Genomic DNA, 53,592 nt, shown 5'->3' on the forward strand with positions numbered 1-53,592 from the left:
AGTCGGCAGTCGGCAGTCGGCAGTCGAAGCTGATGTCACTTTCTACATCGACTGCCTACTGCCGACTGCCGACTGCCGCTCTCCTGCAGCGGACTGCCGCTATTCCACCCGCAGCCGCTCCACATCGATCCCCCGCGCCACCAGCGGTTCGCGCATCTTGCGCCCCATGAACTCGTTGACGCCGTAGAGCGCCAGCGCCGCCACCAGCAGCACGATGCCGAAGCCGCGGGTGCCTTCTTCGGTGCCGATGGCGATCGCCGCCAGCACCGCGGCGGCCCCGCCGCCCAATAGGATGTACCACTTGCGCTCGGCCTGGACGCGCAGGTTGCGGGCACTCGACAGCAGCAGGTCCTTGAGCTCGAGATCGCCCATGGCGGCGAGCTCGGAACTGCCGCCTTCGCGGCGGATGGTCTGCATATAGGCGTCGACCCGCCGCTCGATCACCTGCTGCCGCTCGGCATCGCGCCGCCCGCGGAAGAAATAGCTGCCAGCGAGGACAACCAGCCCCAGCACCAGGAAGATTTCCAGCAGCACAACCATCGGCTTATCCCCTCGTCGCAGGCATCAGTACCTGTTGCCCATCAGATGTCCCTGATGGCTCGGGGATTCAAGATGCTGAGGGCAGATGCATAGTGCCTGGTGACGTAAGGCACGATCGACCCTCAAACTCGATGTCATCCCTGCGAAAGCAGGGACCCATCTCGCCGCCCGTGCCAGCCGATAGTTGGGTCCCTGCCTTCGCAGGGATGACCCCGAGTGGGAGGAACTGCCGGAGGGTAACTGGCCATCCACACAGCATCAGCACGCCCCCTCAATGCCCCAGCGTCTCTTCCTCCGCCGCCGTCACCGCCGCGCGCCGCCCGGCCCGGCTCAGGTGCCGTTCGCGCGCCATCACCACCAACCCGGCGCCGACGATGATGCCGCCACCGATCAGTGCCACGGGATCGATCAGGTGGCCGAACACCTGGTAGCTGAGGAAAATGCCCCAGGGCAGAGCGAAATAATTGAACGGCTGCAGGGTGCTGGCCGGCGCGCGTGACAGCGCCACCATCATCAGCCCGTGCGCCGCGGTGGAGGTGATCATCACGAGGCCCATCTGCAGGATCGCCGCGAGATCCATCGGCTGCCAGAAGAACACGCCGACCGCTGTGGTCAGCACCAGGCCGCCCACTCCGACATAGACCATGCTGGTCGCCGTGGTGTCGGCGCTCGATACTTTTCGGGTCAGCGCGATGTAGACCGCGTAGCACGCCGCCGAGAGGATGGCGAAGATCACCCCGCCATCGATCGGCAGCCCGCCCGGGCGGACGATCACCAGCGCGCCGCAAAAGCCGATGAACACCGCCGCCAGCCGGAACAGCCCGACCTTTTCGCCAAGAATGGGGATCGCCACCAGCGTCGCCATCAGCGGGTAGACCAGCACCACGGCCTGCAGTTCGGCCAGCGGCACGGTCTTCAGCGCCATGGCGAAGAACCAGATATCGACCACCAGCAGGATGGCGCGCAGGAGCTGCAGCCACGGATACTTCGAGCGGAATGCCTCCCTCAGCGGCCCCTGCCGGCTGACCAGCACCAGCGAGAAGGCCGCAAACGCCCAGAACCTGAGCATGGCGAGCTGGAACGGCGAGTGCGTCTGCACCAGCGACTTGGAAACCGCGTCCTGGATGCCGAAGATCACGATGGCGAGGATCGTCAGGCCAATGCCGAGCGCGATGTCGTCGGCACGGCGGCGCACTTGCCCGGCTTGGGGCTCAGTCATGGACATAACTCTATGCAATCGAAAGCCCCGGGCGGCCGCCCGGGGCAAGTAACAGGAAGTCAAACGCTTTCAGGCACTAAAGCGTAACCGATAAGGGATGTCGTCTCCGATCAGCTGCTCTTCATCGTGGCGTTCTTGATCAGCCCGGCAATGGTGGTCAGGATGCCGCCGCCGACGAGGCCGGTCAGCCCCTGCCCGGCCAGCGCGCCGATATCCATGCCGCCGGTGCCGGCTGCCGCCGCCGCGGTGCCGACCAGCCCGGAAAGCCCCGGGATCATGCCCGCCAGCCAGGTGCCGAGCCAGCCGCCGATCGCGCCGGCTATGGTATTGCCCACCGGGCCGAGATTGACCTGCTTGAGAACGGCCGCGATGCCGTTGCCCCCGACACCGCCGCCAATCAGTTGAACCAGAATCGGAATAATTGCTTCCATTGGACGCTCCTCAGATCCAGCTCTTGGAAGCCGAGTGGCCCCCAACTCGCAACTGCGACGTTACGCCCGATTGCAGAGAGTCGGTAGTCACAAGCTTGCACGTACTTGAAGCAGCGGGGGAAATCCGGGTGGACCGCCAGTTGTCGCCACCAACTCTGCTTGCGATACGTGCCTCACGGCCCTTCCGCCCCGGCATCACAACTTGGCACGCGCCGACCACCTAGCCATCAATTGAACCCCCGAGCGCGAAGCCCTATCTTCCGGCTCGACTCATGACATTCGCACCCGAGCATTCCCCGGCCGATTCCAGCCGTGTCGCCCTCATCACCGGCGCCGCCGACCGCGTCGGCGCGGCCATTGCGCGCCGGCTGGCCCGCGACGGCTGGGCCGTGGTGGTTCATTACCGCTCGTCCGCCGAAAAGGCCGAGGCCGTGGCAGCAGAGATCCGCGCTGCCGGCAGCAAGGCCGCCACCATCGGCGCCGATCTCGCCGACCGTACCCAGCGCGCCGGCCTCATCGCCGCGGCCGCAAAGCGCTTCGGCCCGCTTACCCTCCTTGTCAACAATGCCTCGCTGTTCGAGCGCGATGCCGTTGTCGATCTGGACGAGGCGCTGTGGGACGCGCATTTCGCCGTGCACGCCGAGGCGCCGGCCTTCCTCGCGCGCGAATTCGCCGCGCAACTGCCGGCCGCTGCCCAGGGCAACATCGTCAACATCATCGACGAGCGAGTGCTCGACCTGTCGCCGGCCTATTTCAGCTACACCCTGAGCAAAGCCGTGCTGTGGACCATGACTCGCACCCTGGCGCAGTCGCTGGCGCCGCGCATCCGGGTCAACGCCATCGGCCCCGGCCCCACGGTGCCGCCGCCGCATGTGTCGCCAGAGGCCCATGCCCGCCGGCTCACCGAGCTGCCGCTCGGCCGCAGCGCCGATGCCGAGGGCATCGCCGACGGCGTCGCTGCGATCCTCGGTCTCGATGCGATGACCGGCCAGATGATCGTCCTCGATGGCGGCGAACACATCGAATGGCCGGCCCGCCGTGGCCCGACCCCGAGGCGCCGATGAGCGATACGACGCCCATCTCCGGCGCCCAGATCTCTGGCGCGGACGTCATCAAGGCCTTCGTCAAGACCCTGCCCCCCTCGCCCGGCGTCTACCGGATGTTCGACGAGGCCGGCGAGGTGGTCTATGTCGGCAAGGCGCGCAACCTCAAGGCGCGCGTCACCAACTATACCCGTCCCGAAGGCCTCGATATCCGCATCCGCCGGATGATCGAAGCGACGCGCAACATGGAGTTCGTGCGCACCGAGACGGAAGCCGAAGCGCTGCTGCTCGAAGCCAACCTGATCAAGCGCCTGAAGCCGCGCTTCAACGTGCTGCTGCGCGACGACAAGAGTTTCCCCTACATCCTGATTGCAACCGAACACGAAGCCGCCGAGCTGAAGAAGCATCGCGGCTCGCGCCGTATCAAGGGCCACTATTTCGGACCTTTCGCTTCGGCTCTGGCGGTGAAGCGCACCATCACGGCGCTGCAGCGCGCCTTCCTGCTCCGCACCTGCTCGGACAGTTTCTACAAGGCCCGCACCCGGCCCTGCATGCTGCACCAGATCAAGCGCTGCTCGGCCCCCTGCACCGGCGAAATCTCCATGCCGGATTACAACGAGCTGGTCGAGGAAGCCCGCCAGTTCCTCTCCGGCAAATCCAAATCGGTGCAGGATCACCTCGCCGCCGATATGAACGCCGCCGCTGAGAACCTCGATTTCGAGCGCGCCGCCCTGCTGCGCGATCGCCTCTCGGCTCTGGCCCTGGTGCAGTCGCAGGGCGACGTCGCCTCGAAATCGGTGGAAGAAGCCGACGTCTTCGCCATCGGCCACGAGGCCGGGCAGTTCTGCGTGCAGGTGTTCTTCTTCCGCGCCTACCAGAACTGGGGCAACCACGCCTTCCGCCCGCGCGCCGATGCCTCGCTGAGCGATGCCGAAGTGCTCGAGGCCTTCATCGGCCAGTTCTACGAGGATCGGACGCCGCCCCGGCAGGTGCTGCTCTCGCATGAGCTCAGCGAGAAGGAGCTGATGGAGGAGGCGCTGTCGGCCCGCGCCGGCCACAAGGTGTCGATCCAGACGCCGCAGCGTGGCGAAAAGAAGGACCTGGTGCAGCACGCCCTCAACAATGCCCGCGAGGCGCTGGGCCGCCAGCTGGCCGAAGGCGCGACGCAGAAGACCCTGCTCGAAGGCGTCGCCACCCTGTTCGGCCTCGACGAGCCGCCGCGTCGCATCGAGGTCTACGACAACTCGCACATCTCCGGCACCAATGCCGTCGGCGCCATGATCGTCGCCGGCGAAGAGGGGCTGAACAAGAAATACTACCGCACCTTCAACATCCGCTCGACCGACATCACCCCGGGTGACGATTTCGGCATGATGCGCGAAGTGCTGACCCGTCGCTTCACCCGCCTCGCCAACGAGAGCGAGCCGGAAGCCGAAGACGAGAACACCGGCATGCCGGATTGGCCCGACGTGGTGTTCATCGACGGCGGCGCCGGCCAGCTCAACGCCGTGCGCCAGGTGATCGCCGAACTGAACCTGCAGAAAGAGGTGATCTTCATCGGCATCGCCAAGGGCGAGGAGCGCGACGCCGGCCGCGAGAAATTCTTCATGGAAGGCCGCGAGGCCTTCATGCTGCCGCACCGCGACCCGGTGCTCTACTATGTGCAGCGCCTGCGCGACGAAGCCCACCGCTTCGCCATCGGCACCCACCGGGCCAAGCGCAAGAAGGACGTGATCAAGAACCCGCTCGACGAAATCGAGGGCATCGGGCCGACCCGGAAGCGTGCGTTGCTGCAACGCTTCGGCTCAGCCAAGGCGGTCGGCCGAGCCGCGCTCGCCGACCTCGCCGAGGTGCCTGGTGTATCGACGCAGCTGGCGCAGCAGATCTACGACCACTTCAACGGTCCCGGCTGAGGCCGCTTGATCCTCCCCCGCGTGGCGGGGGAGGGGGACCGCCGAAGGCGGTGGTGGGGGGAGCAGAAGTCGACGGAGAGTCTGGCCGCCCCCTCCACCAGCTTCGCTGGTCCCCCTCCCCCGCCACGCGGGGGAGGATCTCCGAGAGTCCGGTGGCACTACCCCACGTAAAACCCACCGCCCCAAAAACAAAAGGCGCCCACTGGGCGCCTTCGTTCATCTCATCGCTGAGTATGCTGCTTAGTTGACCGCAGTACGGGCGACCGACTTGATGTCGTCGCGGGTGATGCCGAGGTCGCGAAGCTGGGTGTTGCTCAGCTGCGAGAGCTCACGGACGGTGCGGTTGTAGGCGGCGAACTGCGAGAGTTTCTGGCGGATGTTCATTTGGTTTCCCCTTCTGTTTGGTGACGCTGATATAAGCCCGCCAACCCGACCCAACTAGTAGGGTATTACGCACCCGAGCTATGCGTCCAGCGCATGCCGCGCGAGCTCGGATTAAGTTTGCGTTCAGGATTGCAGGGGGTTGGGGTGCATACGGCCGGCTAGCCATGCGTTTTCGTTCATAATACATTCATATGACGAGCAGCAGCACGGCAACCTCGTGGCGGATCCGTGGCTCGATACCGTTCGACAGTTGCCCAGCCCCATCCATTTGTGGTTGTTCGGCTGCGAACTCATTCGTCGCGTCACCGGCATCTGGCGTGGCGCATGTCGAATTCGAAGCTATGCAGTCTGGCTTCGCACAATTAGGATACTAGCTAATGGCAACAAGCGATCCTGCACACCTGATGCGCGATCTCACCCGGGACCTGCTCCTCACCGGGCGGCTGTGGCGCAAGATGGCGCGGGCTGTCGCTGCCAAGCATGGCGTGTCCGAGGCCGCCTCGGCGCCGCTGATCTGGATCGACCGGCTGGGCGAGAACGTCCGGCAGAACGCCCTCGCCGACGCCATCGGCATCGAGGGCGCCTCGCTGGTCCGCCTCATCGATGAACTGCAGGCCTCGGGCCTCGTCACCCGCGAGCCCGACCCCAACGACCGTCGCGCCAATGCCGTCTCGCTCACCGAGCGCGGCCGCGAGGTGGTGGCCGAGGTCAACGAGGATGTCATGGCGCTTCGCCACCAGGTGCTGGGCGATCTCGATCCCCAGGATTTCGAGGCCGCGCTGCGGGTATTCGCCGCCATCAAGACGGCGGCCGCCAAGGGCGGCGCGGACTAGATCTTCTTCACATTTGACCTGCATGGGCTTGGCAGGTGGGCCTCGCAGAGCATCCACCCACCGGCCGTCATCCCAGCGAAAGCTGGGACCCAACGCGCAGCTGGCGCAGGTGGGGATATGGGTCCCTGCTTTCGCAGGGATGACATCGAGGGTGGGTCAGCCCATCAGTGAAACGCTCTAAGAGTATTCGACGAACGGATGAAGCAAGCCCCGTGACAAGTCGGTAAAGCTCGGCTACAAACCCGCCCATGAACCTTCGCGCCGCCTATTCGTATTGGTATTTTACCACCGGAAGCCGCTGGCAGCCGAAGGGGCGCGTTTGACGTAAAACACCAAACCAAGATTTCCCAAAAAGCCGCCAGTTCACCTGGCGGCTTTTTTGTCGCCGGTGCCCAGAACCCCGAGGAGCCGACGAAAATGCTGAAATCCACCGACGACCTGCGCATCAGACAGATCCGCGAACTCCGAACCCCCGAAGAGGTGATCCGCGAGTTCCCGCGCACCGACGCTGCGACCCGCACGGTGATCAGCTCACGCCACGCGCTGCACAACATCCTCCATGGCGTCGACGATCGCCTCGCCGTCGTCGTCGGCCCCTGCTCCATCCACGACCCCAGGGCCGCGCTCGACTATGCCCGCCGCCTCGCCCCGGTCCGTGAGCGCCTTGCCGGCAGCCTCGAGATCGTCATGCGCGTCTACTTCGAAAAGCCCCGCACCACCGTCGGCTGGAAGGGCCTGATCAACGACCCCAATCTCGACGGCAGCTTCGATATCGACAACGGCCTGCGCCTCGCTCGCTCGGTGCTGCTCGAGATCAACAATCTCGGCCTGCCCGCCGGCTCCGAATTCCTCGATATGACCACGCCGCAATATTTTGCAGATCTGATCTCGTGGGGCGCGATCGGCGCGCGCACCACCGAGAGCCAGGTGCATCGCGAGCTCGCCTCGGGGCTGAGCTGCCCGGTGGGTTTCAAGAACGGCACCGACGGCAATGTCCGCATCGCGCTGGACGCAGTGAAATCGGCGAGCCAGCCGCATCATTTCCTGGCAGTCACCAAGTCCGGCCACTCCGCCATTGCCGCGACCACTGGCAATGACGACTGCCACATCATCCTCCGCGGCGGCAGCAAGGCGACCAATTATGATGCAGGGAGCGTCGATGCCGCCTGCAAGGAAGCCGAAAAGTCCGGCATCCGTCCGGCGGTGATGATCGACGCCAGCCACGCCAATTCGTCGAAGAAACCCGAGAACCAGCCGATGGTGCTGGCCGAAGTCGGCGCTCAGATCGCCGCCGGCGACCAGCGCATCATCGGCGTGATGGCCGAATCCAACCTCGTCGCCGGCCGCCAGGACCTGGTGCCCGGCAAGGAGCTGGTCTACGGCCAGTCGATCACCGACGGCTGCATCGACTGGGACTCGACGCTCGAGGTGCTGGAGAAACTGGCCGAGGCGGTGGAAGAACGGCGGCGGGTGACCGGGCAACTGGTGGCTTAGTCCGCCACCGAGCTCGGCAACCGATGGTAGCAATCACTATGCACGAACCTCTCGGCGAACGCCTTCTCCCCTTGTGGGAGAAGGTGGCCGACGGCCGGATGAGGGGTGCCGCAACCGAAGGTTGCGCGATCGGAGCGTAGCGACGAGCGACTGAGTGCGCGGAGAGATACCCCTCATCCGCCCGTCGGGCACCTTCTCCCACAAGGGGAGAAGGCACTCACGGCCGCATCGAGCCTAATCAACCCGCCCTCAACCCTCCCTCAACCCTCACCGGATCTGTCGCCCCGCCCTGCCTTGACCGCGCCACGGCGATAGCGTCTTCTTCCGGCATGCAAATTCCTCCGCAACTGATGACGCTTCCCAACCAGCTGACCATCGGTCGCATCCTCGCGATTCCGGTGATCTGCCTGTTCCTCGTCAGCGGCTGGGAATGGCTGCGCTGGCTGGCCCTGCTGCTCTATATCGCCGCCGCCGTCACCGACTGGCTCGACGGGTTCCTCGCCCGCCGGATGAACCTCAACTCGGCGCTCGGCAAGATGCTCGATCCGATCGCCGACAAGCTGCTGGTCGGTGCGCTGTTGATCACCTTCGCCTGGACCCGCGACCTGAACGGCTGGGACCTGATCCCCGCCATCGCGATCATGCTGCGCGAGATCTTCGTTTCGGGCCTGCGCGAATATCTCGGCAACCGCTCGATCAGCGTGCCGGTCACCTTCCTCGCCAAGTGGAAGACCACCGTCCAGCTCGTCGCGCTCGGCCTGATCATCGCCGCGCCGATGCTGCTCGGCCTCGGCTTCATCAGCCACGTGTTCCTGTGGCTCGCCGGCGGCCTCACCGTCTGGACCGGTTGGGAATACCTGCGCTCCACCTGGCCGCATCTGTCGGGACCCGAACTATGAAGATTCGCTATTTCGCCTGGCTGCGCGAACGCCTCAACCGCGGTGAGGAGGAGGTGTCTCCGCCTGCCGAGGTGATCACCGTCGGCGACCTGATTCAGTGGCTGAGGGATCGCGACGAAGCGGCTGATCTGGCGATGCAAAAGCCTAGCCTGATCAAGGCGGCGCTCGACACCGAAATCGTGCCGCACTCGACGCCGATCGGCAACGCCAAGGTCATCGCCCTGTTCCCGCCGATGACCGGCGGCTGACCCATGTCGGTCCGCCTGCAGGAAGCGTCCTTCGATCCCGGCGCCGAGACCAACGTATTTCTCGAGGCATCGGCCGGCGCCGGCGCCGCAGTCACCTTTACCGGCCTCGTTCGCTCGCGCCCCGACGATCCGGTCAGCACGCTGACGCTCGAGAGTTACCCCGAACTCGCCGAAGCCCAGATCGGCAAGGCCATCGCCGAGGCCGTCGTGCGCTTCGGCCTGATCAAGGCCTCGGTGATCCACCGTCATGGCCGCCTCGCCGTGGGCGAGCCGATCGTCCAGGTGATGACCCTGGCCCCGCACCGGCAGGCCGCCTTCGACGGCGCTGCCTTCCTGATGGATTATCTGAAAACCGACGCCCCCTTCTGGAAAAAGGAAGCGACTCCCGAAGGGGAGCGCTGGGTGGAGGCCAAGCCCGCAGACGACGACGCCCGCGCCAGATGGACCAAGCCATGACCGACACCCGCCCGCCCTTCTCGCTCGTGGGCATCGACCATGTCGTCTTCCTCGTCGACGATCTTGCGAAAGCCACGAAGTGGTATGCCGACGTGCTTGGCTGCCAGCCCGGCTATTCCTACCCGACGCTGGGCATGGAGCAGGTCTGGTGCGGCGCCGCGCTGATCGTCCTCTGGGATATCAACCACCCCGGCGCCGCCCCGGCTACTCCGCCGGTCAAGGGCGGCCGCAATGTCGACCATGTCTGCATTGCGCTCAGCCCGTTCAATGAGGACGCCATGCGCGCCCATCTCACGGCGCATGATGTGCGCATCGAGCGCGAGGCCCTGCATGGCGGGGCCCGCGGCATGGGCAACTCGTTCTACGTGCTCGATCCCTGGGGCAACAAGCTCGAGCTCAAGGGTCCCGCCGTCTATCCGGACGGGCGGGATTGGCCGACGAACTGAGGGGGATGGAGAGCTGATGAACGAGACCGACCACAAGCACCTGGTGCGCTGCGCCGAACTGGCGGAAGCCGCGCTCGATACCAATAACGACCCATTCGGCTCGCTGCTCGTTTCGGCCTCGGGCGAAGTGCTGTTCGAAGAGCACAACTGGGAATCGACCGGTGACGCCACCCGGCATCCCGAGATCGACATCGCGAAGTGGGCCGCGGTCAACCTGAGCCCCGCCGACCGCGCCGCCGCCACTGTCTATACCTCGGGCGAGCACTGCCCGATGTGCGCCGCCGCTCACGCCTGGGTTGGGTTGGGCCGTATCGTCTACGCCGTCTCGTCGGCGCAACTCACCGAATGGCGCACCGCCATGGGCGATGGCCCGTCACCGGTCAACGGGCTGCCGATCTCGGCGATTGCACCAGGGCTGCCGGTCGACGGCCCCGACCCGGCGCTGCAGGAGCGGATGCATGAGTTGCACCGGCGGCGGCATGCTATGCGGTCGCGGGGCTAGATCACCGGCGGTGCCCCAGCGGCCCCCTCGCCCCTCTGGGGAGAGGGCCGGGGTGAGGGGCGCCAAGCGCGCTTAACTACCTGTCCCATAGAGTCGCAGGTCACTCTTGCCGGTGTGCTTGGCTACCCCTCACCCTAACCCTCTCCCCAAAGGGGCGAGGGGACGCTGGAGCACCGCCGGTGGTCCGCTCCACCTCACCCCACCCGCCCCCGCTCCGCCAGGAAATCCAGCAGCACCCGCACGCGGGCCGGCAGGTAGCCGCCCTGCCCGCTGAACACGGCGTGGAAATCCTCGCGATCTCCCGGGTTGTGATCCTCCAGCACCGGCACCAGGCGGCCAGTCGCCAGGTCATCACGCACCATGAATGCAGCGAGCCGGGTGATGCCGACGCCAGCCACCGCCATCTGCCGCAGCGCCTCGCCGTCACTGGCGAGCAGATTGCCCGCCACCGGCACCGTGACCAGCTTGTTGCCCTGCATGAGCGGCCAGCCCTCCACCGCGCGTCGGTAGCAGAAATTGAGCCGGTTATGCGCCTCCAACTCTCCGGCATTCCCAGGCGTGCCGTGCCGTTCGAGATAAGCCGGTGACGCGACGATCACCATCCGCGTCGCCCCGAGCTTGCGCGCCATGAGGCTCGAATTCTTCAGCGGCCCGGCCCGCACCGCCACGTCGGTGCGCTCGGCATAAAGGTCGACGATTGCGTCCGTCTGCACCACGTTGAGCGTGATCGCAGGATAAAGCGCCAGGAACTCCGGCAGCAGCGGCGTCAGGATATGCGTGCCGTAGGAGGCGCTGGTGTTGAGCCGGATCCGCCCCGCCGGCTGCTCCGCCGCCCCGGCGCCGCGCTCCGCCTCTTCGAGATCGGCGAGAATCCTGAGGCTCGACTCGTAGAACGTCGTGCCCTCCGGCGTCAGCTGCAGCGTCCGGGTCGAGCGGCTCAAGAGTCGCGTGCCGAGCCTCGTTTCGAGCCGCGCCATCAGCTTGCTCACCGCCGAGGGCGTCATTCGCAGCGTCCGCGCCGCCGCCGAGAAGCCGCCCATGTCGACCACCCGGACGAACACGTCCATCTCGCCGAAGCGGTTCACCTCATTGCGCGACATGTGAACTCAACTCACAAAAGCTGTTCCCTGCGGCAGTCTAGTTCATCGCAGGTGCAAGGTCCATTTCTGCGCCCTGACTTGCTTCAAGGTGCATCATGCCACTTGCTCTCTATGCGCTCACCGCCGGTGCCTTCGGTATCGGCGTCACCGAATTCGTCATCATGGGCCTCTTGCTCGAGGTTGGCGCCGACCTCGGCGTCAGCGTCGCCACGGCGGGCCTGTTGATCTCCGGCTACGCCCTCGGGGTGGTGGTCGGCGCGCCGCTCCTCACCTCGCTTACCGCCCGCTGGCCCCGCAAGACCACGTTGCTGGCGCTGATGGGCATCTTCACCCTCGGCAACATCGCCTGCGCCGTCGCGCCGAGCTACGAGACGCTGATGGCCGCCCGGGTGCTCACCTCACTCGCCCACGGCACTTTCTTCGGCGTCGGCTCGGTGGTCGCCACCAGCCTCGTCGCGCCGGATCGCCGGGCTTCGGCCATCGCGGTGATGTTCACCGGGTTGACCGTCGCCAACATCCTCGGCGTCCCCTTCGGCACCTGGCTGGGCCAGCTCACCTCGTGGCGCACCACCTTCTGGGCCGTCGCCGCCATCGGCATCGTTGCCATGCTGGTGATCGCCTTCCTCGTCCCCAGGGACAAGGCCGCCCCCGAAGCCGCCGACTGGCGGGCCGACCTTCGCGCCATGCTGCGCGGGCCGGTGCTGTTCGGCCTCCTCCTCACCGTGCTCGGCTTCGGCGGCGTGTTCACCGTCTTCACCTATATCGCGCCAACCCTCACCGAGGTCAGCGGCTTTCCCGAAGCCATGGTCTCGCCGATCCTCCTGGTGTTCGGCGGCGGCCTCGTTGTCGGCAACCTCGTCGGCGGCAGGCTCGCCGATCGCAACCTGCTTTGGAGCGTGCTCGGCACCCTCGCTGCCCTCGGCATCGTCATGCTGGCGATGAGCCTTGCCCTCGACAACGGCATCGCCGCTGTCATCGCCGTCGGCCTCCTCGGCGCAGCCGGTTTCGCCACCGTGGCGCCGCTGCAGCTCTGGGTGCTGGAAAAGGCCGGCGGCGCCGGCACCAGCCTCGCCTCCTCCCTCAACATCGCCGCCTTCAACCTCGGCAACGCGCTCGGCGCCTGGCTCGGCGGCGTCGCCCTCGAACAGGGGCTTGGGCTCACCGCCCTGCCCATGGTCGGCGCCGTGCTGCCGCTGCTTGCCCTCGCCCTGCTGCTGCTCAGCCTGCTGCTCCACCGCGGCGCATCGCTCGCCACCTCCAACTGAAAGCTCGCATCATGGAATACCGCACTCTCGGCGCTTCCGGCCTGAAGGTCCCGGCGCTCAGCTTCGGCGCCGGCACCTTTGGCGGCTCCGGCCCGCTGTTCAGCCACTGGGGCACCTCGGATGATGCCGAGGCCCGCCGCCTCGTCGACATCTGCCTCGAAGCCGGCGTCACCCTGTTCGACACTGCCGACGTCTATTCCGACGGCGCTTCCGAACGGGTGCTCGGCGCGGCGCTCAAGGGTCGGCGCCACGAGGCGCTGATCTCCACCAAGACCGGGCTGCCGATGGGCGATGGCCCGGCCGAGGCCGGCACCTCCCGCGCCCGGCTGATCCAGAGCGTCGACGCCGCCCTCAGCCGCCTCGGCACCGATTACATCGACCTGCTGCAGCTTCACGCCTTCGATGCGACGACGCCGGTGGCCGAAACCCTCGGCACGCTCGACGACCTCGTCCGCGCCGGCAAGCTCCGCTATGTCGGCGTCTCCAACTTCGCCGGCTGGCAGCTGATGAAATCGCTCGACCTGTCGCAGCGGCACGGCTGGTCGCGCTATGTCGCCCACCAGGTCTACTACTCGCTGGTCGGCCGCGACTATGAGTGGGAGCTGATGCCGCTCGGGCTCGACCAGGGCGTTGGCGCGCTGGTCTGGAGCCCGCTCGGCTGGGGCCGGCTCACCGGCAAGCTGCGTCGCGGCCAGCCGCTGCCTGCCGGCAGCCGCCTCCACAACACTGCCGAGTTCGGGCCTCCGGTGGATGACGAAAGGCTCTATGCCATCGTCGACGTGCTCGACGAGATCGCCGCCGAGACCGGCAAAACCATCGCGCAGATCGCCCTCAACTGGCTGCTGCAGCGCCCCACCGTCTCCTCGGTGATCATCGGCGCCCGCAACGAAGAGCAGCTACGCCAGAACCTCGGCGCCATCGGCTGGTCGCTCGATGCCGGCCAGATCGCCCGGCTCGATACGGCGAGCGCGGTCACGCCCTCCTATCCGCGGTTTCCATACTATCGTCAGGCGGGGTTTGCCCGGCTGGATCCGCCGGCGGTGTGATGTAGCCGGAGCACCAATTGAGTCAGCGGGTGATCGCAGGTGGATGATCATGGGAGTGGTCGAGGTGACCCACCACGATCACCCCACCCACGATGTCATCCCAGCGAAAGCTGGGACCCATCCATCCACTGGTGCGGGCTGTGAGTTGGGTCCCAGCTTTCGCTGGGATGACAGCCGGTGGGTGGGTAAAGACCCGGGGCCACCCCTTCGCCCAAATACAAAAAGGCCCGCCGCATCAGCAGCGGGCCCTCGAAACTCGGTGTGTAAACCTTACTCCGCCGCGACCTTCTTCGGCGTCACCGCTTCGGTATAGGCGTTGATCAGCGTCGTGCAGGCCTTGCCTGGCTTGAACTTGTACTCGCCGATCTCGCTCACCGGCGTCACTTCCGCGGCGGTGCCGGTGAGGAAGCATTCCTCGAAATCCGCCAGCTCTTCCGGCTTGATGTGGCGCTCGACCACCTTGTAGCCGTTCTCGCGCGCCAGCTGGATCAGCGTCTGCCGGGTGATGCCGTTGAGGAAGCAATCCGGGGTCGGAGTGTGGATTTCGTCGCCCTTGACGAAGAACACGTTGGCGCCGGTGGCCTCGGCGACGAGCCCGCGATAATCGAGCATCAGCGCATCGGCATAGCCATTGGCCATCGCCGCGTCTTTCGACAGCGTGCAGATCATGTAAAGGCCCGCGGCCTTGGCCGAGGACGGGATGGTCTCCGGGCTCGGGCGCTTCCAGCGGCTCCACTCGAGGCGGATGCCCTTGAGCTTCTCCTCGACCGAGAAATAGCTCGGCCAGACCCAGGCGGCGATGGCGAGATGCACCTTGTTGTTGCGGCCGGGAACCGACAGTTCCTCCGAACCGCGCCAGGCGACCGGGCGGACATAAGCATCGACCAGCCCGTTCTTTTCCAGCACCAGGCGCTTGGCCGCTTCGATCTCTTCGACCGAGTAGGGAATGGTAAAATCGAGTGTCTTGCCACTCTGGATCAGGCGCTCGCTGTGCTGGCGCGACTTGAAGATTTCGCCACCATAGGCGCGCTCACCCTCGAACACCGAGCTGGCATAGTGCAGCCCGTGCGTCAGCACGTGGATCTTGGCGTCCTTCCACGGAACCATCTGACCATCGAACCAGATCCAGCCTTCGCGCTGGTCCATCGGCAAGCCTGCCATCTCAATCTCCCACTCGTCTGGTGCGGCCCTTGGGGTCCGCCGTGTTGTTGCCTGTGATCCTGCCCCACCGGCTTGCTATTGGCAAACCGGAACGGCTTTGGGATAAGGCAAAGGGCTGTGTTTTCGATGGGGTGATGATGGCATCGGGCAAAATAAATGTCAACAAGGCTGACATAAATTTGGTGCGGGCCGCCGAGCCTGCCATGCCGCTCGATGTCATGGGGCTGTTCTTCTTCGCCTACCGGGACTTCGTCGGCGATGCTGATGCACTGCTTGAACGACAGGGGTTCGGCCGCGCCCACCACCGCGTGCTTTATTTCGTCAACCTTCGGCCCGGCATGCCGGTCGCCGACCTGCTCGACATCCTCAAGATCACCAAGCAGAGCCTCGCCCGGGTGCTGCGCCAACTGGTCGATAACGGCTATGTCGAGCAAAAGACCGGCGAGACCGACCGGCGCCAGCGTCTGCTGTTCGCCACCGAAAAGGGCCGCGCCCTGTTCGAGACGCTGTCCGCCACGCAGACCAGCCGCATCGAAGCCGCCATCGCCACCCTGCCCCCCGAGGGCAAGCGCACCGTGCTCAGGTTCTTCGTCGGCATGGTCGAGCCGGAAGATCGCGGCCTTTTGGACCGGCTGAAACTGACGGAAGAGCTCTAGGGCGCCGGCGGGGCCGCGCGCTAGCTTCGCGAGATTTGGCGGAAGGGGCGGGGATCGAACCCGCGGAACGTTGCCGTCCTACGGCGTAGCAGGCCGCTGCATTACCACTCTGCCACCCTTCCGAGGCGACTACTCGAACTGTCCGACAAACTCGGCATGATCGACCCGGTTGGTTAGGGTTGCTGAGAACGGCAGGGGCGCCGCAGGTAGGCTTATGACTCGGCCACTTGCCCTTGGTCAACTGTTGCAACGGGGCCGTTGTCGTCGCAGATCGTGTTGCGCGCCACAGAAGGCCAGCGCAGCAGGGATCAATCCCTCACATCAGCTTCTTGCCGTTGGGCACACCGCGCTCCACTGCCGCCAGCACGATCGCGCCATCCGCATCCTCATACCCGAGCGTCAGCACTTCGCTGCGCACCGGGCCGATCTGGCGAGGCGGGAAGTTGACCACCGCCATGACCTGCCGGCCGACCAGCGCTTCCGGCGTGTAGTGCACGGTGATCTGCGCCGAGCTCTTCTTGATCCCGATCTCGGCACCGAAATCGATCAGCAGAATATAGGCGGGCTTCCGCGCTTCGGGGAACACCCTGGCTTCGACGATCGTGCCGACCCGGATGTCGACCTGCTCGAACTGGGCGTAGGTAATTTCGGCCATCAGGCCCGCCCGAGTTCTTCGGAGCGCTGCCGCGCCGCCCGCACCGCCCGGTCGAGCAGCGGCTCGAGCCCGTCGGGCGCCATCAGCACCTGCAGCGCCGCATAGGTGGTACCCTTGGGCGAGGTGACATTCTCGCGCAGCGTGCCGGCCGGCGACGGATCGGCATCCATCAGCGCCGCGGCACCAGTGACGGTGGCCCGCGCCAACTGCATGGCCTCTGCTTCGTCAAAGCCCTGGCGACGTGCCGCGGCGGCCAGCGCCTCGACCATGTAGAACACATAGGCCGGGCCGGAGCCGGAAACGGCGGTGACGCCGTCGATCTTGGTCTCGTCGTCGAACCACATCACCTGGCCGGCCGCGCTGAGCAGCGCGTTGGCGGTCTCGCGGTCCTCGTCGGTGATGGCAAGCCCCACTGCCCCGGTAATGCCGCGGCCGACCTGCGCCGGGGTATTGGGCATGGTGCGGATGACCCGTTCGGTCTGCAGCCCTTCGCTGAGCCCGACCAGCGAGATGCCCGCGGCGATCGACAGCACCAGCGTATAGCTGCCGACGATCGGCTGGATCTCGGCCATCACCTCGTAGATCACCTGCGGCTTTACCGCGAGCACCAGCACGTGGGTGAGGACGCCGAGCGGGCTCGCCTGCAGGCGAATGCCATGCTCGGCGGCGAAGGCCGTTGCGAACTCAGAGGGTTGCGGATCGCACAGCACCAGCCGGTCGGCCGGCAAACCACCGGCGATCCAGCCACGCGCCAGCGCGAGCCCCATCTTGCCGGCCCCGACCAGAACGACGGGGCCGATATCTGATAAATTCAAGCTTCGCCTACCGTTTCGAACATCACCTGGCTGAGCGCCTCGGCGGCGCTCTTTCCAGCCCATATCACGAACTGGAACGCCTGGTAGTAGAGATCGCAGCTGTCGGTGGCCGAACGCAGCAACGCCTCGCATTGCTGCGGGCTGACTTCCGCCCCGCCGGTGAGCAGGTGCGAATTGCGGAACAGCACCACGCCTTCGTGGTTCCACATATCGAAATGGCCGATCCACAGCTGCTCGTTGATCAGCGAAATCAGCTGCTTCACTTCCGTGCGACGGGTATCGGGCACCTTCAGGTCGAACGCCGCAGCAATATGGAGCGACTCCAGATCTTCCATCCAGTTGAAGGAAACGTGGTAGTCCGACCAGTTTCCACGCACCGAAATGGAAATCTCGTCGGCGTCCTGGCGCTCGAAGTTCCAATCATTGATCGAAGCAATGTGCTCGATGATATCGACCGGATGCACCGTGCGGTCCGGTTCCAGTTCCAGAATATGTGCCATTGGCTGAGCGTCCCATTGGGCGAAACGTATGAAGGCCGGCCGGTTCCCCGGTCCTACGCGTTACTTGCAAAGAACTCGCACGCAGGAAGCCTACGAATCGTCCCTATGAAGGAACGCTACACTGACGCCCCGATTCCGGGGATTGTGCCGCCAGAGCCATCCAAGGCTTTCTTCTGTGGATGATCCGGCCCGAAGGGTTAACAGGGTCTTAACCAGCCGAGTCTGTCCCCACCCGATTTGCGCGAAATTGGCACATCGCCAAGCCCCCGACTCGGCATAGAATGCGCGGCGCTGCGTGACGAAGCTGTGACAGAGCGCAGTGCTTCCATCACATCATCGACCGTCGGGCCCTGCGCCTTCAGTGTCGGCGACTCTGGCGCCCCCTCTCCCTTGGGGGAGAGGGTCGGGGTGTGGGGGCCTTGCAGCCTGCGCCGGTGGTTGAAAAGGCCCCCTCACCCGGCCCTGCGGGCCGACCTCTCCCCCAAGGGAGAGGTGAAGAAAGGCCCAGCCTCAGAACAACCCGATCGCGCTGGCCCAACCCGTCCGGATCGCTTCCGCCCATTGCGGGAACCCGTTGGCGATCACCTGTTGGGCCGCCGCCTCGAAATCATAGGGCACGGCGCGGATGCTGGCCGACCATTGCCCGCCATGCCGCTCGAGCACCGCATAGCGTGCGTCCGGCGCCCCATAGTTGAACTGCAGCCCGACCGAGCCCGGGTTGACCACCAGGCGCCCATCCCTCAGCCGCACGATGCGCGACACATGGGTGTGCCCGCAGAGCAGCACCGGGAAATCCAGCCCCTCAGCCTGCTTCGTCACGCTCGCCTCGCCCGGCATGGTCACGGTGCGGTCGGTCCACCAGCCGTCGAGCCAGGGCTCTTCATCGCTGGTTGGCGTGCCGTGGCAGAGGAACACCTCGCCCTCGATGTCGCGCGTGGCCGGCAGGCTCCTGAGATAGTCGAGATGCACCGGCCGCAGCCGCTCGCTGACGAACTTGTCGACCGGGGCTGTCGACGGCGGCAGGCCGTCGGCGATATAGCGGTCGTGGTTGCCCCGAACGGTCGGATAGTTGCGCTCGATCAACAGGTCGGCCGTGCCCGAGGGATCGAGCGGCCCGGCGAACAGATCGCCCAGGTTGATGGTGGCGTCGACCCCGACCATGGCGATGCTGGCTTCCACCGCCTCGAGGGCCAGCCGGTTGCCATGCACATCGGAGATGACCGCGATTCTCATGCCTGCACCGTTCCCAGCAAATGCGGCGACGAAAAGTCGACTGCTACAGCCTCTTCGGGCTCGCCAGCCCCAGGCCAGCGCTTCAGCCCACCCTTACAGCCCCTTGGGGCTGGCCCATCCCCAGGTAAGCGCTTCAGCCCAGTATGGATAACCCTTGTCCAGCGCCTGCTTTGCCGCAGCGGCATGGTCATAGGCAACCGCGCGCAACTCGGTATTCCACCCGGCCCGGCGCTTTTCGATGATGGCGTAGCGTGCGTCGGGTGAGCCGATCTCCATCGGCAGCCCGACGCTGCCGGGGTTCACCACCAGCCGCCCGTCCGCCAGCCTCAGGCTGCGCGGCACATGCGTATGGCCGCACAGCAGCACCTCGTGGTCGAACCCTGCCGCCTCCGCTTCGATATAGTCGCGCGGATGCATGGTGGGGGTGGTGCCCACCATGGTGTCCATGAACGAGGTATTGTCGTCGCGCGGCGTGCCGTGACAGAGGAACACATCCCCTTCGAGCAGCAACGTTGCCGGCACCGAAGCGAGCCATTGCCGCTGGCGCGCATCGAGCAAGCCGCGCACCAGCGCATCGATGTGCCAGTCCTTGTCGCGCCCATCGGTGATGTAGCGGTCGTGGTTGCCACGCACCGACGGCAGCCCCAGTTCGATGAACCGGTCCGCCACCCCCAGCGGGTCGCTCGGCCCGCTCAGGAAATCGCCCAGCGCCACCGTCTGCTCGACGCCTTGGCGCGCAATATCGTCCAGCACGGCATCCAGCGCTTCGAGGTTGCCGTGCACATCGGAAAGAACCGCGATCCTCACTTGGCCTTGAGACTCTCGACTGCCGCCTTGAGTTCCTTGATCTCGGCGCTCTGTGCCTGCACTAGCTCGCGCAGCGCGTCATAGTCCTCGCGCTTCACTAGGTCCATGTCGGCGACGAGCCGTTCGAGCTGCGATTTCACCGCCGTCTCGATCTCGCGGCGCACCCCGTCGGCGACGCCGGCAGCGTTGTTCATCAGCTTGCCCAGCTCGTCGAATATCTTGCCACCCTGGGTCATCACGTATCCTCGCCTTGACGGTTCATGCTCGATATCTAGGCTGCCGCCCGCGCCTTGACCAGAGCTTGGCTAGGGCTAAAAGGTCTCAGCCTCGCGCCATCGAGCGCCTACCGGAGCTGCCCGCTTGCCCTTCCCCAATATCGATCCCATCGCCTTCGCCATCGGGCCGGTCGTCGTCCGCTGGTATGCGCTGGCCTACCTGATCGGCGTGCTCGGCGGCGCGGCCTATGCCACGACGCTGTTGCGCCGCCATGGCCTGTGGAAGGACAACCGGCCGCCGTTCGAGCCCTCGGCAATCTGGGATTTCGCCTTCTGGGCGGTGGTCGGCATCATCATCGGCGGCCGCATCGGCTACGTGCTGTTCTACAACCTCGGCTATTACGCCCAGAACCCCGGCGAGATCATCGCCTTGTGGGATGGCGGCATGAGTTTCCACGGCGGGCTTGCCGGCATCATGCTGGCCATGGCGCTGTTCGTCCGCTCGAAGGGCGGCAATATCCTGTCCGGCATGGATCTGCTCGGCGCCATCGGCACCATCGGGCTGTTCCTCGGCCGCGTCGCCAACTTCATCAATGCCGAGCTTTACGGCGCCCCCACCACACTGCCCTGGGCCGTGGTGTTCCCAACCGATCCCGAGCAGTTGCCGCGCCACCCCTCCCAGCTCTACGAGGCGCTGCTCGAAGGCGTGCTGCTGTTCATCGTCATCCGCATCGCCACCAATCACCTCGGCGCGCTCAGGAAGCCCGGCCTCGTCGCCGGCATTTTCGGCATCGGCTATGCGCTCAGTCGCATCTTCGTCGAGTTCTTCCGCCTGCCCGACGCGCAACTCGGCTATCTCTATGGCGGCTGGCTCACCATGGGCATGGTGCTGAGCCTGCCCATCCTCCTCGCCGGCATCGGGCTCGTCGTTTACGCCATGAGGCCTGCCCGTGGCTGAGACGCGTTCCCTCGGCGATATCATCGATATGCAGTTGAGCCAGACCGGCCCGATGTCGCTCGCCACCTATATGGCACTCGCGCTCACCCACCCGCGCTCGGGCTATTACACCGGCACTGATCCCCTCGGCGCCAAGGGCGATTTTGTCACGGCCCCCGAGATCAGTCAGATGTTCGGCGAACTGGTCGGCTTCTTCATCGTCAACCTGTGGCAGCAGCTCGATCAGCCCAAGAGCTTCACCCTGCTTGAGCTGGGGCCGGGCCGCGGCACGCTGATGCAGGATGCGCTGCGGGTCGCGGCCAAGGCCGAAGGCTTCCTCGATGCCTGCCACTTGCAGCTGTTCGAAACCAACCCGGCGCTCAAGGCACAGCAGGCCGAGCGGCTGAAGCAATACAACCCCTACTGGGCCAGCGAGGTCGACGCCGTCGCCGACGATCCGCTGTTCGTCGTCGCCAACGAGTTCTTCGATGCCCTGCCGATCCGCCAGTTCGTCAAGGCGACCGATGGCTGGCACGAGCGCCAGATCGGCCTGCGCGACGGCAAGCGCGCCTTCGGCCTCAACCCCACCCCGATCCCCGCTGCAGCCATGCCGATCGAACTCGCAAACGCCGAACCCGGCGAAATCTACGAGGTCAGCCTCGCTGCGGCCGAGATCATGGAAAAGCTCGGCCGCCGTATCGCCGCGCATCAGGGGGCGCTGCTCGCCATCGACTATGGCTATGCCGTCACCCAGACCGGCGAGACACTGCAGGCGGTGCGCAACCACGCCTATGCCGATCCGCTCGATGCCCCGGGCGAGATCGACCTGAGCGCGCATGTCGATTTCGGCGGCCTCGGCAAGGTTGCTACGGAACTCGGGCTTACTGTCGAAAAGCTCTCGACCCAGCGCGATTTCCTTGGCGGGCTCGGCATTGTCGAGCGCGCCACGCAGCTGGCCAAGGCCAATCCGGGCCAGATCGACACCATTGCCGCGGCGCTGAAGCGCCTCGTCGACAGCACCGAGATGGGCACCCTGTTCAAGGTGTTCTGCGCCCATTCCGGCAACATCGAGCCGATCGGTTTCCCGAAATGAGCATGCCTTTCGAAACCAGCCGCGCCCTCGAGCGCATTCCCGGCATCCGGCACGGCTTCTTCGGCCGGCGCGGCGGCGTCTCGACCGGCGAGTTCTCCTCGCTCAACGCCTCGCTTTCAGCCGGCGACAGGCTGAATCATGTGATGGAGAACCGCGCCCAGATCGCTGGTATCCTTGGCTTTTCTTTGAATCAGCTGGTGACGTTGAAGCAGGTGCACTCGGTCACCGTGCTGGAAGTCACCCGCCAGCCCAACCCCGACGATATCCCCGAGGCCGACGCCTTCGTCACCCGCGTCCACGGCCTCGCGCTCGGGATCCTCACCGCCGACTGCACCCCGATTCTGTTCGCCGACCCGGAAGCCGGGGTCATCGGCGCGGCCCATGCCGGCTGGAAGGGCGCCACCGGCGGTATCGCCGAGGCGACGGTCTCCGCCATGGTCGATCTCGGCGCCCGCCCCGACCGCATCGTCGCCGCCGTCGGCCCGACCATTTCCGGTCCCAACTATGAAGTCGGCCCCGAGTTCGCCGCCGATCTGATCCGCGATCACCGCGACGCCGAAAACCGCATCACCAGGCCGAATGGCGGGCGCGAGCACTTCGACCTGCCCGGCTTCGTCTTCGACCACCTGATCGCCGCCGGCGTCGGCCTCGTCGACGACCTCGGCATCTGCACCTATGCCGAACCCAAGAAGTATTTCTCGCACCGCTATGCGACGCATAAGGCAATCACCACCGGTCGGCAGTTGAGCGTGATCGGGATGGGTGGGTTGTAGCGACTGCCCCTCACCCGCCCTTCGGGCACCCTCTCCCTCAAGGGGAGAGGGATGAGATGGCACGATCTCGCCCCAACTCCCCTCTCCCCTTGAGGGAGAGGGTGGCGCGCAGCGCCGGGTGAGGGGCAGTTGCGATATCGCTCCACCGCCCAGATTCCTTCATCACTCCGTCACAAGGCGCATTGCGCCTTGTCGCGCCCCAAGCTAAAGACCCGCCCATCAGGAGCCGGCAACTCCCCGGACCGGCCCGATAGCGGAGCGCGCTCGTGAAACTTGTCACCGGCAATTCCAACCGCGCGCTTGCCGAAGCCGTCGCGAGCTACCTCGAAGTCCCGCTGACCGACTGCACGGTCAAGCGCTTCAACGACAAAGAAATCTTCGTCGAGATCCACGAGAACGTTCGCGGCGAGGATGTCTTCATCCTGCAGTCAACCTCCTATCCGGCCAACGACAACCTGATGGAGCTGCTGATCCTGTCGGATGCGCTGCGCCGCTCCTCGGCCCGTCGCATCACCGCCGTGATCCCCTATTTCGGCTATGCCCGGCAGGATCGTAAGTCCGCCTCGCGCACCCCGATATCCGCCAAGCTGGTGGCCAACCTGATCACCGAGGCCGGCGTCAACCGCGTGGTGACGCTGGATCTTCACGCCGCGCAGATCCAGGGCTTCTTCGATATCCCGACCGACAACCTCTATGGCGCGCCGGTGATGGTTCGCGACATCCAGGAGCACTACTCGCCCAACGGGAACGTGATGATCGTCTCGCCCGACGTTGGCGGCGTGGCCCGGGCCCGCGCTACGGCGCAGCGCATCGGCGCCGACCTCGCCATCGTCGATAAGCGCCGCCCCAAGGCCGGCGTCTCCGAAGTGATGAACATCATCGGCGATGTTTCCGGCCATGCCTGCATCCTGATCGACGACATCGTCGATTCCGGCGGCACCCTGGTCAACGCCGCCGAAGCCCTGCTCAAGGCCGGCGCCACCGAAGTCTCGGCCTACATTACCCACGGCGTGCTCTCCGAGGGTGCGGCCGAGCGCATCGCGGCATCGAAGCTGAAGGAACTGGTGATCACCGACTCGATCATCGCCACCGATGCCGCCAAGGCCGCCAAGAACATCCGCATCATCTCGATCGCCCCGCTGATGGGCGAAGCCATCGCCCGCACAGCGAGCGAACAGAGCGTTTCGAGTTTGCTGGACTGAGGTGGCCGCGCGGGGAGGCCTGCCGGTCACACCCCACCCGCCGGCCGTCACCCTACCTACCCACCCATCGCATACCACCACCGGCCGTCATCCCGACGAAAGTCGGGACCCAGTGCTCCGCCCAATCCAAGCGCGCAATCTCGCCGACCTTGCCGTGATGGACCGGCGAGGTTCGCGTTGCACCAACGGTCCGAGCAGTGGGTCCCGGCGTGCGCCGGGATGACGACCGGTGGATAGGTGAGCCACCCAAAATCCTCATCACCACCCTGTCGAAATCGCCTCCCCTCGCCCGACATTGCCCTGAGGGGCTATCGTGCCCCACGAGAGGAGATCCCGATGCGCTACATGCTGATGCTCTATGCCGACGAGAAGGCCGGAGCCCAGATCCCGCCCGACCAGATGCAGAAGGCGATGGAGACGCTCTATGCCTATGAGGAGGCGCTGACCAAGGCCGGCGCTTTCGTCATGACCGCTCCCCTAGCCCGCACCCATGACGCGAAGACCCTGCGCATGGAAGGCGGCGACGCCAGCTATCGCGAAGATGGCAAGGGTGGCGCCAGCTTCGTCAACGATGCCGGCGAGCTCAAAGTGCATGACGGCCCCTATGCCGAGACCCGCGAGCAGTTCGGCGGCTTCTACATCATCGAGGCAGCCGACATGGACGAGGCGCTCGCCTGGGCAAGACAGTGCCCGGCGGCGCAATGGGGGCCGGTGGAAGTCCGCGCCCTGATTTCGGGTTTCTGAGCTGCCGAAAGTTTTTCTGAAGTTTTTTCGGGCCGGAGTCGAAATGCTCTGCGCACCCCCGTCATTGTCGCATCAGGGCACGGTGTCCTGACGCTGACGCGGCACCGCCGCCAGCCCAATGCCAGAGGAAAGACCGATGCAGATCAAGCTGACCAAGGTGTATGTCGACGAGCACGACAAGGCGCTGAAATTCTATACCGAGGTGCTGGGCCTCCAGAAGAAGGCCGATTTCGGCAACCACGGTTATCGCTGGCTGACCGTCACCTCGCCCGACGATCAGGATGGCACCGAGCTGCAGCTCGAGCTCAACACCAACCCGGCCGCCAGGGCTTACCAGGAGGCGATGTTCGCCGAGGGCCAGCCGGCACTGCTCCTCCATACCAAGGACGTGAAGGCCGACTACGAACGCGTCAAAGCCAATGGGGGCGCGTTCATCATGCCGCCGACCGACGTCACCGCCTCGATCATCGCGCAGGTGAACGATACCTGCGGCAACATCATTCAGTTCGTGCAGCTGAACTGGTAAGCGCGAGAGCAAAAGGAGAACCGAAAATGGCCACCGCGAAGAAAACCGTGAAGCGCACCGACGCTGCCGCCGATAGCTTCAGCGCCGAAGAAAAGGCAGCGATGAAGGAGCGCGCCAGGGAGCTGAAGCGCAACGCCAGCGCCGCCGAGGACGAGCAGGCCGTGCTCGAAAAGATCGCCTCGATGCCGGCTTCCGATCGAGCCATGGGCGAGCGCTTCCACGCCATTGTCAAGGCTGCGGCGCCCCACCTCATGCCCAAGCTCTGGTACGGCATGCCGGCCTACTACAAGGACGGCAAGAACGTCTGCTTCTTCCAGGATGCCGCCAAGTTCAAGGCGCGCTACGCCACTTTCGGCTTCAACGAGGCCGCCAAGCTCGATGACGGCAACATGTGGCCCACCAGCTACGCGCTGGTGAAACTCACCGCCGAAGACGAGAAGCGGATCTCCGCCCTCGTCAAGCAGGCTGCCAGTTGAGACCCGCCATGCGCTACATGATGCTGATCCACCACGACGAAGTCGCCCTCGCCAATGCTCCGCAGAAGGAGCTCTGGGCCGACTACGCCGCCTTCAACGAGGCGCTGGCCAAGGCCGGCGGCGGCATGGCGGCAGGCGAACGCCTGCAGCCGGCCTCGGCGGCGACCACCGTGCGCTTCGGCGACGGCCGGACCGAGGTGCTCGACGGCCCCTATGCCGACACCAGGGAGCAACTCGCCGGCTACTTCCTCATCGAGGTCGACAACCTCGACGAGGCCATCGCCTGGGCCAAGCGCTGCCCAAGTTCGCGGTATGGTTCGATCGAGATCCGCCCCCTGGCCGAGAACTACCCGCGGCCTGACCTGAGCCTCCGGCACAAGGACGGCTGACATGCGGCATGAGGGCAACGAGGCCGCCCGCGCCGCCCAGCGCGCCTCCGGCGTCGCCGAGCGGGTGGCGCGCGAAAGCTATGGCCGCCTCGTTGCCTTCCTCGCCGCCCGCACCCGCGATGTCGCCGGCGCCGAGGATGCGCTGGCCGAGGCTTTTGCCGCGGCGCTCCACACCTGGCCGAACGAGGGCGTGCCGCACAATCCCGATGCCTGGCTGCTGACGGTCGCCCGCCGGCGGCAGACCGACGTGCTGCGCCGCCGCACCACGCGGCAGGCCGGCGAGGAGCATCTGAAAATGATCGCCGACGAGATCGAAGCCGCAGCCGTTGCCCCCGATGAAATCCCCGACCGGCGCCTGGCGCTGATGTTCGCCTGCGCCCACCCGGCAATCGAGCGCGGCATGCGCGCGCCGCTGATCCTGCAGACCATTCTCGGGCTCACCGCCATCGATATCGCCGCGGCTTTCCTGATCCCGCCGGCGACCATGGGGCAGCGCCTCGTGCGCGCCAAGGCCCGCATCAGGGATGCCGGCATTCCGTTCGGCATTCCGGACAAGGAACTGCTACCCGAGCGGCTCGATGCGGTGCTCGAGGCGAGCTACGCCGCTTATACCAAAGGCTGGGCCGAGATCGGCGATGCCGCCTCGATCGAACTGGCCGAGGAAGCCATCTGGCTCGGCCGCCTCGTCGTCGGCCTCCTGCCCGACGAGCCCGAGGCCAAGGGCATGCTGGCGCTGATGCTCTACACCGAAGCGCGCCGCGCCGCCCGCCGCGCGCCCGATGGCGCGTATGTGCCGCTCGAACAGCAGGAGACAAGCCTCTGGGACGACTCGCAGATCGGCCTCGCCGAAGCCTTGCTGAAAGCCGCCAACGCCGCCGGCCCCTCCGGACGCTACCAGCTCGAGGCGGCGATCCAGTCGGCCCACGTCGCTCGCCGCACGCTCGGCGCCAATACCTGGCCGGCCATCCTTGCGCTCTATGATCACCTGCTGGTGCTCAGCGCCTCGCCGGTGGTGGCGCTCAACCGCGCCATGGCCTTGGCCGAGCTCGAGGGGCCGGACGCGGCGCTCGCCGCCATCGCACCGCTCGAAGCCGACCGCCGCATGGCCGACTACCAACCCTACTGGGCAGCCCGCGGCCACCTGCTGGCGCGGGCCGGCCGCAAGTCCGAAGCGCACGAAGCCCTCACCGTCGCCAGCGGCCTCGCCACCGACGCCGCGGTACGGCACTATCTGCGCAGCCAGATCGCGACGCTGGTGGACGGGTAACAGCTCCGTCTCTCAGTCGGGCCTTCTCCCCTTGTGGGAGAAGGTGGCCGAAGGCCGGATGAGGGGTGGCGCGCAGCGAAGTGTAGCGCGATCCGAGCGTAGCGAGGAGCGATCGGGGTACGCGGAGAGATACCCCTCATCCGCCCTTCGGGCACCTTCTCCCACAAGGGGAGAAGGCGATCACCACAACTCCCGTGCCCCTTGCCCGCCGGGGCTTCTTCCACTATAGCCACCGCCCATGAAGCGCCCGTCACCCCTGGAGGACGGGTGCGTGAGCTTTGATATGTCAGAGTTCACACCAACCCATGAATGGATCATTCAATGGCTACTGCTGCTAAAGAGCTCAAGGCTCAGGCGCGGAGCGGGGTGGGCAAGGGGGCCGCTCGTGCACTGCGTCGTGAGGGGCTCATCCCTGCCGTCATCTATGGTGACAAGAAGGCTCCCCTGCCGATCTCGATCTCGTACAACGAGGCGATGAAGTCGATCTACGCCGGTGGTTTTCTCTCCCACATCATCACTGTCGATGTTGATGGCGAGAAGCACCGCGTCATTCCACGCGACTACCAGCTCGATCCCGTCAAGGACAAGGCGCTGCACGTCGACTTCCTGCGCGTCGGCAAGGGCACCAAGCTCAATGTCCAGGTGCACGTGAATTTCATCAACGAGGACGCTTCGCCGGGCATCAAGCGCGGCGGTGTGCTGAACATCGTCCACCACACGCTCGACCTGACCGTCGATGCCGACCACATCCCCGAAGAGGTCGTCGTCGATCTCACCGGTCTCGATGTCGGTGACAGCGTCCATATCTCGTCGATCAAGCTGCCGGCCGGCGCGTCCGACCACAGCCACGAGGCTGACCTTACCATCGCCACCATCGTTGCTCCGTCGGGCCTGCGCTCCGAAGAAGCCGGTGAAGGCGCTGCCGAGGCTGCTGCTCCGGCTGCCGACGCCGCCAAGGAATAATCTATCCGGAAGCGGGCCGCTGGTCCGCTTCCACCCTCCCCTGCCTGGAAGATAGCCGATGCATCTCATCGTCGGCCTCGGCAATCCCGGGGACAAATACCGCAACAATCGCCACAATATCGGCTTCCTCGCGGTCGACTCCATTGCGCGCCGCCACAACTTTCCCGCGTTCCGCGAGAAGTTCCAGGGGCTGATCTCCGAAGGGGCGATCGACGGCGAAAAGGTGCTGCTGCTGAAGCCGCAGACCTACATGAATTCCTCCGGCGACAGCGTCCAGAAGGTCACCACCTTCTACAAGCTCGGTCCCGCCGATGTCTCCGTGCTCTATGACGAGATCGATCTCGCGCCCGGCAAGACCCGGGTGAAGGTCGGCGGCGGCAATGGCGGCCACAATGGGCTGCGTTCCATCGATCCGCAGATCGGCTTGGGCTACCGTCGCGTTCGCCTCGGCGTCGGCCATCCGGGCCACAAGGACCTCGTGATGCCGCACGTGCTGGGCGACTTCAGCAAAGCCGAACAACAAGCCTGGCTGCTCCCCCTGCTCGATGCCATCGCCGACAATGCCGCGATGATCGTCAGGGGCGACGACAACGGCCTGATGAACAAGCTCGCCATCGCCGTCCAGGGCGATGGCGCCGACCGCGCCCAGCGGCCTGAGACGGCCGACCCGACGCGGAAGAAGGCCCCGGCGCAAAGCCACATCCGGGCGGCACGGCCTACGCAGCCGCAAGCCAAGGTGCCCGAGACCGGGCCGATGGCGGACATGCTGAAGAAGCTGTTCAAGAAGGACTGACGCAGGGGCTGGCGGTTGCCGACCCCACCCCTGTCCTCTCCCCCTTGCGGGGAGGGATCAAGGGTGGGGGGCAGCCCGCACCGGCCTCGCGATCTCACACCAAAGCAATTGACTTCCGCCTTCGATCAACCGATGTGAAGCGCAACGATTGGCGCGGCTTTCTTCGCGCCGCCAACGACGATTTCCGGAGATCTCCCCATGGGTTTCAAGATGGGCATCGTCGGCCTGCCCAACGTGGGCAAGTCGACGCTTTTCAATGCGCTGACCCGCACCGCCAACGCTCAGGCGGCGAACTTCCCGTTCTGCACCATCGAGCCGAATACCGGCGAGGTAGCGGTGCCCGATGCGCGGCTCGATAAGCTCGCCGCCATCGGCAAGTCGGCGCAGATCCTGCCGGCCAAGATGAGCTTTGTCGATATCGCCGGCCTCGTGAAAGGCGCGTCGAAGGGCGAGGGCCTCGGCAACCAGTTCCTCGCCAATATCCGCGAATGCGACGCTATCGCCTACGTGCTGCGCTGCTTCGAGGATGGCAACATCATCCACGTCGCCAACAAGGTCGATCCGCTCGCTGACGCCGAAGTGGTCGAGACCGAGTTGATGCTCGCCGATCTCGAAAGCCTCGAGAAGCGGCGCGCCGGCGTCGAGAAAAAGGCCAAGGGCGGCGACAAGGAAGCCAAGGCGACGCTCGACCTGATCGACCGCGCCCTGGTGCTGCTGCGCGACGGCAAATCGGCGCGCCTGGTGCAGCGCTCGGCCGAGGAAGAAAAGGCCTTCGTCGAGCTGCAGCTGCTGACCTCGAAGCCGGCGCTCTATGTCTGCAACGTCGACGAGGCTTCGGCCGCTTCCGGCAACGCCATGACCAAGCAGGTCGAAGAGTACGCGCGGCAACACAACGCCGCGGTGATCGTCATCTCCGCCGAGATCGAAAGCCAGCTGGCGCAACTGCCCGATGAAGAGCAGGCCGAATATCTCGAGAGCCTCGGGCTGCACGAGCCGGGCCTCAACCGCCTGATCCGCGAGGCTTACCAGCTCCTGGGCCTGCAAACCTATTTCACCGTCGGGCCAAAGGAGACCCGCGCCTGGACTATCCACAAGGGCGACCGTGCCCCGCAGGCGGCCGGCGTCATCCACACCGATTTCGAGCGCGGCTTCATCCGCGCCCAGACCATCGGCTACGAGGATTTCGTCACGCTGGGCGGTGAAGTGCCCGCCAAGGAAGCCGGCAAGGCCCGCGACGAAGGCAAGGAATATGTCGTCAAGGACGGCGATGTGATGTTGTTCAAGTTCAATACATGAGTGGCATCGGGACGGTCGCGAGGCTTTCCCGATGCGCCACAAATCGTAGTTAGTTCAGCGCCTTACTCATAGCCTCGGGGCCAAAATCATGCTCGACCAGATCTTCGGCTCCTGGTGGCCGACGGTGTCGTCCTACCTCGTCGGACCGTTGGCGCTCGCCGGTGGCACGGTCAGCCCCTTCAGCGTCATCCCGACAGTGGGCTTTGCGCTGTTGGCGCTCGGCGTCATTGCCGCCCTCGCCTGGCGAGAGAAGCAAGCCGTGTGGGTCATCGGCCCCACCATCGCGGCTGCCCTGACCCCGGTGATCCTCGCCATCGGCAATATCCTGGGTGGCTGGTTCGTGGTGATCTTCGCGCTGGTCATCGGCACGGTGGGCCTCCTGCTCTGGACCGGCATCATCGCCGGCGACGCTACTCGCCGCCTGCCGGTCTGGCTGCTCGGCCTGTTCGCGGTGAGCTTCGTCCTCTACTGCACCGTGCGTAGCATCGCGATCATCTGGGGTTTGGCCTGATCTAAGGATGGGCGCGCCTGTTCGTTGAGGCACCAGCGCTTCCCCACCTCCGATGTCATCCCTGCGAAAGCAGGGACCCAACTCACAGCCCGCACCAGCCGATAGATGGGTCCCTGCTTTCGCAGGGATGACATCCTGTGGGCGAGGCCGCGCCCGGAGCCTTGAGCGCGCACATCACCCACCACCTTGCCTCCCACCTCCCCGTTGACGTATACGTCAACCCGCTATGAACGCCGTCACTGCCGACCGCCGCCATTTCGAGGATCTCGTCGTCGGCGAGACCATCAATCTCGGGTCGACCCTCGTGACCAGGGAGATGATCCTCGCCTTTGCCCGCGAGTTCGATCCCCTGCCCTTCCATCTCGATGAAGCCGCAGCCAAACGCTCTCTGCTCGGCGGCCTCGCCTCGTCCGGCTGGCAGACCGCGGCACTGACCCTGCGGCTGCTCGGCGATGGCTTCCTTTCGAAGATCGCTTCGGCCGGCGGACTCGGCTTCTCCGATCTCAAATGGAAGAAGCCGGTGATGAAGGGCGACACAATCTGGGCCAGTGCCACCATTGCCGAGTTGCGCCGCTCCCGGCACCACCCAAACTGGGGCATCGTCAGCATCGATCTCGACGTGAAGAACCAGAAGGGCCAGCCGGTGATGAGCATGCGGCTCGCCAACCTGGTCGAGTGCCGCGAGCCCGAAGCCGGGATGCAGGCGCAGCCCGAACAGCCCTATGACGTCGAACAGGGCGGTGCGACATGACCCGCTGGTTCGAGGACATCACCATCGACGAGCCGTTCCCGCTTGGCAGCCACACCTTCAGCGAGGCTGAAATCCTCGCCTTTGGCCGCGAATACGATCCGCAATATTTCCACCTCGATCCCGCGGCGGCCGCCCATAGCCATTTCGGCGGCGTCATCGCCTCGGGCTGGCACACCGTGCTGATGGGGCACCGGAAGATGGTCGATGCGCTCGACGCCGAGGAAGTGCGGCTGCGCGACCTCGGCCAGGAGCCGGGCGTTTCCGGCCCCTCCCCCGGCGTCAACAAAATGGAGTTCAAGGCGCCGGTGCGGCCCGGCGACACCGTCACCTATACGCTCACCGTCACCGGCAAGCGCCCCTCCAACTCGATTCCAGGCTGGGGCCTGTTGTTCAACAGCCTCGATGCGGTGAACCAGCGCGGCGAGAAGGTCTACCATGCCGAACTGGTCGGCTTCTCCAAACTGCGCGACTACCGCATGCCGCCACACTTACGGGTGCTTGAGGCGTTGACCAAAATCCCCGGATTGGGGAAGTTGCTGGCCCAACGGAGTTGAGTCACGCCATGCGCTTTACCCTTGCTGTTGCCGCCCTGCTGCTGGTCGCCGCGCCGGCCGCCGCACAGTCGCTCACCGGCGTCGGCGTCGAAGGCAACTGGGGCTGTCGCGCCAATATCGATGGCACCCGCGCCGGACTCCTGACCATCTATGCCGGTTCCTACGGCTACGCCTCCGCCAATTTCGGCAGCGCCGCCTCGGGCAGCGGGACTGTCGAGATGGCCTCGAACGGCGTCACCTTCCTCGATGGCAACCTCCTCGCCGGCGCCGGCATCACCAGCGCTATCCTCGGCTTTGACGATTCCGGCCGCGACGTGCTGCAACTCTACACCGCGGAAAAGAACGTCCTGACCTGCACCCCGCGGGGGTAAGGCACGACGGCCGCGGAGCTGGGGTACCTCCGAGCACCGAGCTGTCGGCGACCCGCTGACCTATCCTGAAGCTCGGTGTCATCCCAGCGAAAGCTGGGACCCACTTCACCTCCGGCGCCAGCTGTTAGTTGGGTCCCTGCTTTCGCAGGGATGACATCCGGTGGATGTGGACAGTCCCCGGCACGATCGGGTGTGCCGATACCACACCCCCCATCTTGACCTCCGCCGCCTTCGGCGCTAAACAACGCGCCTTCCCAGAGGAGTATTGCCCGAAAATGATCTGAGTACTGTTGCGGACGCCCGAGCTATCGCTTCCCTCGCTTTGCGAGCGGCAGCTGATGCGCGGATGCCGACCACAGCAATGCTCCAGATGACGGGCTGACTCTGTCCGGCGCCTCGGGCGTCCAATCTCCATCCGCACTTCATCGCTAACCGTGACTGGCGTCGAGATTGCTTCGCGCCGCGCCACGACTTGAGTCCGCTCTCGGCGTTACTGCGCCACGGCGGGCAAGGAGATTGCTTATGCCCAAGTTCATGACCTACCAGCGCCCCAACCCGGTCAACAAGCAGAGCTGGGCTGGTCGCTCCGGCGCCACCCCCTACCAGCCGATCCGCAAGCCGGCGCCGATGCCCGAGCAGCGCAAGCTGACTTTGCCGCCTCTGCCTGGCGGCCAGAAGTATCGATGAAAAAAAATACGTCGCCCCGGCAGTGTTGCCGGGGCGATTCCAGCCACAAGAGCGCTGGTTCAGGCGGGCTCTGCCCTCAGCGCCAACAAACACTTACCGGCACGGGTGTTTTCTATTCAACGATTTAGGGCTTCGTTATGCGCAGCGGCGCACAATCATGGGACGACATCTATCGCTGCCCCGCATCACGAGGTCTGCCGGTCATGGAGTCGCCCTGGTACAGCCTGATGACCAATGTGTCGGTCGTCGCGTTCGTCGTCAGCGCCTGGACCCAGTTGCGCGACCTGTTCGAGCGCTTCGGGCCCCGCGCCGTCGAGGCGGCGTTCGGCGTCATCATGGGGCTTGGCGCCATCGCCACCATGCTGTTCCCGGTACAGTTCGCGCCTGGCGTGTTCTTCGACCTGCGCACCTGCCTCCTGGCCCTTGCCGCGTTCTTCGGCGGCCCGCTTGCCGCACTGCTGGCCCTGATCCCCGCCATCTCCTACCGGCTCTGGGTCGGCGGTGCCGGCGCGCCGGCAGGCCTGGTTTCGATGACGCTGATCGCCCTCGCCGCCTCCTTCGGCCACCTGCTGCTGCGCCGACGCGGCCTGCCGATCGCCCGCCGCCACGCGCCACTATTGGCGCTCGTCACCTGCGCCATCGGGTTGGGCACGGTGGTCTTCGTACCGGTCGACCTTGGCACCATCGACTGGACAACGCTGACGGTATCGCGCACCGCGTTGCTGTTCCTCGCGGTGATGCTCTCCGGTCTTGCCCTCACCCACGATGAGGAGCTCCGCGCCATCCGGCGCGACAACCTGATTTACCGTCGGGTGATCGATGAGCTGCCCGACAGCATCAGCGTCCGCGATGCCGATGGCCGCTTCGTCATCGCCAACCCGGCGACGGCGAAACTGCTTGGAGTGAGCTCTCCGGCGGCCCTTATCGGCCGCCCCGGCGACGAGCTCGGCATCGGTCGCCCTGCTTCCCCGCCGCACACCGGCGAGACGCACTGGACCGTCCAGCAGGCAGTGCAGCGCCCCGATGGCGGCACCAACTGGCTGCAGACGCTCGAAGTGCTGCTCAACGACCATAACGGGCGTGCCGTGGGCCTCATCACCCACAACCGCGACATCACCGAGCAGAAGCATCTCGAGCTCGAGCTCGACGAGCGCCAGCGCGTGCTCGCCTTCGCCATGGCGCAGATGACCGATGGCGTTGCCATGTTCGATTCTGCCGGCCGGCTGCTGTTCTGCAATGCCCGCTACCAGAAGCTGTTTCCACTGACCTCCGACGTGCGTGTCCCCGGCGCCAACATTCGCGATATCCTCACGGCGGCTGCGGAGCGGCGCGAGCAGCAGGTCGGCTCATCGCCTGCCGATGTCGCCGAGTGGATCGACGAGATCACCGAGTCGCTGCATCACGATGCCGAAGAAGAGGTGCATCTGTTCGATGGCACCTGGCTCAGGGTCTCCACCCGCCCTTCACCGGATGGCGTATCGATGGTGGTGGTCTCCGACATTACCCGGTTGAAACGGACCGAGATCGAACTGCTCAACGTCGCCGAGCGGCTGCGCGAGGAGGCGACCACCGATGCACTGACCGGCCTCGTCAACCGTCGCGCCCTCGACCAGCGGCTTGAGATCGAGATCGCCCGGAGCCTCCGCTCCGATACGGCGCTGAGCGTCATCCTGCTCGATATCGATCACTTCAAGGCTTACAACGACAACTATGGCCATCTCGCCGGCGACGCCTGCCTCAAGGCGGTCAGCCAGTGCCTCGGCCAGGTGTTCCGCCGCCCCGCCGATCTCATCGCCCGCTATGGCGGCGAGGAGTTCCTCGTGGTGGTGCCTGAGGTCGATGCCGAAACCGCCTATCGGCTGGCCAGCGAATATCGTGACGTGCTCGCCGCTCTGGCACTACCACACCGGGCAAGCGAGTTCGGCCGTGTCACCGTCAGCATCGGCATCGCCGCCTATGCCCCCGGCCAGACCGACCGCAGTGCCGCCGATCTCGTCGGCCGCGCCGACGAGGCACTGTATGCCGCCAAAAGCGGTGGACGCGACCAGGTCAGCGGCTGGCGCCGCCGCTTCGACATGGTGCCGCACAGTCTGCGGGTGGTGCATTAGAGGCAAAGGCTGCCAGTCGGCGGATGAGCAAATGCTCCCGGCTCGACACTCCCCACCCCGCGGGGAGCATCAGCCACAACCCCGCTACGAGCGCTTGCCGGCGCCGAACGCTTTGATCGGGCCAGCGAGACGCACGGCCATGGTCGGGTCGTTCGAATAGACCAGCACCCGACTCGGATCGACCGGCCCGGGAAACTCGATGGCGCCCAGTTGCGTCGGCACCCAGCCGAGCGGGCAATAATAATCACGGTCGCCGACCAGCAGCACGAAGCTGCCCTGCCCGCGCTCGAGCGCAATCCGCGACACTTCCTTGGCGAGAAGCTTGCCGGCGCCGCGTTTGCGGAAGTCCGGGTGCGTCGCCAGCGGCCCAAGCATATAGCCGTCGATGCCGCCGACACTGATCGGCGTCATCCATACAGAGCCACAGGCCTGCCCGTTCACTTCGGCGATCAGGCTCAACGTGGTGTCGATCGGGAAGCGCTCGCGCACCCGGAACGCCGTACGGGCAAAGCGGCCCGGCCCGAAAGCAAGCGCCTGCAGGTCGTCGACGAACTGGTCGTCGGCGGGAGTGGCAGAGCGAACGGTGGGCAGGCCGAGTTGCGGAGGCGCTGCTTCAGCAGCGACGGAGACGGAAGGCGCGATCATGTGACTGGTCCAGGAACAAGAGACGAGGACAAACGTGCCGGCCCACTTAAGCCAGCTGCCGACCGATTACGGTCGTCGGGTCACCTGAAAAGCCTTCTCCATCCTGGACGCCTCCTGACGTCTGAAAAGCGCATTAGCATCGTGGCGGCCAACGCGTCCACGCAAAATTATGGACCTGCAGTCAAATTTCAAGACCGCCTCCTGCGATTTTGCCCGCCCGCCCGATAACACCTTGCGGCTGCTGACTGTCTGGAGCGCCTTCAGGAAGAGTTGCAGACTTTCCGGTTCGAAAGCGCGACCACCAAGAACACCCGGAGTGTTTCGACGTTTCGACGAAACGGCGAGGCAGTCTAGGACCGGCTTTGTGTCGCTGGTTTGACGCCGCGGGGACCATTCGGCGACCGTTCCTGCCCTGCCCTCACCACTTGCCGAGCCAGGCAAAGGTCCGCTTGAGGTAGGCGTGGCCACCCCGGGTGATCGGCGTTCCATGCGCCATCAGCACCTTGTCGGCGCGCCAGGCGAGGATGTGGCGCAGCGCCGCCCGGGCAGCCCGCTTGTCCGAGAAGGCGACGCGGAACTTTCGCGGCACCGATGGTTCATCCGCCACCATCAGGTCGAGCCGCGCCACCAGCGCCCGCCAGCCCTTGAACCAGCCAGGCGGGAACTGTTGCAGCAGATCGGTGAATATCACCGTGCCGCTTGGCCGGTGGAAAGCCACCGCCTCGGTGGTGATGCGATTGCCGCGCACCAGCACGATCTCGATCTCGCCGGTCCAACCGGGGACCGTGGTGTTGCCCAGATCCGCCCCGAGCCTCAAGTCGGCTCGCTTTTCACGCAGGCCCGGCGCCGCCAGCACCTGCGCGACCGGATAGGCGCGATGCCAGTCGGCGATGAAGCTGTCATGCAGGGTGTTCGGCGCCACGAGATAGCGGACGTTCCCCAGCATTTCGACCTCGCCACGTAGCTGCGGGGTCAACGCGACCGGCGACCAGATCACCAGGTCGCCGCCGCCAAGCCGGATGATGGCCATCCGCGTCGGATAGTGAAACCCCGCTGCCGCGGTCACCACCGGCCCGTCGACAGTCCAGATTTCCGGCCCGAACGCTTGCCACATCTCATAGTCCCGCATCTTCACACTCGTATAAATTTACACTACTGTATATTCATGACAACCCCGAAGCGTACCGATCGCTCCCGTGCCCAGATCCTCGCCGCCGCCGACCAGGCGTTTCGCGAACTGGGCTTTGCCGACACCTCGATGGAAGCAATCGCCATGCGGGCCGGCCTGACCCGCAAGACGCTCTACAACCTGTTCAGCTCCAAGGATGAGATCGCGCTCACCCTGATCGCCCGGGTCGAAGCCGGCGATACCGGCTATCGCGTCCGCCTCGCCGCCAACGAGGCGGCGCTGTCGCTGCTCGCCGCCGTCCTGCTCGACAGCGCCGGCTGGTGCCTCGCCAATCCGTCGCTGGCCCGGCTGGCGCTCAGCCCGGCCGAACGCCCTTCCGTCACCCCGCCGGAACGACCGTCGTTCCAGGGCCTCGTCCGCGATATCCTGGTGCTCGGCCAGCGCCAGGGCGTGATCCGGTCTGACGAGAATCCGGATTTCATGGCGTTGCTGCTGCTCGGCATTTACGGGCAAGCCATGCTGACCACCCTCGCCACTGGCCGGTTCAACGACGGCGACATCCGCCGCATCGTCCGCCTCGTCGTCGAAGGCATCGGCACGCAAGCCGCTTAGCCAGCATTCCCTTGCACCCGTGCGACAAAGCCGACGGGGAACCCGTTGATCCCGCGATTAGCGCTCGCACCTTGCCCAAGCACCGCACGGCGCGCACTGCACCGGTGCCCGCCGACTCTCGATCGAACATATCCAGCCCCCTGCCCCGAACCTTGGGGCGGCGCATTTTCATCCCACTGCCGGCGGTGCCGAGTCCTGAAACGCCGGGTGTTGCTTTCTGAAATTTTTCTGAAATTCATCGCCTTCGCGCACGGCGCTTGAAATCCGGGGATCGTCGGGGCATCGAGTGCGCCGGGGGCCAAGGGCATGACAGTGTACCGGTTTGCCGGGTTTGAGCTGGATGAGGAACGCGCCGAACTGCGCGGGCCCACCGGCGCGCCGATCCGGCTCCGCCCCAAGACCTTCGAGATGCTCCGCGTCTTCGCCGCCAATCCTGGCCGCGTGCTGAGCAAGACCGAACTGATGGAGGCGGTCTGGCCGAACGTCCATGTCGGCGAGGACAGCCTCTTCCAGTGTGTTCGCGAGATCCGCTCGGCGCTCGGCGACGCGCGGCGCCGGATGATCAAGCTGGTTTCGGGCCGCGGCTACCTGTTCATGCCGGAGGTCGACGACGATGTCGCCGCCTCGGGCGCGCCGCTTGTGCCGGCGCCGCCTCCGAGGCGGAACTGGCTATCGGCCCGCCGCCGCACCGGGCTCGCGCTGGTCGCGGCGCTCAGCTTCGTCGTCGCAATTGGCTTTGTCGCCATCGCCGGTCGTATGGCGCCTCAACCGCTCAGCATCGCGGTGCTGCCGATCACCGATGCCGCCAGTGGTCAAGGCGCCGCCCTCGCGGCCGGGGTGACCGACCAGTTGATCGACGGCCTGGCCCGCATCGACAACCTGCGTGTCATCGCGCCCCAGTCCGGAGCCCTGACCGAGGCGCGATTCGAACTGCGTGGCGAGTTGCTGCGCGCCGGCGCCTCATGGACCGTGAAGCTGCGAGTGGTCCGAACCGCGACGGGTGTGGTCGAATCCGTCGCTACCGCCGCTGTCGAAGCCGGTCTCGATGGCGACCTGCAGGAGGTCCGGCTGGCGGCCGGCGCCGGTGACCGGCTGGCGCGCTGGCTCAACGAGGTGCAGGAGGGCGACAACACCGATGCAACCGTGGCGCCGCCCGGGGTGCGGGTCGCCATCGAGCAGGCCTCGGCCTCGATCAACCAGACCTCGCGCGAGCGCTTCGCCGTTGCGCAGCGCATGCTGCAGAGCGCCCTCGCCACCGCGCCCGACAATATCGACCTGCAGGTGGCGCTCGCGGCGCTGCAGACGCGCGGCATCCAGATGGTCTGGTATACCGAGGCCGAAGCGACCGCAGCGCGCGCCAACGGTGCCGAGATGCTGAGGCAAGCGGTGGCCTTGCGGCCGCGCTCAATCGCCGTGCTCGAGGCACAGTGCCGGTTCCTCGCTGCCACCAACGAGTTCGTCGAGAGCCTCGTCGCCTGCGCCAGGGCGACCAGCTTCGACCCGTGGAACGGCTCGGCCCTTTACCAGACCGGCCTCGCCCAGGTCTTCCTCGGCCGCTTCGAGGATGCGCTCCAGAGCTTCAGCGAGGCCGAGCGCTATGACACGCCGGCGGTGTCGCGCTGGACCTGGCTGCTGGGCATTGGCTGGGCCAACCTGCTGCTTGGACGCGACGCGGAAGCGATGCACTGGTTCGAGCGTTCGATTGGCATCACGCCGGCCTCCGGCCGTACCCACTTCATGCTCGCCGCCGCCTATCAGCGCCTCGGTCGAACCGCCGAGGCCAAGGCGGCGTTTGCCACGGCGCTGCAGTTGCGGCCCGGATCGACGGCGGCCAATGTCGAGCCGCCGGCGCGCAATGTCAGCCCGGCCTTTCTCGAAACCTCGAGGCGGGTCATGGCCGCATTGATCGCTCTCGGCCTGCCCGAGCGCTGAGCGAGCGCCGCGAGCCGCGGCCGAGCTCAGCGCTGTGGCAACAACCGGGTCAGCGCCGCCTCGATCAATGCCGGCACGCTCCTGGGATCGTCGAGATAGGCGATTTCGAGCAACCCATCCGACAGCGCCACCAGCAACGCCGCCGTCACCTCCGGCGTCTTGTCCCCGTCGGCCGCCAGTTGCTCGCGCAGCACACCGTGATACCAGGCCCGCCGCGCATCGATTGCTCGGCGCACCGGGCTCGCCGGATCGGTGTACTCGGCCGCGGCATTGAGGAACGGGCAGCCGCGAAAATCCCCTGCCACGGCAGCGGTGCTGATCCGCCCGAGGATGGCGGCAAGCATGCGGCGCGGTGGTTGTTTGGGTAAAGCTGCGACGGCAGCGCGACCGATGCGGTCCTGTTCTTCGAGATAGGCGACCACCAGATCGTCCTTGGAGGGGAAGTGGCTGTAGAACGTCGCCTTTGCAACGCCCGCCTCGGCGATGATGCGGTCGATGCCGACGGCATGGATCCCCCCTGCGTAAAACAGCCGGGTCGCCGTATCGATAAGACGCCGCCGCGCCGGAGAGGGCGAAACAGCGAGAGGAAGTTCGTTCGTCTTCATGGCTTGACACTACCAGACAGGTCTGTATGGTCAACTAGACAGACCTGTCTGTTTAGGAGATCAGAGATGCAGCCGAACGACACCGCCGAAATCATGCGCCGCTTCAACCAGGCGTTCCTCCAACACGAACCGAAACTCCTCGAAGAGCTCATCGCGCCCGATTGCGTCATGGAGTCGATCCAGCCGGCGCCCAACGGTACACGCTACGAGGGCTACGACGCCTGCCTCGGTTTCTGGCAGGCCATCGCCACCGACCCGGTAGCCTGGTTCGACGTCGAGGACACCGTCGTCATGGGCGAAAATGCCACGATCCGCTGGCGCTTCAATTTCGGCAATGGCGGTTCGGTCCGCGGCGTCAACCTCATGCGGGTGCAGGATGGCAGGATCGTCGAAGCCCTGGGATATGCGAAGTCTCCGGGCCAGTCGGCGCCGCTCCCGGAGGTGGTGAGGTCGTGAGCGCATAAAAGTCCGGGGAGCACCGATCTCCCCACCCACCGTGTCACCCCGGCGAAGGCCGGGGCCCATCCTGAGAAGTAGAGGGTGGGCTAAGGCGAGAGGCAATCGCGGCTGACGAGCAACCCGAGACATGCTTGAGTGCCGCGATGAGCAAGGTCTTCATCGTCTACATCATGGCGAGCCGTAAGAATGGGACGCGCTATGTTGGCGTCAGCGGCGATCCCGAAGCTCGCATCTGGCAGCATAAGAACGATTGGTTTGAGGGCGTCACCAAACGCTACGGCGTCAAGCGGCTCGTCTGGTACGAGGTGCACGAAATGCCGAGGCTGCCATCCAGCGCGAGAAACGGCTGAAAGAGTGGCATCGGGCCTGGAAGATCCGGCTTATCGAAGCGCGCAACCCGGATTGGCGCGATCTCTACGGCGAGGTGACGGGCGAGCGATGAACGACTGCAGCACCTCAGGATGGGCCCCAGCCTCCGCTGGGGTGACACCGGGGGTGGGGCTAGTTTCTGGGTAGTCCAACGTCTAGCGCCCCCTACCACAGCCCCGGCAAATCCTCCGTCCCCGACGCGATCTCGGCAATCCGCCGGGCCGTGCCGGGGTTCATCCCCTCCGGCAGAGCATCCATCGCGAACCAGCCGATCTCGGCGATCTCGCCATTGGGCCGGAACGGCCTCACCGCTTGGAAGCGGCGGCTGACATAGACCGCCACATGGTCGCGGTTGGTTGCCTCGTGCATCTGCAGATAGAGCCCGAACAGCCGCATATTCCCGTCGACGCGAAGGCCGGTTTCTTCTTCCGCCTCACGCCGCGCCGCTTCCTCGGCGGTCTCGCCCGGCTCCACCCCGCCGCCTGGAAAATGCCAGCCCGGCATGTAGGTGTGCCGCAGCAGCAGCACCCGGTTGCCATCGAGTAATACCGCCCTGGTGCCCAGCACCATGCGCCGGCGCACCCCGACGATGAACAGATGAGCGCTGGTTCTGACACGCTGCCAGCGGCTCATGGTTCGGCTGGTTGTTCGGCTCATAGGCATGCTCTCGCTGACGTTCAATTGGCGCTGGAGCCATTTAGGGCATTTTCTTGCCACGCGCCGCATGGCATTACGCCGGGCAATGATCACGCTCGCCCATCTGTCCGACGTTCACCTGGCCCCGCTGCCGCCCGTCCGGGTGCGCGACCTGATGAACAAGCGGATCACCGGTTTCCTCAACTGGAAGATCAAGCGCGAGCACACCATGGCCGGCGACGGCCTGACCAAGCTGGTGCGCCACATGCGCGAGCAGAACCCCGACTTCACCGTCGTCACCGGCGATCTCATCAACCTGGCGCTCGATGCCGAAATCAACACCGCCTACAATTGGCTGGAGACGCTTGGGCCGCCCGAGCAGGTCTGCATCTCGCCGGGCAACCACGACGCCTATCTGAAGGGGCAATTGCAGAAGGCGATGGAGCGCTGGGACGGCTACGTCATGGGCGAAACCGTCGATGACAACGCCTTCCCTTTCGTCCGCCGCGTCGGGGACGTCGCCATCATCTCGTGCAACAGCGCGGTGCCCACTGCTCCCTGGATCGCTGCCGGCCGCTTCGAACAAGACCAGGCGGCGCGCCTCGCCCGCTGCCTGAAGCTCCTCGGCGACGGTGGCTATTTCCGTGTCGTACTGATCCATCATCCGCCCAACCAGGAACAGGCGCATCCGCGCCTCGGGCTTTACGGCGCCAAAGCCTTCCGCCGCGTCATCGCCGAACACGGCGCCGAGCTGGTGCTGCACGGCCATACGCACCAATCCTCGATCTATGCCATTCCCGGCCCGCATGGCGATGTGCCGGTGGTTGGCGTCGCGGCAGCCGGCACGGCCCAGGGCGATACCGGCGGGCACGATCCGGCGCGCTACAACCTGTTCTCGATCCAGCGCCTCGGCACCGCCTGGCAATGCACGCTGCGCGAGTTTGGCTTTCAGCGCCTTTCGACCGATATAGTGCTGCGATTGAGCCTCCGGATCTATTGAGCGTGACCGAAACCTTCACCATCGAGCCTCCCGCCTTCGACGCCGTGACGGGTGTGGCAACGTTCCGCTATACGCTCGGCGAGCTGAGCTTTTCGGAGGTCCTGGGCTTTGCCTCGGGCAGCAATGGCAGCGTGGCGGCGACGCCGGCTTTCCTCAAGCTGCTGCAGCTGACGGCGGTCGTCCTCGGTGTCAGCTACTTCAAGCTGCGCGCCCCCTATCGCATCGTCATCCCCTTCCCGCTCACGGTGCGCGAGCATGACTTCGCCCTCGATGTCTACGAGAACGGCCTCGGCGAGTTCTATGCCCGCAACAACCTGAAACGCTTCGGCGAGATCGAGTTCGACCATCCCGAGGATCAGGGCCATGCGCCCGCTGCCCCTCTGCTGCGCGACCGCGCCCTGCTGCCGATCGGCGGCGGCAAGGATTCGCTGGTGAGCGTGCAGCTGCTCGAAGCAGCAGAGGTGGATTTCACGCCGTTCGCCGTAAACCCCAAGGGCCCGATCATCGGCTCGGTCGACAAGGTTGGCCGCGCGCCGCTCTATGTCAGCCGCAAGCTCGACCCCGAGATGATCCGGCTCGGCAAGGAGTCCGGCTATTATAATGGCCACGTGCCCTCGACCGCCATCAACTCGATGATCGCGGCGCTGACGGCGCTGTTGTTTTCCTACAACCGGATCGTCCTCTCCAACGAGCGCTCGGCCAGCGAAGGCAATGTCGCGTTCGATGGCCGCGAGGCCAACCACCAGCATTCCAAGTCGCTCGATTTCGAGAACCTGATCGCCAGAGTGCTCGAGCACGCCACCGGCGGTTCGCTGAGCTATTTCTCGCTGCTCCGCCCCTATTCCGAGGCCAAGATCGCCGCGCTGTTCGCCCGGGTGAGCCGCTTCGACCATGTGTTCTCGAGCTGCAATGAGAATTTCAAGCTCGCCGGCCACGCTGGCCCGCTCTGGTGCGGCAAGTGCCCCAAGTGCCACTTCGTGTTCCTGATCTTCGCCCCGGTGATGGACAAGGCGCGGCTGGTCGGCATCTTCGGCCAGAACCTTCTGAGCCAGCCCTCGCACGAGCGCTCGTTCCGCGAACTCACCGGCCTCGCCGGCCAGAAGCCCTGGGAATGCGTCGGTGAGATCGAAGAAGCGGCGGCCTGCCTCTGGGCCCTCACCAAGCGCTCCGACTGGGCGGATGAGCCAATCGTTTCAATGCTGAAGCCGGATCTGTTGACTCAATATGGCAGCCAGCGGCTCGAAGACGCCCTTGCCGAACTGCTGATCGATAGCCCAGAACACCTCATCCCGAAGGACATCTTCGAGCGAGTCGCCCCACATGCGTTTTGACGAACCCGTGCTGCTCTACGGCGCCGGCCGCGAGGCCCGCTCCACCCGCGCTTTCATCAAAGCACGCTCGCCACACACCAAAGTGTATGTGACGGTCGACAGCGGCGAGGCCGACGTCGACGACACCACCTTCATCGCCCCGGCCGACCTGACCCAGGCCATTGAATCCAGGCTGTTTGCCACCATCGTCAAAAGCCCCGGCGTGTCGCGCTACCGTCCGGTCTTCGCCATGGCGCGCGAGGCCGGCATCGCCGTCACCTCCAACCTCAACCTCTGGGGCGAAGTCTATCGCGAGGGGCGCAAGGTCATCGCGATTTCCGGCACCAAGGGCAAATCGACCACCGCGACCCTCGTGCACCTGATGCTGGTCGAATCCGGCCTCGATGCCGGGCTCGCCGGCAATGTCGGCCTCGCGCCGCTGGAAATCGCCGACAAGCACCCGATCGTGGTGTTCGAGCTCTCGAGCTACCAGACCGCCGACATGGCGTTCACTCCCGATATCGCCGCGATCACCAACCTCTCGCCCGAGCACACCGACTGGCACCGCAGCGTCGAGCGCTACTACCAGGACAAGCTCAACCTGATCGACCGCGACGCCCCCTTCCCGGTGGCGCTGGGCGTCGGTGCGCTTGGCAACCCGCTGGTGATGGAAGCGCTGCGCGACCCCAAGCGCCTGATCCCGCCGCTGGCGCCGTTCATTCACGACCGCATCGCTTCGGCCGCCGCCCGCTCCCGCCTCAAGGGCGAGCACAACCTCAACAATGCGTTGCTGGCGGCCGCCATCGCCATGAAGGCCGGCGCCGACCTCGAGGGCGTGGTCCGCGGCATCGGCAAGTTCACCCCGCTGCCGCACCGCCTCGAAGAACACCAGGTCGGCGACGTGACCTTCGTCAACGACTCGATCTCGACCACCCCGGAGGCCACCAAGGCAGCGCTCGCCGCCTATGAGGGCAGCCGCATCGCGCTGATCGCCGGCGGCCACGAACGCCACCAGGATTACTCCGAACTCTCGCAGCTGCTCGCCCCGCGCGGCGTGACCGTGCTGGTCTGCCTGCCGGTGACCGGCGACCGCCTCGCTACCCTCACCTATGCCGCGGCGCCCGAGATCGAGGTGATCGAGGCCGGCACGCTCGAAGACGCGATCAAGGCGCTGGCCGGACGGCAGGCCAAGTTCGAAACGGTGATCCTCTCTCCCGGCGCCCCGAGCTACGGCCAGCTCGAAACGGCAGGCAAGGTGTTCAGGAATTTCGAGGAACGCGGCGCCGCCTTCGTCCGCCTCGCCGGCCAGTATTTTGGGGCAAAGGCGTGAGGCACGCCTCTCACTTCACACTCGGTGTCATTCCCGCGAAAGCGGGAACCTCTGTTTTCCTGGTGGCAGCACCAGCGCAAACGCAGGTCCCCGCCTTTGCGCGGATGACCCGGTGGTCCGTCGGCACATGATGATCGCCTACGCTTATCTGGCTGTCGCCATCGTCGCCGAAGTGATCGCCACCACCGCGCTCCGCGCCGCCGACGGCTTCACCCAGCTCTGGCCGTCGCTGATCTCGATCGTCGGCTATGTGGTGGCGTTCTACTTCCTGTCGCTGACGCTGCGCAGCATGCCGGTCGGCATCGCCTACGCCATCTGGTCCGGCGTCGGTATCGTACTGATCTCGCTCGCCGGCTGGCTGATCTACAAGCAGCTGCTCGACCTGCCGGCGCTGATCGGCATGGGGCTGATCATGGCCGGGGTGATCGTCATCAACCTGTTCTCGAAGACGGCTGTGCACTAGAGCCGGTGTGCCTGGTGCCCCTCACCCCGGCCCTCTCCCCAGAGGGGCGAGGGGGCGTTGTGGCACGGCCGGTGCAAATGCGTCCCCTCTCCCCGCTGGGGAGAGGGTCAGGGTGAGGGGCACATCCACATTCGCCCCTCAAGTCGGCGGATTTCGCGGGTTGATCACCACGCGCCCGGCAATCTTGCCCTCCAGCATCCGTGCCGCCAGTTCCGGCAGGTCCTCCAGCCGGGCCTCGGTCAGCATCGGCTCGAACGCTGCCGGCACGAACAGGTTGGTCAGCCGGTCCCAGGCCGAGCGGCGCGCTTCGAACGGCTGCATCACCGTGTCGATACCGCACAACGAGATGTTCCTGAGGATGAACGGGATGACGCTGGCATCCCAGTTGCGGCCGCCGGCATTGCCGATCGCGGCAACCGCGCCGCCATAGCGTACCTTCTTGAGCACTTCGCCCAGCAGCGGGCCGCCCACCGAGTCGATGGCGCCGGACCACTGCTCCTTGTCCAGCACCTTACCGGTAGGGGTCAGCACTTCGTCGCGCGACACGATCCGACTGGCGCCGAGCCGCGTCAGCTGTTCGCCGAGTTCGGCCCGGCCGGTCACCGCTGCCACCTCGTAACCCAGCCGGCTCAGCAGCAGCACCGCTATGCTGCCGACGCCGCCACCGGCGCCGGTGACCAGTACCTCGCCCTCCCCCGCCCGCACGCCCTCCGCCTGCAGCCGGTTGACCGCCAGCATGGCAGCGAGCCCGGCTGTACCGAGCATCATCGCCGTACGGGTCGAGAACCGTTTCGGCAGCGGCACCAGCCAATCGGCCTTGACCCGAGCCCGCTGCGCATAGCCGCCCCAATGGATTTCGCCCACCCGCCAACCGGTGAGGATCACCGCCTGACCGGGGTGATAGCGGGCATCACTGCTCTCGACCACCCGGCCGGCAAAGTCGATGCCGCCGACATGCGGATAATTCCGTACCAGCCCGCCCTGCCCGGTGAGGCACAGCGCATCCTTGTAGTTGAGCCCGGCCCACTCGATCGACACCAGCACGTCTCCGGCCGGCAGTTGGTCATCAGTTAACATCTTGAGGCTACTGCGCAATTCACCGTCGGGGAGCCGGTCGGTGACAAGGGCGCGAAAGGACATGAGAACTCCGAAGCGACGAATACCAAACCTATCAGTGCGGCCCGTTGAGCGCCGCCTGGTCAATGCCCGCCGCTGCCAGTTCGTTGCCTATCTCGGTCCGGAGTTCGGCGTCGGGCAGCCGCTGACGAAGCACCGGCAGGATACCGAAGCGGCGGAACCGCGTCACGTCGAGCAACTGCGCAATCGAGCGGTTCAGGACATCCTCCGATCCCAGCCGGTGTGCCGCCGTTACGGCAATGGCCGAAGCCAGTTCCGCGTCGCCCACCACCAGCGCCTCCGCCTGCAGCAGGGCTTCGGCGTTGTCGCCGTTGCGCAGCGCATTCACCGCTGGCGCCTCGTGATACCAGTAGGGCGCGGACACCGCGCGACGCAGCGACTCCATGGCCATCGCTTCGCCCTTCTCCGATTTGCCGCGCAGCGACAATAGCCGCGCATAGCCGGCATAGGCATCGAGGTTCGAGGGGTTGAGCTGCAGCGCAGAAACGAACGCCGCCTCGGCCTCGCCGGTTCGGCCGACTGCCTGCAGGAAGAACGCGTACTCACGCCACACCGGGCTCGAGGTCGGCGCCAGCGCCACCGCCGCTTCGAGCTGCCGCTCCGCCTCGGCGATCGGTTCGGGGTCGCGGGCCGATGGCGGCTGCACTTTCAACGTCCGGTCGAGCAGCAGCGCGCCGCTGATCGCCAACCCGAAGGCCGATTGCGAGTTGTTGCGCAACAGACCGCCGGTGCAGCTGCGCGCCCGCTCCTCATCGTCTGCCCGCCCGCTGTCGCGATAGCGGATGAACAACAGCCCGCACAGGTACTCCGTCTCGTTGCCGCCCAGGTCGACAGTGGTGGCGAGCCACTGGATCGCATCGGTGTGCAAGGGTCCTTCGATTGCACCGAGCTGATCGGCAAAGGCCTGCGACAGCCTGTCGATGCTGGCAGCGAACTCCGCAGCCGGCACCTTCTCGGTCTTGCTCCAGATCGCCGTATCGGACCCCGCGCGTTTGAGGCTCGCAGTGATCTGCAACTCGCCGCCTTCGGTGCGGGCAATGCCCGAAAGCTCGAAATTCGGCACAGAGGTTCCCGGCGTCTCCTGTTCCGGCCGCTTCAGGTAAACCGCATCGATAAACGGGAACAGCCCCAGGTCGGTGACCAGCTCCACTGCGAGGCCGGCGACGCTGGTGCTGGCCTGCCCGGCCGCCACCGACGTGAACTCGCTGACCGCCACCACCGGCGGTTGCGGCACCGTCATGCGGATCTGCCGCGGTGCCAACACCTGCGTCATGACGATTGAAATGCCCAGCGCGACGAATACCAGCACCACCAGCAGCACGATGTCGTCGAGCCGCGCCAACCAGGATCGTTCGGTGGAGACACCCGGCGGCGCAGGAGTGAAACCGGTTACAGGTGATTCAGCCATTGTGGGGGGCGTTTCGCCTCCCCGCATGCGAAATTCGGGGATGTAACGTCCCACCGGCAGGTAAAATGTGATGGTTTCGGCGGCCCCTTCCGAGGCGTAGTATTCCTCGAGCACGGCGCGCAGCCGTCGGGCCTGCACGCGCACGATCGGGTCGTTCTGCGGGTCGAAGCTCTGCGGCCGCCCAAACACATCCACGGCGATCGAATAGGCCTTGATCCCGGCCTCGTTTCCATCGAGCCGCGCGCTCACTATGTAGTTGAGAAACTTGGCAAGTTGCGGCGAGCGAGCCAAGCCGGGCCACTGCTGGATACGCGCCAGGGCAGCCTCGATCTCCGCTCGGGGCGGCATCGCTTGCGACAACGGTTCCCCCACGCGGGCACCTCCCGGCCCGAACCTCATCGATTTACATGTTAATCGCAAGCCTCGTTACGGCGTTGTTACATGCCTTTGCCTATGCGCACGGTCATCAAACCATCATATGCCCCCCTGTCGCTGCCTGATGCAGTCAGCCACGAACACGTTTCGTGGTGGTGAGGGGACGCAACGAGGCTCTCCCAGCTTTCCAGGCCGCCGACGGGTTACCGACTATCGCACTAGAGTTTTCGGCCATTGCCGTGGCGACGCGGCAACAAGGAACCATTATGGACGTTTTTGGTACCGGCCAGCCCTTCATGGCACTGGTCGACGACGATTCCCATTCCGCCCGGCTGATGATCCGGATGCTGCTCGCCCACGGCGCGCCTTCCGTGAGCTGGCTCGACGGCGAAGCCTTGGCGACCGCCGAGATCCAGCGCCTGCTCGAGAACGAGCTGGCGACCATTCCTGGCCTCGTGATCGTCGATCTCAAAGCCTCGTCCAGTGCCACCCTGGACTTTATCGTCAAGCTCCGCGCCATGCGCGACGGCCACTCGCTGCTGATTGCGGCGATTGCTCCGTCGCTGGAACGCGAGCCGCGAGAGGCCCTTCTTGCTGCCGGCGCCGACGCCGTGTTCGAGCGCCACGCCGATATCAATTCCTACCGTCGCGAAGCGGCGGCCATCGTCAGTTTCTGGGTGCGCAATCAGCACCTCGATGCGGTTGGCACGTAATCACTGCGTCCACAGGTTACGTGCCGGGCGGGGAGCGCATTGCATAGAGGCAGGCCACTGCCGATTGCATTCCCAAATGCGCTCTCCGTCTCTTCTGAACCGACGAGCCTCACCGGCCCGTCACTGAGCTACCGTCCGGCCGCCGATATCCCTGCGGCGCTCCGGGCGGCCCTGGGCCGGAGACCCCAAGCTCCGACCCAACCCGGCGGCCCGCCGTGTTCCCTCACGCGGCGGCCGCCATACGACGACGGAAAGACGGGGCGCGACTCTCCTGACGCTGCCCCGCCTTCCCGTTCTTGAGGTCGCCCCACCACCTCCCGGGTGGGTCGACCGTTCGGTGTGCTCCCAGTTGCGGCGGGCCTCTGGGGCCAGCAGGCGAAGGCGCGGTTGCGGATACTTCTCCCACCGCAACCGCGCTTTACCTGATCAGCCCGCAGCCTTGACCGTCTCCCCCGGATCACCGCACTGTCCTGCCTCCCCTCGGCGGTCTTGACCGCCTCGAACCGCCGCCCTGTGGCGCGTGCTCAACCGGAGGCAACCATGCTCAGAATGTCGATGTTTGCTGCGGCCGTGCTGGGCCTTCTCGCCACCCCGGTGCTCGCCCAGGAGGCCGTCGACAGCGAGGAGGCGGTCGATAGCTTCGTGCTGCCGGCCTTCAACGGCATTGCCGTCTCACAGGCCGCCGAGGCCGGCCTGGGCGTCTGCTTCGGGCCATTCGCGACCGACGCAATGGATTGCGCGGTGGCGGCCTGCGTCCAGCAGAGCGGCCTTGGCCCCGAGGATTGCGCTCCCAACCTCTGGTGCTACCCGCATGGATGGGTGGCCGACATCTTCATGCAGCACAACGAGGGCCCGCACTGGCACAAGTTCGTCTGCGACCAGCAGGATCAGACCAGCCTCGAGGCCGTCGTCAAGACCGAATGCGCCAAGGATTACCTGATGAGCTGCGAGATCGTCCGCATCTGGGACAATGACGGCCAGCAGGTCTTCGGCGAAGGCGCCGACCCACAACTGCCGGCGCCGCCGACTGCGATCGAGTAGTTTGGCACTACTCACGGCCGGGTGGCTGTGGCCCCACCCTTGATCCCTCCCCGCAAGGGGGAAGGAGATGCCTACACAGACGTCAGTTTATTGGTCGCCCTCCCCCTTGCGGGGAGGGGACAGGGGTGAGGGTCAACCCGCACCGGACAACGTGCAAGTGCGTTAGTGCTTGGTCTCGCCCTTATGCTCGGGCAAACCCTTGCGCTTGGTTTCGGCGAACTCTTCGAGCTGGCTCTCGCTCATCGATTTATACATCGACTTCGAAGCGCCCTTCAGGTCCTTGACCCTGGTGTCGCCACGCTTGGCCGAGAGTGCCGCGCCGGCGGCTTTCTGCTGGGCTTTCGATGTTGCAGGCATTTGCGCCTCCTTGGTTTGGGGAAGGACTCAACGATCCTTTTCCGGCTCCGTTCCCGCGCCCAGCTTGCCGTTGTCGGCGCTGACCACCCCATGCGAGAAAGCCCGCATCGCCGCCAGAACCAACACCGCGAACACCGCCACCACTATGGCGACAAGATAGTAGCCGAGCGCCGCGCAGACCCCGACCGCCCCCGCCAGCCACATCCCGGCCCCGGTGGTCAGCCCCTGTACGCTGCCGCGCTGCTGGAAGATGGCGCCGGCGCCGAGAAAGGCGATGCCGGCGGTCACCGCTTCGATGGCGCGGATCGGATCTGAGTTGCTGCTGCCACCGGCCAACGCCTCCTGGTAGATCTCGAACGCCAGCGTCGTGAACAGCGCTGCGGCCAGAGCTACGAGGATATGGGTGCGCAGACCGGCCGTGCCGGATTGCGAGCCGCGCTCCCAGCCGATCAGCGCGCCCAGCACGGAAGCGCTCAGCAGGCGGATCAGGATAATGTGGTGCGGGGTGTGAGTCGGCTCGTAGCCGAGGCTGGTGACGAGATCCATCTGCAGGGTCCTGTTGACGCTTGGCTCATCAACGGCCTGCCCCTTGCTCGGTTCCCGTCAGCTCCTGTAGCTGTCGCTGCCTTCGCGCATCAGCCGGCGCGGGCCACTGCCCTCCTCGGCCAGGCGATCCCCCGGATTCATCAGCGGGCAGCTGATCGTCGACAGGCACCCGCAGCCGATGCAGCCATTGAGCTCGTCGCGCATGCGCGTCATCAGCACGATTCTCCTGTCGAGCTTTTCGTGCCAGAGCTCTGACATCAAACGCCAATCCGCAGCCGAGGGAGTGTGGCCCACCGGCACGTGCCCCAGGGCCTCGGCCACTTCGGCGAGCGGGATGCCCAGTTCCGTGCCCATCCGCACGATGGCCAGCCGGCGCAGCACGTCACGATCGTAGCGCCGCTGGTTGCCGGAGGTGCGGTGGCTGCGGATCAGCCCCTTCTTTTCGTAGAAATGCAGGGCCGATACGGCAAAACCGCTGCGCTCGGCCACCTGCCCCACAGAAAGTTCGCGCGACATCGCGATTTCCTCTTTACCTGAAGTAAGGTTGAGGTTGTAGCAGTGACTTGCCGATGCGGCCAGAGGCTGCACGACAGGAGCCCCTTCAGGAAAGTTGCAGACTTTTCCGGTTCGAAGGCGCGACCAGAACAGACAAGGCAGTGGTGAACGAGATGGCGGCGACGAAGAGCGGTTGGGGCGAGATTTTCAGTGGCGGCAACGCCCTGCCCGTAGTGGTGTTTGCCGGCGGCGTCGGCATGAACGCCATCGAAGTCTATATCGGCTCGACCCTGATGCCCTCGGTGGTGGCGGAGATCGGCGGGCTCGACCTGTTCGCCTGGGTGACGACGGTGTTCATCGTCGCCTCGATCGTCGCCTCGATCTTTGCCGCGGTGCGGCCGTTCGGGCTCGGCCCGCGGCAGAACTACCTGATCGCCGCCGCCATGTTCGCCCTCGGCAGCCTCATCTGCGGCCTCGCCCCCTCGATGCCGATCCTCCTCGTCGGCCGCGCCCTGCAGGGTTTTGGCGGCGGTCTGCTCGCCGCGCTCGCCTTCATGATGGTGCGGCTGGTGTTCCCCCAGCACTTGTGGGCCCGTGCCTTCGCGCTCGCCTCGGGCATATGGGGCATCGCGACGCTGGTCGGCCCCTCGATCGGCGGCGTCTTCGCCGAACTCGGCATCTGGCGCTGGGCCTTCTTCATCCTCGTGCCGTTCGCGGCCCTGGTTGGCCTGCTCGCCGTCAAGGTGGTGCCATCAAGGAGCAGTGAGGCCGGCATGACCAGCCTGCCGATCCGCCAGATCGGCCTGATGATCGTCGCTGTGCTGGCGCTATCGTCCGCCGGGGCGCTGTCGCACGATATCGTCGTCGCCGGCAGCCTCACCGCGGTCGCCATCCTCGCGCTGGTGGTATTCGGGCTGATCGAGCGGAACGCCCGGCAGAAGCTCTTCCCCACCGGCACCTTCCGCTTCGGCACGCTCCTCGCCTCGCTGTTTGGCACCATGGTGCTGCTGCAGATGGCGATCACCAGCGACATCTTCATCCCGCTGTTCATGCAGACCCTGCATGGACTTGGCCCGCTCACGGCCGGCTACATGGTGGCGCTGGTCGCTGTCGGCTGGAGCTCGAGCTCGATGCTCACCGCCGGCTGGACCGAAGGCCGCGCCAGGATGATCATCGCCGGCGGACCGGTGCTGGTGCTGATCTCTGCCATCGGTCTGGCGCTGTTCGTCGGCCACCAGAACCCGAGCTCGAGCCTCGCTTTCATCGTGCCGATCGGCCTGTCGCTGCTGATCATGGGCGTTGGCATCGGCACCACCTGGACGCAGCTGACCCCGCGGGTGATGCAGGCGGCGCCCGATGGCGAACATGACGTGACCTCGGCGGCGCTCAGCACCATCCAGCTCTTCGCCTCCGGCCTCGGCGCGGCCCTCGGCGGCCTCATCGTCAACCTCGCCGGCCTCGCTGCAGCGAGCCCGACCCCGATCGCAGCCGCCAACTGGCTCTATGGTCTGTTCATCATCGTCGCGGTCCTGGTGGTACCGATCGGCTTCAGCATCGCCCGCACCGAAGCCCGCCTGCCCGCGGCGGCGCAGCCGGCGGAGTAACGAGTTCTGCCGCCGGCTGTGCTGGCGGCATCCGGACTGGCCGAGGGCGCGATGCTGCCTGCGCTCCCGGTCGGACTCGCGGTGTCGGCGATCATCGCGCTGGGCGTGATCGACCGGCACCGCG

At 65.8% G+C, this 53,592-nt stretch carries 62 protein-coding genes and 1 tRNA gene; 41 read left to right on the forward strand and 22 right to left on the reverse strand.

The window, feature by feature from the left end:
• Nucleotides 1-99: 99 nt before the first annotated feature.
• From VGV07_RS05450 to VGV07_RS05460, 3 genes are all read right to left on the reverse strand, one after another.
• Nucleotides 100-540, reverse strand: a complete 441-nt coding sequence (locus VGV07_RS05450) for a hypothetical protein (protein WP_326867679.1) — start codon at nt 538-540, stop codon at nt 100-102.
• 271 nt (nt 541-811) lie between these two features.
• Nucleotides 812-1,759, reverse strand: coding sequence for a DMT family transporter (locus tag VGV07_RS05455; RefSeq protein ID WP_326867680.1), 948 nt, complete (start codon nt 1,757-1,759; stop codon nt 812-814).
• A 110-nt stretch (nt 1,760-1,869) separates the two neighbouring features.
• Nucleotides 1,870-2,190, reverse strand: a complete 321-nt coding sequence (locus VGV07_RS05460; RefSeq protein ID WP_069911199.1) for a hypothetical protein — start codon at nt 2,188-2,190, stop codon at nt 1,870-1,872.
• A 272-nt stretch (nt 2,191-2,462) separates the two neighbouring features.
• On the opposite strand from VGV07_RS05460, the gene VGV07_RS05465 reads away from it, so the two are divergent.
• The gene (locus VGV07_RS05465; RefSeq protein WP_326867681.1) at nt 2,463-3,254 is read left to right on the forward strand and encodes an SDR family oxidoreductase; all 792 of its coding nucleotides are present in this window, start codon (nt 2,463-2,465) and stop codon (nt 3,252-3,254) included.
• Complete coding sequence (gene uvrC / locus VGV07_RS05470; RefSeq protein WP_326867682.1) at nt 3,251-5,146, forward strand: excinuclease ABC subunit UvrC; 1,896 nt, start codon at nt 3,251-3,253, stop codon at nt 5,144-5,146. Before VGV07_RS05465 ends, uvrC begins: the two co-directional genes overlap by 4 nt.
• A 240-nt stretch (nt 5,147-5,386) precedes the next feature.
• On the opposite strand, the gene VGV07_RS05475 is transcribed toward uvrC, so the two are convergent.
• Nucleotides 5,387-5,530 carry a DUF1127 domain-containing protein gene (locus tag VGV07_RS05475; protein ID WP_082434123.1) on the reverse strand — a complete coding sequence of 48 codons (144 nt, stop codon included), beginning with the start codon at nt 5,528-5,530 and terminating at the stop codon, nt 5,387-5,389.
• Between the two features lie 377 nt (nt 5,531-5,907).
• Here VGV07_RS05475 and VGV07_RS05480 point away from each other — a divergent pair, with 377 nt between their 5' ends.
• The 7 genes from VGV07_RS05480 to VGV07_RS05510 all read left to right on the forward strand — a co-directional run bounded on the left by VGV07_RS05480 (nt 5,908) and on the right by VGV07_RS05510 (nt 10,408).
• Complete coding sequence (locus tag VGV07_RS05480) at nt 5,908-6,363, forward strand: MarR family winged helix-turn-helix transcriptional regulator (protein WP_326867683.1); 456 nt, start codon at nt 5,908-5,910, stop codon at nt 6,361-6,363.
• A 417-nt stretch (nt 6,364-6,780) separates the two neighbouring features.
• On the forward strand, nt 6,781-7,857 hold the full coding sequence (locus tag VGV07_RS05485) for a 3-deoxy-7-phosphoheptulonate synthase (RefSeq protein WP_326867684.1): 1,077 nt from the start codon (nt 6,781-6,783) through the stop codon (nt 7,855-7,857).
• Between the two features lie 329 nt (nt 7,858-8,186).
• A complete protein-coding gene (gene pgsA, locus VGV07_RS05490; RefSeq protein ID WP_326867685.1) occupies nt 8,187-8,756 on the forward strand; it encodes a CDP-diacylglycerol--glycerol-3-phosphate 3-phosphatidyltransferase in 570 nt (189 codons plus the stop codon).
• Nucleotides 8,753-9,004: a MoaD/ThiS family protein gene (locus VGV07_RS05495; RefSeq protein WP_326867686.1), complete on the forward strand. Its 252-nt coding sequence runs from the start codon at nt 8,753-8,755 to the stop codon at nt 9,002-9,004. The genes pgsA and VGV07_RS05495 overlap by 4 nt, the downstream gene beginning before the upstream one ends.
• A gap of 3 nt (nt 9,005-9,007) precedes the next feature.
• The gene (locus tag VGV07_RS05500) at nt 9,008-9,460 is read left to right on the forward strand and encodes a molybdenum cofactor biosynthesis protein MoaE (RefSeq protein WP_326867687.1); all 453 of its coding nucleotides are present in this window, start codon (nt 9,008-9,010) and stop codon (nt 9,458-9,460) included.
• Nucleotides 9,457-9,906, forward strand: a complete 450-nt coding sequence (locus tag VGV07_RS05505) for a VOC family protein (protein WP_326867688.1) — start codon at nt 9,457-9,459, stop codon at nt 9,904-9,906. The genes VGV07_RS05500 and VGV07_RS05505 overlap by 4 nt, the downstream gene beginning before the upstream one ends.
• A 16-nt stretch (nt 9,907-9,922) precedes the next feature.
• The gene (locus VGV07_RS05510; protein ID WP_326867689.1) at nt 9,923-10,408 is read left to right on the forward strand and encodes a nucleoside deaminase; all 486 of its coding nucleotides are present in this window, start codon (nt 9,923-9,925) and stop codon (nt 10,406-10,408) included.
• A 194-nt stretch (nt 10,409-10,602) separates the two neighbouring features.
• On the opposite strand, the gene VGV07_RS05515 is transcribed toward VGV07_RS05510, so the two are convergent.
• Nucleotides 10,603-11,508 carry a LysR family transcriptional regulator gene (locus tag VGV07_RS05515; RefSeq protein ID WP_326867690.1) on the reverse strand — a complete coding sequence of 302 codons (906 nt, stop codon included), beginning with the start codon at nt 11,506-11,508 and terminating at the stop codon, nt 10,603-10,605.
• Between the two features lie 95 nt (nt 11,509-11,603).
• On the opposite strand from VGV07_RS05515, the gene VGV07_RS05520 reads away from it, so the two are divergent.
• Both VGV07_RS05520 and VGV07_RS05525 read left to right on the forward strand, forming a co-directional pair.
• Nucleotides 11,604-12,773 (forward strand): MFS transporter, encoded by a 1,170-nt coding sequence (locus VGV07_RS05520; RefSeq protein ID WP_326867691.1) that lies wholly within the window; start codon nt 11,604-11,606, stop codon nt 12,771-12,773.
• A gap of 11 nt (nt 12,774-12,784) precedes the next feature.
• Nucleotides 12,785-13,819 carry an aldo/keto reductase gene (locus VGV07_RS05525; RefSeq protein WP_326867692.1) on the forward strand — a complete coding sequence of 345 codons (1,035 nt, stop codon included), beginning with the start codon at nt 12,785-12,787 and terminating at the stop codon, nt 13,817-13,819.
• A gap of 270 nt (nt 13,820-14,089) precedes the next feature.
• Here the strand turns inward: VGV07_RS05525 and VGV07_RS05530 are convergent, their stop codons facing one another.
• A complete protein-coding gene (locus VGV07_RS05530; RefSeq protein WP_326867693.1) occupies nt 14,090-14,980 on the reverse strand; it encodes a branched-chain amino acid aminotransferase in 891 nt (296 codons plus the stop codon).
• Between the two features lie 203 nt (nt 14,981-15,183).
• Here VGV07_RS05530 and VGV07_RS05535 point away from each other — a divergent pair, with 203 nt between their 5' ends.
• Nucleotides 15,184-15,636 carry a MarR family winged helix-turn-helix transcriptional regulator gene (locus tag VGV07_RS05535; protein ID WP_326867694.1) on the forward strand — a complete coding sequence of 151 codons (453 nt, stop codon included), beginning with the start codon at nt 15,184-15,186 and terminating at the stop codon, nt 15,634-15,636.
• A 36-nt stretch (nt 15,637-15,672) separates the two neighbouring features.
• On the opposite strand, the gene VGV07_RS05540 is transcribed toward VGV07_RS05535, so the two are convergent.
• From VGV07_RS05540 to VGV07_RS05570, 7 genes are all read right to left on the reverse strand, one after another.
• A tRNA-Ser gene (locus tag VGV07_RS05540) sits at nt 15,673-15,758 on the reverse strand.
• Nucleotides 15,759-15,952: 194 nt separating this feature from the next.
• The gene (locus tag VGV07_RS05545) at nt 15,953-16,294 is read right to left on the reverse strand and encodes a tRNA-binding protein (protein WP_326867789.1); all 342 of its coding nucleotides are present in this window, start codon (nt 16,292-16,294) and stop codon (nt 15,953-15,955) included.
• Entirely contained in the window at nt 16,291-17,106 is an 816-nt protein-coding gene (proC, locus tag VGV07_RS05550; protein WP_326867695.1) for a pyrroline-5-carboxylate reductase, read from the reverse strand. Before proC ends, VGV07_RS05545 begins: the two co-directional genes overlap by 4 nt.
• Nucleotides 17,103-17,606 carry a YbjN domain-containing protein gene (locus VGV07_RS05555; RefSeq protein ID WP_326867696.1) on the reverse strand — a complete coding sequence of 168 codons (504 nt, stop codon included), beginning with the start codon at nt 17,604-17,606 and terminating at the stop codon, nt 17,103-17,105. Before VGV07_RS05555 ends, proC begins: the two co-directional genes overlap by 4 nt.
• A 510-nt stretch (nt 17,607-18,116) precedes the next feature.
• Nucleotides 18,117-18,839 carry a metallophosphoesterase family protein gene (locus tag VGV07_RS05560; protein WP_326867697.1) on the reverse strand — a complete coding sequence of 241 codons (723 nt, stop codon included), beginning with the start codon at nt 18,837-18,839 and terminating at the stop codon, nt 18,117-18,119.
• Between the two features lie 93 nt (nt 18,840-18,932).
• Nucleotides 18,933-19,646 (reverse strand): metallophosphoesterase family protein, encoded by a 714-nt coding sequence (locus VGV07_RS05565; protein ID WP_326867698.1) that lies wholly within the window; start codon nt 19,644-19,646, stop codon nt 18,933-18,935.
• Nucleotides 19,643-19,882, reverse strand: a complete 240-nt coding sequence (locus VGV07_RS05570; RefSeq protein WP_326867699.1) for an accessory factor UbiK family protein — start codon at nt 19,880-19,882, stop codon at nt 19,643-19,645. The genes VGV07_RS05565 and VGV07_RS05570 overlap by 4 nt, the downstream gene beginning before the upstream one ends.
• Nucleotides 19,883-20,006: 124 nt before the next feature.
• Between VGV07_RS05570 and lgt the strand changes: the two genes are divergently transcribed.
• The 18 genes from lgt to VGV07_RS05660 all read left to right on the forward strand — a co-directional run bounded on the left by lgt (nt 20,007) and on the right by VGV07_RS05660 (nt 35,302).
• The gene (lgt, locus tag VGV07_RS05575; RefSeq protein WP_326867700.1) at nt 20,007-20,819 is read left to right on the forward strand and encodes a prolipoprotein diacylglyceryl transferase; all 813 of its coding nucleotides are present in this window, start codon (nt 20,007-20,009) and stop codon (nt 20,817-20,819) included.
• Complete coding sequence (locus VGV07_RS05580; RefSeq protein WP_326867701.1) at nt 20,812-21,891, forward strand: class I SAM-dependent methyltransferase; 1,080 nt, start codon at nt 20,812-20,814, stop codon at nt 21,889-21,891. Before lgt ends, VGV07_RS05580 begins: the two co-directional genes overlap by 8 nt.
• Before the next feature lie 2 nt (nt 21,892-21,893).
• Nucleotides 21,894-22,664, forward strand: a complete 771-nt coding sequence (pgeF, locus tag VGV07_RS05585; protein WP_326867702.1) for a peptidoglycan editing factor PgeF — start codon at nt 21,894-21,896, stop codon at nt 22,662-22,664.
• Between the two features lie 266 nt (nt 22,665-22,930).
• Complete coding sequence (locus VGV07_RS05590) at nt 22,931-23,866, forward strand: ribose-phosphate pyrophosphokinase (protein WP_055880738.1); 936 nt, start codon at nt 22,931-22,933, stop codon at nt 23,864-23,866.
• A 336-nt stretch (nt 23,867-24,202) separates the two neighbouring features.
• On the forward strand, nt 24,203-24,610 hold the full coding sequence (locus VGV07_RS05595; protein ID WP_326867703.1) for a YciI family protein: 408 nt from the start codon (nt 24,203-24,205) through the stop codon (nt 24,608-24,610).
• A 136-nt stretch (nt 24,611-24,746) separates the two neighbouring features.
• The gene (locus VGV07_RS05600) at nt 24,747-25,136 is read left to right on the forward strand and encodes a VOC family protein (RefSeq protein WP_326867704.1); all 390 of its coding nucleotides are present in this window, start codon (nt 24,747-24,749) and stop codon (nt 25,134-25,136) included.
• A 26-nt stretch (nt 25,137-25,162) separates the two neighbouring features.
• Nucleotides 25,163-25,612, forward strand: a complete 450-nt coding sequence (locus VGV07_RS05605) for a DUF1801 domain-containing protein (RefSeq protein WP_326867705.1) — start codon at nt 25,163-25,165, stop codon at nt 25,610-25,612.
• Nucleotides 25,613-25,620: 8 nt separating this feature from the next.
• A complete protein-coding gene (locus tag VGV07_RS05610; RefSeq protein ID WP_326867706.1) occupies nt 25,621-26,001 on the forward strand; it encodes a YciI family protein in 381 nt (126 codons plus the stop codon).
• Nucleotide 26,002: 1 nt separating this feature from the next.
• Entirely contained in the window at nt 26,003-27,268 is a 1,266-nt protein-coding gene (locus VGV07_RS05615) for an RNA polymerase sigma factor (RefSeq protein ID WP_326867707.1), read from the forward strand.
• A gap of 321 nt (nt 27,269-27,589) precedes the next feature.
• Nucleotides 27,590-28,231, forward strand: coding sequence for a 50S ribosomal protein L25/general stress protein Ctc (locus VGV07_RS05620; protein WP_326867708.1), 642 nt, complete (start codon nt 27,590-27,592; stop codon nt 28,229-28,231).
• A gap of 58 nt (nt 28,232-28,289) precedes the next feature.
• Entirely contained in the window at nt 28,290-29,024 is a 735-nt protein-coding gene (pth, locus tag VGV07_RS05625) for an aminoacyl-tRNA hydrolase (RefSeq protein WP_326867709.1), read from the forward strand.
• Between the two features lie 198 nt (nt 29,025-29,222).
• Nucleotides 29,223-30,320, forward strand: coding sequence for a redox-regulated ATPase YchF (gene ychF, locus VGV07_RS05630; protein WP_326867710.1), 1,098 nt, complete (start codon nt 29,223-29,225; stop codon nt 30,318-30,320).
• Between the two features lie 88 nt (nt 30,321-30,408).
• Nucleotides 30,409-30,831: a hypothetical protein gene (locus VGV07_RS05635; protein ID WP_326867711.1), complete on the forward strand. Its 423-nt coding sequence runs from the start codon at nt 30,409-30,411 to the stop codon at nt 30,829-30,831.
• A 226-nt stretch (nt 30,832-31,057) separates the two neighbouring features.
• Nucleotides 31,058-31,582, forward strand: coding sequence for a MaoC family dehydratase (locus VGV07_RS05640; RefSeq protein WP_326867712.1), 525 nt, complete (start codon nt 31,058-31,060; stop codon nt 31,580-31,582).
• A complete protein-coding gene (locus VGV07_RS05645) occupies nt 31,579-32,136 on the forward strand; it encodes a MaoC family dehydratase (RefSeq protein ID WP_326867713.1) in 558 nt (185 codons plus the stop codon). The genes VGV07_RS05640 and VGV07_RS05645 overlap by 4 nt, the downstream gene beginning before the upstream one ends.
• Nucleotides 32,137-32,144: 8 nt before the next feature.
• The gene (locus tag VGV07_RS05650; protein WP_326867714.1) at nt 32,145-32,507 is read left to right on the forward strand and encodes a hypothetical protein; all 363 of its coding nucleotides are present in this window, start codon (nt 32,145-32,147) and stop codon (nt 32,505-32,507) included.
• A 522-nt stretch (nt 32,508-33,029) separates the two neighbouring features.
• The gene (locus VGV07_RS05655; protein WP_326867715.1) at nt 33,030-33,194 is read left to right on the forward strand and encodes a hypothetical protein; all 165 of its coding nucleotides are present in this window, start codon (nt 33,030-33,032) and stop codon (nt 33,192-33,194) included.
• 203 nt (nt 33,195-33,397) lie between these two features.
• Nucleotides 33,398-35,302, forward strand: a complete 1,905-nt coding sequence (locus VGV07_RS05660) for a diguanylate cyclase (protein ID WP_326867716.1) — start codon at nt 33,398-33,400, stop codon at nt 35,300-35,302.
• A gap of 84 nt (nt 35,303-35,386) precedes the next feature.
• Here the strand turns inward: VGV07_RS05660 and VGV07_RS05665 are convergent, their stop codons facing one another.
• Together VGV07_RS05665 and VGV07_RS05670 are read right to left on the reverse strand one after the other, a co-directional pair.
• Nucleotides 35,387-35,947: an N-acetyltransferase gene (locus VGV07_RS05665; RefSeq protein ID WP_326867717.1), complete on the reverse strand. Its 561-nt coding sequence runs from the start codon at nt 35,945-35,947 to the stop codon at nt 35,387-35,389.
• A 418-nt stretch (nt 35,948-36,365) separates the two neighbouring features.
• The gene (locus VGV07_RS05670; RefSeq protein WP_414649914.1) at nt 36,366-37,076 is read right to left on the reverse strand and encodes a DUF4336 domain-containing protein; all 711 of its coding nucleotides are present in this window, start codon (nt 37,074-37,076) and stop codon (nt 36,366-36,368) included.
• 36 nt (nt 37,077-37,112) lie between these two features.
• Here VGV07_RS05670 and VGV07_RS05675 point away from each other — a divergent pair, with 36 nt between their 5' ends.
• Both VGV07_RS05675 and VGV07_RS05680 read left to right on the forward strand, forming a co-directional pair.
• Nucleotides 37,113-37,688: a TetR/AcrR family transcriptional regulator gene (locus tag VGV07_RS05675; RefSeq protein WP_326867718.1), complete on the forward strand. Its 576-nt coding sequence runs from the start codon at nt 37,113-37,115 to the stop codon at nt 37,686-37,688.
• 306 nt (nt 37,689-37,994) lie between these two features.
• A complete protein-coding gene (locus VGV07_RS05680; RefSeq protein ID WP_326867719.1) occupies nt 37,995-39,620 on the forward strand; it encodes a winged helix-turn-helix domain-containing tetratricopeptide repeat protein in 1,626 nt (541 codons plus the stop codon).
• Nucleotides 39,621-39,646: 26 nt separating this feature from the next.
• Here VGV07_RS05680 and VGV07_RS05685 read toward each other — a convergent pair whose 3' ends face one another.
• On the reverse strand, nt 39,647-40,225 hold the full coding sequence (locus VGV07_RS05685; protein ID WP_326867720.1) for a TetR/AcrR family transcriptional regulator: 579 nt from the start codon (nt 40,223-40,225) through the stop codon (nt 39,647-39,649).
• A gap of 66 nt (nt 40,226-40,291) precedes the next feature.
• Between VGV07_RS05685 and VGV07_RS05690 the strand changes: the two genes are divergently transcribed.
• Together VGV07_RS05690 and VGV07_RS05695 are read left to right on the forward strand one after the other, a co-directional pair.
• Nucleotides 40,292-40,681, forward strand: coding sequence for a nuclear transport factor 2 family protein (locus VGV07_RS05690; protein ID WP_326867721.1), 390 nt, complete (start codon nt 40,292-40,294; stop codon nt 40,679-40,681).
• 146 nt (nt 40,682-40,827) lie between these two features.
• A complete protein-coding gene (locus VGV07_RS05695; RefSeq protein ID WP_326867722.1) occupies nt 40,828-41,034 on the forward strand; it encodes a GIY-YIG nuclease family protein in 207 nt (68 codons plus the stop codon).
• 184 nt (nt 41,035-41,218) lie between these two features.
• On the opposite strand, the gene VGV07_RS05700 is transcribed toward VGV07_RS05695, so the two are convergent.
• Nucleotides 41,219-41,710, reverse strand: coding sequence for an NUDIX domain-containing protein (locus VGV07_RS05700; RefSeq protein WP_326867723.1), 492 nt, complete (start codon nt 41,708-41,710; stop codon nt 41,219-41,221).
• Between the two features lie 85 nt (nt 41,711-41,795).
• On the opposite strand from VGV07_RS05700, the gene VGV07_RS05705 reads away from it, so the two are divergent.
• The 4 genes from VGV07_RS05705 to VGV07_RS05720 all read left to right on the forward strand — a co-directional run bounded on the left by VGV07_RS05705 (nt 41,796) and on the right by VGV07_RS05720 (nt 45,792).
• On the forward strand, nt 41,796-42,689 hold the full coding sequence (locus tag VGV07_RS05705; protein ID WP_326867724.1) for a metallophosphoesterase: 894 nt from the start codon (nt 41,796-41,798) through the stop codon (nt 42,687-42,689).
• A gap of 2 nt (nt 42,690-42,691) precedes the next feature.
• Nucleotides 42,692-44,020: a hypothetical protein gene (locus VGV07_RS05710; protein ID WP_326867725.1), complete on the forward strand. Its 1,329-nt coding sequence runs from the start codon at nt 42,692-42,694 to the stop codon at nt 44,018-44,020.
• Nucleotides 44,010-45,329: a Mur ligase family protein gene (locus VGV07_RS05715; protein WP_326867726.1), complete on the forward strand. Its 1,320-nt coding sequence runs from the start codon at nt 44,010-44,012 to the stop codon at nt 45,327-45,329. The genes VGV07_RS05710 and VGV07_RS05715 overlap by 11 nt, the downstream gene beginning before the upstream one ends.
• Before the next feature lie 130 nt (nt 45,330-45,459).
• Complete coding sequence (locus VGV07_RS05720; protein WP_156342787.1) at nt 45,460-45,792, forward strand: SMR family transporter; 333 nt, start codon at nt 45,460-45,462, stop codon at nt 45,790-45,792.
• Nucleotides 45,793-45,930: 138 nt separating this feature from the next.
• Here the strand turns inward: VGV07_RS05720 and VGV07_RS05725 are convergent, their stop codons facing one another.
• Nucleotides 45,931-46,932 carry an MDR family oxidoreductase gene (locus VGV07_RS05725; RefSeq protein WP_326867727.1) on the reverse strand — a complete coding sequence of 334 codons (1,002 nt, stop codon included), beginning with the start codon at nt 46,930-46,932 and terminating at the stop codon, nt 45,931-45,933.
• 31 nt (nt 46,933-46,963) lie between these two features.
• Nucleotides 46,964-48,697 carry a hypothetical protein gene (locus VGV07_RS05730; RefSeq protein WP_326867728.1) on the reverse strand — a complete coding sequence of 578 codons (1,734 nt, stop codon included), beginning with the start codon at nt 48,695-48,697 and terminating at the stop codon, nt 46,964-46,966.
• Nucleotides 48,698-49,008: 311 nt separating this feature from the next.
• Here VGV07_RS05730 and VGV07_RS05735 point away from each other — a divergent pair, with 311 nt between their 5' ends.
• Together VGV07_RS05735 and VGV07_RS05740 are read left to right on the forward strand one after the other, a co-directional pair.
• Nucleotides 49,009-49,425 carry a hypothetical protein gene (locus VGV07_RS05735; RefSeq protein WP_326867729.1) on the forward strand — a complete coding sequence of 139 codons (417 nt, stop codon included), beginning with the start codon at nt 49,009-49,011 and terminating at the stop codon, nt 49,423-49,425.
• A 540-nt stretch (nt 49,426-49,965) separates the two neighbouring features.
• Nucleotides 49,966-50,466, forward strand: coding sequence for a hypothetical protein (locus VGV07_RS05740; protein ID WP_326867730.1), 501 nt, complete (start codon nt 49,966-49,968; stop codon nt 50,464-50,466).
• Nucleotides 50,467-50,628: 162 nt separating this feature from the next.
• On the opposite strand, the gene VGV07_RS05745 is transcribed toward VGV07_RS05740, so the two are convergent.
• From VGV07_RS05745 to soxR, 3 genes are read right to left on the reverse strand one after another with little or no spacing between them, the layout of a single operon-like run.
• Nucleotides 50,629-50,823, reverse strand: coding sequence for a DUF3008 family protein (locus VGV07_RS05745; protein ID WP_326867731.1), 195 nt, complete (start codon nt 50,821-50,823; stop codon nt 50,629-50,631).
• A gap of 27 nt (nt 50,824-50,850) precedes the next feature.
• Nucleotides 50,851-51,369: an MgtC/SapB family protein gene (locus tag VGV07_RS05750; RefSeq protein WP_326867732.1), complete on the reverse strand. Its 519-nt coding sequence runs from the start codon at nt 51,367-51,369 to the stop codon at nt 50,851-50,853.
• A gap of 57 nt (nt 51,370-51,426) precedes the next feature.
• Complete coding sequence (gene soxR / locus VGV07_RS05755; RefSeq protein WP_326867791.1) at nt 51,427-51,891, reverse strand: redox-sensitive transcriptional activator SoxR; 465 nt, start codon at nt 51,889-51,891, stop codon at nt 51,427-51,429.
• 146 nt (nt 51,892-52,037) lie between these two features.
• Between soxR and VGV07_RS05760 the strand changes: the two genes are divergently transcribed.
• Nucleotides 52,038-53,468 carry an MFS transporter gene (locus VGV07_RS05760; RefSeq protein WP_326867733.1) on the forward strand — a complete coding sequence of 477 codons (1,431 nt, stop codon included), beginning with the start codon at nt 52,038-52,040 and terminating at the stop codon, nt 53,466-53,468.
• The last annotated feature ends 124 nt before the right edge of the window (nt 53,469-53,592 follow it).

The sequence above is a fragment of the Devosia sp. genome (genome assembly GCF_035944845.1).
In the GTDB taxonomy this organism is placed as follows: Bacteria; Pseudomonadota; Alphaproteobacteria; order Rhizobiales; family Devosiaceae; genus Devosia_A.

What these genes read in the sequence shown, in the direction of transcription:
- VGV07_RS05450 (WP_326867679.1), bottom strand. Translation starts at nt 540, where the DNA reads ATGGTTGTGCTGCTGGAAATCTTCCTGGTGCTGGGGCTGGTTGTCCTC.
- VGV07_RS05455 (WP_326867680.1), bottom strand. Translation starts at nt 1,759, where the DNA reads ATGACTGAGCCCCAAGCCGGGCAAGTGCGCCGCCGTGCCGACGACATC.
- VGV07_RS05460 (WP_069911199.1), bottom strand. Translation starts at nt 2,190, where the DNA reads ATGGAAGCAATTATTCCGATTCTGGTTCAACTGATTGGCGGCGGTGTC.
- VGV07_RS05465 (WP_326867681.1), top strand. Translation starts at nt 2,463, where the DNA reads ATGACATTCGCACCCGAGCATTCCCCGGCCGATTCCAGCCGTGTCGCC.
- uvrC (WP_326867682.1), top strand. Translation starts at nt 3,251, where the DNA reads ATGAGCGATACGACGCCCATCTCCGGCGCCCAGATCTCTGGCGCGGAC.
- VGV07_RS05475 (WP_082434123.1), bottom strand. Translation starts at nt 5,530, where the DNA reads ATGAACATCCGCCAGAAACTCTCGCAGTTCGCCGCCTACAACCGCACC.
- VGV07_RS05480 (WP_326867683.1), top strand. Translation starts at nt 5,908, where the DNA reads ATGGCAACAAGCGATCCTGCACACCTGATGCGCGATCTCACCCGGGAC.
- VGV07_RS05485 (WP_326867684.1), top strand. Translation starts at nt 6,781, where the DNA reads ATGCTGAAATCCACCGACGACCTGCGCATCAGACAGATCCGCGAACTC.
- pgsA (WP_326867685.1), top strand. Translation starts at nt 8,187, where the DNA reads ATGCAAATTCCTCCGCAACTGATGACGCTTCCCAACCAGCTGACCATC.
- VGV07_RS05495 (WP_326867686.1), top strand. Translation starts at nt 8,753, where the DNA reads ATGAAGATTCGCTATTTCGCCTGGCTGCGCGAACGCCTCAACCGCGGT.
- VGV07_RS05500 (WP_326867687.1), top strand. Translation starts at nt 9,008, where the DNA reads ATGTCGGTCCGCCTGCAGGAAGCGTCCTTCGATCCCGGCGCCGAGACC.
- VGV07_RS05505 (WP_326867688.1), top strand. Translation starts at nt 9,457, where the DNA reads ATGACCGACACCCGCCCGCCCTTCTCGCTCGTGGGCATCGACCATGTC.
- VGV07_RS05510 (WP_326867689.1), top strand. Translation starts at nt 9,923, where the DNA reads ATGAACGAGACCGACCACAAGCACCTGGTGCGCTGCGCCGAACTGGCG.
- VGV07_RS05515 (WP_326867690.1), bottom strand. Translation starts at nt 11,508, where the DNA reads ATGTCGCGCAATGAGGTGAACCGCTTCGGCGAGATGGACGTGTTCGTC.
- VGV07_RS05520 (WP_326867691.1), top strand. Translation starts at nt 11,604, where the DNA reads ATGCCACTTGCTCTCTATGCGCTCACCGCCGGTGCCTTCGGTATCGGC.
- VGV07_RS05525 (WP_326867692.1), top strand. Translation starts at nt 12,785, where the DNA reads ATGGAATACCGCACTCTCGGCGCTTCCGGCCTGAAGGTCCCGGCGCTC.
- VGV07_RS05530 (WP_326867693.1), bottom strand. Translation starts at nt 14,980, where the DNA reads ATGGCAGGCTTGCCGATGGACCAGCGCGAAGGCTGGATCTGGTTCGAT.
- VGV07_RS05535 (WP_326867694.1), top strand. Translation starts at nt 15,184, where the DNA reads ATGCCGCTCGATGTCATGGGGCTGTTCTTCTTCGCCTACCGGGACTTC.
- VGV07_RS05555 (WP_326867696.1), bottom strand. Translation starts at nt 17,606, where the DNA reads ATGGCACATATTCTGGAACTGGAACCGGACCGCACGGTGCATCCGGTC.
- VGV07_RS05560 (WP_326867697.1), bottom strand. Translation starts at nt 18,839, where the DNA reads ATGAGAATCGCGGTCATCTCCGATGTGCATGGCAACCGGCTGGCCCTC.
- VGV07_RS05570 (WP_326867699.1), bottom strand. Translation starts at nt 19,882, where the DNA reads ATGACCCAGGGTGGCAAGATATTCGACGAGCTGGGCAAGCTGATGAAC.
- pgeF (WP_326867702.1), top strand. Translation starts at nt 21,894, where the DNA reads ATGCCTTTCGAAACCAGCCGCGCCCTCGAGCGCATTCCCGGCATCCGG.
- VGV07_RS05595 (WP_326867703.1), top strand. Translation starts at nt 24,203, where the DNA reads ATGCGCTACATGCTGATGCTCTATGCCGACGAGAAGGCCGGAGCCCAG.
- VGV07_RS05600 (WP_326867704.1), top strand. Translation starts at nt 24,747, where the DNA reads ATGCAGATCAAGCTGACCAAGGTGTATGTCGACGAGCACGACAAGGCG.
- VGV07_RS05605 (WP_326867705.1), top strand. Translation starts at nt 25,163, where the DNA reads ATGGCCACCGCGAAGAAAACCGTGAAGCGCACCGACGCTGCCGCCGAT.
- VGV07_RS05610 (WP_326867706.1), top strand. Translation starts at nt 25,621, where the DNA reads ATGCGCTACATGATGCTGATCCACCACGACGAAGTCGCCCTCGCCAAT.
- VGV07_RS05615 (WP_326867707.1), top strand. Translation starts at nt 26,003, where the DNA reads ATGCGGCATGAGGGCAACGAGGCCGCCCGCGCCGCCCAGCGCGCCTCC.
- VGV07_RS05620 (WP_326867708.1), top strand. Translation starts at nt 27,590, where the DNA reads ATGGCTACTGCTGCTAAAGAGCTCAAGGCTCAGGCGCGGAGCGGGGTG.
- pth (WP_326867709.1), top strand. Translation starts at nt 28,290, where the DNA reads ATGCATCTCATCGTCGGCCTCGGCAATCCCGGGGACAAATACCGCAAC.
- ychF (WP_326867710.1), top strand. Translation starts at nt 29,223, where the DNA reads ATGGGTTTCAAGATGGGCATCGTCGGCCTGCCCAACGTGGGCAAGTCG.
- VGV07_RS05635 (WP_326867711.1), top strand. Translation starts at nt 30,409, where the DNA reads ATGCTCGACCAGATCTTCGGCTCCTGGTGGCCGACGGTGTCGTCCTAC.
- VGV07_RS05640 (WP_326867712.1), top strand. Translation starts at nt 31,058, where the DNA reads ATGAACGCCGTCACTGCCGACCGCCGCCATTTCGAGGATCTCGTCGTC.
- VGV07_RS05645 (WP_326867713.1), top strand. Translation starts at nt 31,579, where the DNA reads ATGACCCGCTGGTTCGAGGACATCACCATCGACGAGCCGTTCCCGCTT.
- VGV07_RS05650 (WP_326867714.1), top strand. Translation starts at nt 32,145, where the DNA reads ATGCGCTTTACCCTTGCTGTTGCCGCCCTGCTGCTGGTCGCCGCGCCG.
- VGV07_RS05655 (WP_326867715.1), top strand. Translation starts at nt 33,030, where the DNA reads ATGCCCAAGTTCATGACCTACCAGCGCCCCAACCCGGTCAACAAGCAG.
- VGV07_RS05660 (WP_326867716.1), top strand. Translation starts at nt 33,398, where the DNA reads ATGGAGTCGCCCTGGTACAGCCTGATGACCAATGTGTCGGTCGTCGCG.
- VGV07_RS05665 (WP_326867717.1), bottom strand. Translation starts at nt 35,947, where the DNA reads ATGATCGCGCCTTCCGTCTCCGTCGCTGCTGAAGCAGCGCCTCCGCAA.
- VGV07_RS05670 (WP_414649914.1), bottom strand. Translation starts at nt 37,076, where the DNA reads ATGCGGGACTATGAGATGTGGCAAGCGTTCGGGCCGGAAATCTGGACT.
- VGV07_RS05675 (WP_326867718.1), top strand. Translation starts at nt 37,113, where the DNA reads ATGACAACCCCGAAGCGTACCGATCGCTCCCGTGCCCAGATCCTCGCC.
- VGV07_RS05680 (WP_326867719.1), top strand. Translation starts at nt 37,995, where the DNA reads ATGACAGTGTACCGGTTTGCCGGGTTTGAGCTGGATGAGGAACGCGCC.
- VGV07_RS05685 (WP_326867720.1), bottom strand. Translation starts at nt 40,225, where the DNA reads ATGAAGACGAACGAACTTCCTCTCGCTGTTTCGCCCTCTCCGGCGCGG.
- VGV07_RS05690 (WP_326867721.1), top strand. Translation starts at nt 40,292, where the DNA reads ATGCAGCCGAACGACACCGCCGAAATCATGCGCCGCTTCAACCAGGCG.
- VGV07_RS05695 (WP_326867722.1), top strand. Translation starts at nt 40,828, where the DNA reads ATGAGCAAGGTCTTCATCGTCTACATCATGGCGAGCCGTAAGAATGGG.
- VGV07_RS05700 (WP_326867723.1), bottom strand. Translation starts at nt 41,710, where the DNA reads ATGAGCCGAACAACCAGCCGAACCATGAGCCGCTGGCAGCGTGTCAGA.
- VGV07_RS05705 (WP_326867724.1), top strand. Translation starts at nt 41,796, where the DNA reads ATGATCACGCTCGCCCATCTGTCCGACGTTCACCTGGCCCCGCTGCCG.
- VGV07_RS05715 (WP_326867726.1), top strand. Translation starts at nt 44,010, where the DNA reads ATGCGTTTTGACGAACCCGTGCTGCTCTACGGCGCCGGCCGCGAGGCC.
- VGV07_RS05720 (WP_156342787.1), top strand. Translation starts at nt 45,460, where the DNA reads ATGATCGCCTACGCTTATCTGGCTGTCGCCATCGTCGCCGAAGTGATC.
- VGV07_RS05725 (WP_326867727.1), bottom strand. Translation starts at nt 46,932, where the DNA reads ATGTCCTTTCGCGCCCTTGTCACCGACCGGCTCCCCGACGGTGAATTG.
- VGV07_RS05735 (WP_326867729.1), top strand. Translation starts at nt 49,009, where the DNA reads ATGGCACTGGTCGACGACGATTCCCATTCCGCCCGGCTGATGATCCGG.
- VGV07_RS05740 (WP_326867730.1), top strand. Translation starts at nt 49,966, where the DNA reads ATGCTCAGAATGTCGATGTTTGCTGCGGCCGTGCTGGGCCTTCTCGCC.
- VGV07_RS05745 (WP_326867731.1), bottom strand. Translation starts at nt 50,823, where the DNA reads ATGCCTGCAACATCGAAAGCCCAGCAGAAAGCCGCCGGCGCGGCACTC.
- VGV07_RS05750 (WP_326867732.1), bottom strand. Translation starts at nt 51,369, where the DNA reads ATGGATCTCGTCACCAGCCTCGGCTACGAGCCGACTCACACCCCGCAC.
- VGV07_RS05760 (WP_326867733.1), top strand. Translation starts at nt 52,038, where the DNA reads ATGGCGGCGACGAAGAGCGGTTGGGGCGAGATTTTCAGTGGCGGCAAC.